Source organism: Bradyrhizobium sp. 187 (assembly GCF_023101005.1).
Classification (GTDB): domain Bacteria; phylum Pseudomonadota; class Alphaproteobacteria; order Rhizobiales; family Xanthobacteraceae; genus Bradyrhizobium; species Bradyrhizobium canariense_D.
On record NZ_CP064693.1, the window covers coordinates 4,318,165 to 4,373,944 of the forward strand.

At 64.2% G+C, this 55,780-nt stretch carries 53 protein-coding genes, 1 tRNA gene and 1 pseudogene (2 of these 55 running past the window's edge); 16 read left to right on the top strand and 39 right to left on the bottom strand.

What is annotated here, in order from left to right:
* From ribD to IVB19_RS20730, 7 genes are all read right to left on the bottom strand, one after another.
* Window positions 1-564, bottom strand: the start of a protein-coding gene (gene ribD / locus IVB19_RS20700) for a bifunctional diaminohydroxyphosphoribosylaminopyrimidine deaminase/5-amino-6-(5-phosphoribosylamino)uracil reductase RibD (RefSeq protein WP_247487877.1). Its footprint begins 585 nt before the window's first position; the window shows 564 of its 1,149 coding nt (coding positions 1-564); the start codon lies at window positions 562-564; its stop codon lies off the left edge, out of view.
* Window positions 561-1,043, bottom strand: coding sequence for a transcriptional regulator NrdR (gene nrdR, locus IVB19_RS20705; RefSeq protein WP_007603426.1), 483 nt, complete (start codon window positions 1,041-1,043; stop codon window positions 561-563). The genes ribD and nrdR overlap by 4 nt, the downstream gene beginning before the upstream one ends.
* Window positions 1,044-1,073: 30 nt before the next feature.
* On the bottom strand, window positions 1,074-2,372 hold the full coding sequence (gene glyA / locus IVB19_RS20710; protein WP_018456858.1) for a serine hydroxymethyltransferase: 1,299 nt from the start codon (window positions 2,370-2,372) through the stop codon (window positions 1,074-1,076).
* Between the two features lie 247 nt (window positions 2,373-2,619).
* Entirely contained in the window at window positions 2,620-2,841 is a 222-nt protein-coding gene (locus IVB19_RS20715) for a hypothetical protein (RefSeq protein WP_018456859.1), read from the bottom strand.
* A 37-nt stretch (window positions 2,842-2,878) separates the two neighbouring features.
* Window positions 2,879-3,115: a hypothetical protein gene (locus IVB19_RS20720; protein ID WP_026233256.1), complete on the bottom strand. Its 237-nt coding sequence runs from the start codon at window positions 3,113-3,115 to the stop codon at window positions 2,879-2,881.
* 202 nt (window positions 3,116-3,317) lie between these two features.
* The gene (ldtR, locus tag IVB19_RS20725) at window positions 3,318-3,836 is read right to left on the bottom strand and encodes a transcriptional regulator LdtR (protein ID WP_018456861.1); all 519 of its coding nucleotides are present in this window, start codon (window positions 3,834-3,836) and stop codon (window positions 3,318-3,320) included.
* A 406-nt stretch (window positions 3,837-4,242) separates the two neighbouring features.
* Window positions 4,243-4,740, bottom strand: a complete 498-nt coding sequence (locus tag IVB19_RS20730) for a DUF6163 family protein (protein WP_007611119.1) — start codon at window positions 4,738-4,740, stop codon at window positions 4,243-4,245.
* Between the two features lie 122 nt (window positions 4,741-4,862).
* On the opposite strand from IVB19_RS20730, the gene hemB reads away from it, so the two are divergent.
* The 3 genes from hemB (at window position 4,863) to IVB19_RS20745 (ending at window position 7,749) form a co-directional block, all read left to right on the top strand.
* Window positions 4,863-5,924, top strand: a complete 1,062-nt coding sequence (gene hemB, locus IVB19_RS20735) for a porphobilinogen synthase (RefSeq protein WP_018456862.1) — start codon at window positions 4,863-4,865, stop codon at window positions 5,922-5,924.
* 345 nt (window positions 5,925-6,269) lie between these two features.
* Complete coding sequence (locus IVB19_RS20740) at window positions 6,270-6,809, top strand: RDD family protein (protein WP_039800407.1); 540 nt, start codon at window positions 6,270-6,272, stop codon at window positions 6,807-6,809.
* Window positions 6,810-6,972: 163 nt separating this feature from the next.
* Window positions 6,973-7,749 (top strand): arginyltransferase, encoded by a 777-nt coding sequence (locus IVB19_RS20745; RefSeq protein WP_018458387.1) that lies wholly within the window; start codon window positions 6,973-6,975, stop codon window positions 7,747-7,749.
* 121 nt (window positions 7,750-7,870) lie between these two features.
* Here IVB19_RS20745 and IVB19_RS20750 read toward each other — a convergent pair whose 3' ends face one another.
* Window positions 7,871-9,223 (bottom strand): Nramp family divalent metal transporter, encoded by a 1,353-nt coding sequence (locus IVB19_RS20750; RefSeq protein ID WP_018458388.1) that lies wholly within the window; start codon window positions 9,221-9,223, stop codon window positions 7,871-7,873.
* A gap of 167 nt (window positions 9,224-9,390) precedes the next feature.
* Between IVB19_RS20750 and IVB19_RS20755 the strand changes: the two genes are divergently transcribed.
* The gene (locus tag IVB19_RS20755; RefSeq protein WP_247819859.1) at window positions 9,391-10,635 is read left to right on the top strand and encodes an MFS transporter; all 1,245 of its coding nucleotides are present in this window, start codon (window positions 9,391-9,393) and stop codon (window positions 10,633-10,635) included.
* Between the two features lie 114 nt (window positions 10,636-10,749).
* Here IVB19_RS20755 and IVB19_RS20760 read toward each other — a convergent pair.
* Window positions 10,750-12,002, bottom strand: a pseudogene (locus IVB19_RS20760) (adenylate/guanylate cyclase domain-containing protein).
* A gap of 184 nt (window positions 12,003-12,186) precedes the next feature.
* On the opposite strand from IVB19_RS20760, the gene IVB19_RS20765 reads away from it, so the two are divergent.
* Both IVB19_RS20765 and IVB19_RS20770 read left to right on the top strand, forming a co-directional pair.
* Window positions 12,187-13,344 (top strand): MFS transporter, encoded by a 1,158-nt coding sequence (locus IVB19_RS20765; RefSeq protein WP_018458391.1) that lies wholly within the window; start codon window positions 12,187-12,189, stop codon window positions 13,342-13,344.
* Between the two features lie 31 nt (window positions 13,345-13,375).
* Window positions 13,376-13,567, top strand: coding sequence for a hypothetical protein (locus IVB19_RS20770; RefSeq protein ID WP_085353412.1), 192 nt, complete (start codon window positions 13,376-13,378; stop codon window positions 13,565-13,567).
* Here the strand turns inward: IVB19_RS20770 and IVB19_RS20775 are convergent.
* The 3 genes from IVB19_RS20775 to dmeF form a co-directional block, all read right to left on the bottom strand.
* A complete protein-coding gene (locus tag IVB19_RS20775) occupies window positions 13,564-14,442 on the bottom strand; it encodes a DMT family transporter (RefSeq protein ID WP_085353414.1) in 879 nt (292 codons plus the stop codon). The genes IVB19_RS20770 and IVB19_RS20775 overlap by 4 nt on opposite strands.
* Before the next feature lie 83 nt (window positions 14,443-14,525).
* Window positions 14,526-15,365 carry an N-acyl homoserine lactonase family protein gene (locus IVB19_RS20780; protein WP_085353415.1) on the bottom strand — a complete coding sequence of 280 codons (840 nt, stop codon included), beginning with the start codon at window positions 15,363-15,365 and terminating at the stop codon, window positions 14,526-14,528.
* Between the two features lie 51 nt (window positions 15,366-15,416).
* Complete coding sequence (gene dmeF, locus IVB19_RS20785; RefSeq protein ID WP_247819860.1) at window positions 15,417-16,397, bottom strand: CDF family Co(II)/Ni(II) efflux transporter DmeF; 981 nt, start codon at window positions 16,395-16,397, stop codon at window positions 15,417-15,419.
* A 194-nt stretch (window positions 16,398-16,591) separates the two neighbouring features.
* On the opposite strand from dmeF, the gene IVB19_RS20790 reads away from it, so the two are divergent.
* The 3 genes from IVB19_RS20790 (at window position 16,592) to IVB19_RS20800 (ending at window position 19,769) form a co-directional block, all read left to right on the top strand.
* Window positions 16,592-17,410, top strand: a complete 819-nt coding sequence (locus IVB19_RS20790; protein ID WP_026233570.1) for a chromate resistance protein ChrB domain-containing protein — start codon at window positions 16,592-16,594, stop codon at window positions 17,408-17,410.
* Complete coding sequence (gene chrA, locus IVB19_RS20795; protein ID WP_247362583.1) at window positions 17,410-18,795, top strand: chromate efflux transporter; 1,386 nt, start codon at window positions 17,410-17,412, stop codon at window positions 18,793-18,795. The genes IVB19_RS20790 and chrA overlap by 1 nt, the downstream gene beginning before the upstream one ends.
* Before the next feature lie 278 nt (window positions 18,796-19,073).
* Window positions 19,074-19,769 carry a DUF899 family protein gene (locus IVB19_RS20800; RefSeq protein ID WP_247819861.1) on the top strand — a complete coding sequence of 232 codons (696 nt, stop codon included), beginning with the start codon at window positions 19,074-19,076 and terminating at the stop codon, window positions 19,767-19,769.
* Window positions 19,770-19,965: 196 nt separating this feature from the next.
* Here the strand turns inward: IVB19_RS20800 and IVB19_RS20805 are convergent, their stop codons facing one another.
* Window positions 19,966-20,355 carry a nuclear transport factor 2 family protein gene (locus IVB19_RS20805; RefSeq protein WP_247298205.1) on the bottom strand — a complete coding sequence of 130 codons (390 nt, stop codon included), beginning with the start codon at window positions 20,353-20,355 and terminating at the stop codon, window positions 19,966-19,968.
* A gap of 1,256 nt (window positions 20,356-21,611) precedes the next feature.
* Here IVB19_RS20805 and IVB19_RS20810 point away from each other — a divergent pair.
* Window positions 21,612-22,826, top strand: coding sequence for a YeeE/YedE family protein (locus IVB19_RS20810; RefSeq protein WP_085353423.1), 1,215 nt, complete (start codon window positions 21,612-21,614; stop codon window positions 22,824-22,826).
* A gap of 53 nt (window positions 22,827-22,879) precedes the next feature.
* On the opposite strand, the gene IVB19_RS20815 is transcribed toward IVB19_RS20810, so the two are convergent.
* The 12 genes from IVB19_RS20815 to rpoZ form a co-directional block, all read right to left on the bottom strand.
* Entirely contained in the window at window positions 22,880-24,424 is a 1,545-nt protein-coding gene (locus tag IVB19_RS20815) for a GMC family oxidoreductase (protein WP_204511382.1), read from the bottom strand.
* Between the two features lie 84 nt (window positions 24,425-24,508).
* Complete coding sequence (gene parC, locus IVB19_RS20820; RefSeq protein ID WP_247370589.1) at window positions 24,509-26,767, bottom strand: DNA topoisomerase IV subunit A; 2,259 nt, start codon at window positions 26,765-26,767, stop codon at window positions 24,509-24,511.
* Window positions 26,768-26,827: 60 nt separating this feature from the next.
* Entirely contained in the window at window positions 26,828-27,112 is a 285-nt protein-coding gene (locus tag IVB19_RS20825) for a hypothetical protein (protein ID WP_018458403.1), read from the bottom strand.
* A gap of 100 nt (window positions 27,113-27,212) precedes the next feature.
* Window positions 27,213-27,965 (bottom strand): DNA repair protein RecO, encoded by a 753-nt coding sequence (gene recO / locus IVB19_RS20830; RefSeq protein ID WP_247819862.1) that lies wholly within the window; start codon window positions 27,963-27,965, stop codon window positions 27,213-27,215.
* A gap of 122 nt (window positions 27,966-28,087) precedes the next feature.
* On the bottom strand, window positions 28,088-28,468 hold the full coding sequence (locus IVB19_RS20835) for a hypothetical protein (protein ID WP_018458405.1): 381 nt from the start codon (window positions 28,466-28,468) through the stop codon (window positions 28,088-28,090).
* A 21-nt stretch (window positions 28,469-28,489) separates the two neighbouring features.
* Window positions 28,490-29,416: a GTPase Era gene (era, locus tag IVB19_RS20840; protein ID WP_018458406.1), complete on the bottom strand. Its 927-nt coding sequence runs from the start codon at window positions 29,414-29,416 to the stop codon at window positions 28,490-28,492.
* The gene (rnc, locus tag IVB19_RS20845; protein ID WP_085357520.1) at window positions 29,406-30,272 is read right to left on the bottom strand and encodes a ribonuclease III; all 867 of its coding nucleotides are present in this window, start codon (window positions 30,270-30,272) and stop codon (window positions 29,406-29,408) included. Before rnc ends, era begins: the two co-directional genes overlap by 11 nt.
* Window positions 30,269-31,033, bottom strand: coding sequence for a signal peptidase I (gene lepB / locus IVB19_RS20850; protein ID WP_018458408.1), 765 nt, complete (start codon window positions 31,031-31,033; stop codon window positions 30,269-30,271). The genes rnc and lepB overlap by 4 nt, the downstream gene beginning before the upstream one ends.
* Before the next feature lie 248 nt (window positions 31,034-31,281).
* Entirely contained in the window at window positions 31,282-31,701 is a 420-nt protein-coding gene (acpS, locus tag IVB19_RS20855) for a holo-ACP synthase (RefSeq protein WP_007611179.1), read from the bottom strand.
* Complete coding sequence (locus IVB19_RS20860; protein WP_026233571.1) at window positions 31,698-32,450, bottom strand: pyridoxine 5'-phosphate synthase; 753 nt, start codon at window positions 32,448-32,450, stop codon at window positions 31,698-31,700. The genes acpS and IVB19_RS20860 overlap by 4 nt, the downstream gene beginning before the upstream one ends.
* A gap of 45 nt (window positions 32,451-32,495) precedes the next feature.
* Window positions 32,496-34,781, bottom strand: coding sequence for a RelA/SpoT family protein (locus IVB19_RS20865; RefSeq protein ID WP_026233572.1), 2,286 nt, complete (start codon window positions 34,779-34,781; stop codon window positions 32,496-32,498).
* Between the two features lie 209 nt (window positions 34,782-34,990).
* Entirely contained in the window at window positions 34,991-35,383 is a 393-nt protein-coding gene (gene rpoZ, locus IVB19_RS20870; RefSeq protein WP_007603391.1) for a DNA-directed RNA polymerase subunit omega, read from the bottom strand.
* 329 nt (window positions 35,384-35,712) lie between these two features.
* Between rpoZ and IVB19_RS20875 the strand changes: the two genes are divergently transcribed.
* Window positions 35,713-36,360, top strand: coding sequence for a LabA-like NYN domain-containing protein (locus IVB19_RS20875; protein WP_007603390.1), 648 nt, complete (start codon window positions 35,713-35,715; stop codon window positions 36,358-36,360).
* Entirely contained in the window at window positions 36,341-37,015 is a 675-nt protein-coding gene (locus tag IVB19_RS20880) for a uracil-DNA glycosylase (protein WP_026233573.1), read from the top strand. The genes IVB19_RS20875 and IVB19_RS20880 overlap by 20 nt, the downstream gene beginning before the upstream one ends.
* Here IVB19_RS20880 and IVB19_RS20885 read toward each other — a convergent pair.
* Genes IVB19_RS20885 through dapA form a run of 4 tightly spaced genes read right to left on the bottom strand, consistent with a single transcriptional unit; the run spans window position 37,012 to window position 39,502 of the window.
* Window positions 37,012-37,605 (bottom strand): peroxiredoxin, encoded by a 594-nt coding sequence (locus IVB19_RS20885; protein ID WP_085351429.1) that lies wholly within the window; start codon window positions 37,603-37,605, stop codon window positions 37,012-37,014. The two genes, IVB19_RS20880 and IVB19_RS20885, sit on opposite strands and share 4 nt — an antisense overlap.
* A 4-nt stretch (window positions 37,606-37,609) precedes the next feature.
* A complete protein-coding gene (smpB, locus tag IVB19_RS20890) occupies window positions 37,610-38,083 on the bottom strand; it encodes an SsrA-binding protein SmpB (protein ID WP_007603387.1) in 474 nt (157 codons plus the stop codon).
* A 59-nt stretch (window positions 38,084-38,142) separates the two neighbouring features.
* Complete coding sequence (gene mscL, locus IVB19_RS20895; RefSeq protein ID WP_247821691.1) at window positions 38,143-38,559, bottom strand: large conductance mechanosensitive channel protein MscL; 417 nt, start codon at window positions 38,557-38,559, stop codon at window positions 38,143-38,145.
* Between the two features lie 52 nt (window positions 38,560-38,611).
* On the bottom strand, window positions 38,612-39,502 hold the full coding sequence (gene dapA, locus IVB19_RS20900) for a 4-hydroxy-tetrahydrodipicolinate synthase (protein ID WP_007603384.1): 891 nt from the start codon (window positions 39,500-39,502) through the stop codon (window positions 38,612-38,614).
* A 293-nt stretch (window positions 39,503-39,795) separates the two neighbouring features.
* On the opposite strand from dapA, the gene IVB19_RS20905 reads away from it, so the two are divergent.
* On the top strand, window positions 39,796-42,189 hold the full coding sequence (locus tag IVB19_RS20905) for a lytic transglycosylase domain-containing protein (protein WP_247452484.1): 2,394 nt from the start codon (window positions 39,796-39,798) through the stop codon (window positions 42,187-42,189).
* A 201-nt stretch (window positions 42,190-42,390) separates the two neighbouring features.
* Window positions 42,391-43,209, top strand: a complete 819-nt coding sequence (locus tag IVB19_RS20910) for a YkgJ family cysteine cluster protein (RefSeq protein WP_247298797.1) — start codon at window positions 42,391-42,393, stop codon at window positions 43,207-43,209.
* A 318-nt stretch (window positions 43,210-43,527) separates the two neighbouring features.
* Here the strand turns inward: IVB19_RS20910 and IVB19_RS20915 are convergent, their stop codons facing one another.
* Window positions 43,528-45,099, bottom strand: coding sequence for a porin (locus IVB19_RS20915; RefSeq protein WP_018458418.1), 1,572 nt, complete (start codon window positions 45,097-45,099; stop codon window positions 43,528-43,530).
* Window positions 45,100-46,424: 1,325 nt separating this feature from the next.
* On the opposite strand from IVB19_RS20915, the gene IVB19_RS20920 reads away from it, so the two are divergent.
* A tRNA-Ser gene (locus IVB19_RS20920) sits at window positions 46,425-46,517 on the top strand.
* A gap of 287 nt (window positions 46,518-46,804) precedes the next feature.
* Here IVB19_RS20920 and IVB19_RS20925 read toward each other — a convergent pair.
* From IVB19_RS20925 to IVB19_RS20960, 8 genes are all read right to left on the bottom strand, one after another.
* On the bottom strand, window positions 46,805-47,071 hold the full coding sequence (locus tag IVB19_RS20925) for a hypothetical protein (protein WP_085351418.1): 267 nt from the start codon (window positions 47,069-47,071) through the stop codon (window positions 46,805-46,807).
* Between the two features lie 1,705 nt (window positions 47,072-48,776).
* Window positions 48,777-50,261: an Asp-tRNA(Asn)/Glu-tRNA(Gln) amidotransferase subunit GatB gene (gatB, locus tag IVB19_RS20930; RefSeq protein WP_204511383.1), complete on the bottom strand. Its 1,485-nt coding sequence runs from the start codon at window positions 50,259-50,261 to the stop codon at window positions 48,777-48,779.
* A complete protein-coding gene (locus IVB19_RS20935; RefSeq protein ID WP_085383246.1) occupies window positions 50,258-50,560 on the bottom strand; it encodes a hypothetical protein in 303 nt (100 codons plus the stop codon). Before IVB19_RS20935 ends, gatB begins: the two co-directional genes overlap by 4 nt.
* Window positions 50,551-52,026 carry an Asp-tRNA(Asn)/Glu-tRNA(Gln) amidotransferase subunit GatA gene (gene gatA, locus IVB19_RS20940; protein ID WP_247819863.1) on the bottom strand — a complete coding sequence of 492 codons (1,476 nt, stop codon included), beginning with the start codon at window positions 52,024-52,026 and terminating at the stop codon, window positions 50,551-50,553. The genes IVB19_RS20935 and gatA overlap by 10 nt, the downstream gene beginning before the upstream one ends.
* Entirely contained in the window at window positions 52,023-52,235 is a 213-nt protein-coding gene (locus IVB19_RS20945; RefSeq protein ID WP_007611210.1) for a hypothetical protein, read from the bottom strand. Before IVB19_RS20945 ends, gatA begins: the two co-directional genes overlap by 4 nt.
* A gap of 18 nt (window positions 52,236-52,253) precedes the next feature.
* Entirely contained in the window at window positions 52,254-52,541 is a 288-nt protein-coding gene (gene gatC / locus IVB19_RS20950; RefSeq protein WP_247298801.1) for an Asp-tRNA(Asn)/Glu-tRNA(Gln) amidotransferase subunit GatC, read from the bottom strand.
* A 179-nt stretch (window positions 52,542-52,720) separates the two neighbouring features.
* A complete protein-coding gene (locus IVB19_RS20955) occupies window positions 52,721-53,797 on the bottom strand; it encodes an NAD(P)H-dependent flavin oxidoreductase (protein WP_085351413.1) in 1,077 nt (358 codons plus the stop codon).
* Between the two features lie 17 nt (window positions 53,798-53,814).
* On the bottom strand, window positions 53,815-54,789 hold the full coding sequence (locus tag IVB19_RS20960; protein WP_247384538.1) for an NAD(P)H-dependent flavin oxidoreductase: 975 nt from the start codon (window positions 54,787-54,789) through the stop codon (window positions 53,815-53,817).
* 95 nt (window positions 54,790-54,884) lie between these two features.
* Here IVB19_RS20960 and IVB19_RS20965 point away from each other — a divergent pair, with 95 nt between their 5' ends.
* Window positions 54,885-55,775, top strand: a complete 891-nt coding sequence (locus IVB19_RS20965; protein WP_247384535.1) for a LysR family transcriptional regulator — start codon at window positions 54,885-54,887, stop codon at window positions 55,773-55,775.
* On the opposite strand, the gene IVB19_RS20970 is transcribed toward IVB19_RS20965, so the two are convergent.
* Window positions 55,762-55,780, bottom strand: the final stretch of a protein-coding gene (locus tag IVB19_RS20970; RefSeq protein ID WP_085357370.1) for a hypothetical protein. 197 nt of this gene lie beyond the right edge of the window; 19 of the gene's 216 nt are visible here — the last part of the coding sequence; its start codon lies beyond the right edge, outside the window; the stop codon is at window positions 55,762-55,764. The two genes, IVB19_RS20965 and IVB19_RS20970, sit on opposite strands and share 14 nt — an antisense overlap.

Below are 55,780 nucleotides of genomic sequence, written 5' to 3' on the forward strand. Positions count from 1 at the left end.
CGCGACCGGCTTGCCGCCGGCCGCGCCGATCTTGCCGTCGGGCGAGACCGCGAGCTTCAGGATCACATGCGGGCGGCGATCCCTGATGCGACGGAAATGCCCGGCGTGATCGAAGGCGGCTTCGCGCGCGCACAGACCCACATCCACCATGATGCCGGCGGCGCGCAGGCGTGCGTGGCCCTGACCGGCGACTTCCGGATTGGGATCCTCGATCGCGGCCACCACGCGTTTGATGCCGGCGGCGATCACGGCGTCCGCGCACGGTGGCGACTTGCCGAAATGCGAGCACGGCTCCAGCGTGACGTAGAGCGTGGCGCCTCGCGCGGCCTCGCCTGCGCGCCGCAGCGCTTCAGGCTCGCCATGCGGCCGTCCGCCAGGTTGGGTCCAACCGCGGCCGACGATCACGCCGTCCTTGACGATGACGGCGCCGACGGCGGGATTGGGCCAGGTACTTCCCTGCCCGCGCCGGCCGAGCGCCAGCGCAAGCTCCATGAAGCGCCGGTCGGCATCCCTGGACTCGCGCGCCTTCTGCGCGAATTGATCCTCCAGGATGCGGAAGATCATTTGCGGATCGCGGCGAGCCGCGCTTCCTCCTCGCCGGAGAGCTCGCCGAGCACGTCGGCGAAATCCTTGGCCTCGCGGAAATTGCGGTAGACCGAGGCGAAGCGGACATAGGCGACGTCGTCGAGCGTGCGCAGATGCTCCATCACGGTCTCGCCGATCACCTCCGAGGAGATTTCAGCCTCGCCCCCCGTCTCGAGCTCGCGCACGATGGTGGAGACCATCTTCTCCACCCGTTCCGGCTCGACCTGCCGCTTGCGCAAGCTGATCGACACCGAGCGCATCAGCTTGTCGCGGTCAAACGGCACGCGGCGGCCGTTGCGCTTGATCACCGTGAGCTCGCGCAGCTGCACGCGCTCGAAGGTGGTGAAGCGGAAATTGCAGGCGACGCACACGCGCCGCCTGCGTATCACGGAAGAGTCCTCGGTCGGACGCGAGTCCTTCACCTGCGTATCGAGACTGTTGCAGTTCGGGCAGCGCATCCGTTGACCTTGACCGGTTTTTCTTGAGCCTTACTGATAGATCGGGAAACGGTCGGTGAGCACCTTGACCCGTTCCTTGATCGCGGCTTCCACCAGCGGCGCCTTGCCGTCGTCGGACTGCGCGATCGCGTTGAGGACTTCGGCGATCATGCCGCCGACCTGCTGGAATTCAGCGACACCAAAGCCGCGGGTGGTCGCAGCCGGCGTGCCCAGACGAATACCGGAGGTGACGAACGGTGACTCGGGATCGAACGGAATGCCGTTCTTGTTGCAAGTGATGGCGGCGCGAACCAGCGCCTTCTCCGAGGCGTTGCCCTTCAGGCCCTTCGGCCGGAGGTCAACCAGCATCAGATGATTATCGGTGCCGCCCGAGACAATGTCGAACCCGTGGCCCTTCATCGCCTCCGCCAGAGCCTTGGCGTTCTCGACGACGTTCTTGGCATAGACCTTGAAGTCCGGCCGCAGCGCCTCGGCGAAGGCGACCGCCTTGGCCGCGATTACATGCATCAGTGGGCCGCCCTGCAGGCCCGGGAAGATCGCCGAGTTGAATTTCTTGGTCAGCGCCTCATCATTCCACAGCATCAGGCCGCCACGCGGACCGCGCAGCGACTTGTGGGTCGTGGTGGTGGTGATGTGCGCGTGAGGCACGGGCGAGGCATGCACGCCGCCGGCGACGAGACCGGCGAAGTGCGCCATGTCGACCAGGAGATACGCGCCGACGCTGTCCGCGATCTCGCGGAAGCGCTTGAAGTCCCAGGCGCGCGAATAAGCCGAGCCGCCGGCCACGATCAGCTTCGGCTTGACCTCCTCGGCCTGCTTGGCGACCGCGTCCATGTCGATGATCTGGTCCTCGCGGCGCACGGTGTAGTGCGCGGCCTTGAACCACTTGCCGCTCATGTTGACCGGGGAGCCGTGGGTGAGATGGCCGCCGGCCGCGAGATCGAGGCCCATGAAGGTGTCGCCGGGCTGAAGCAGCGCCAGAAACACCGCCTGGTTCATCTGGCTGCCGGAGTTCGGCTGCACGTTGGCGAAGTTGGCGCCGAACAGCTTCTTGGCACGATCGATCGCGAGGTTCTCGGCGACGTCGACCCACTCACAACCGCCGTAGTAGCGCGCGCCCGGATAGCCTTCCGCGTATTTGTTGGTCATCACCGAACCCTGCGCTTCCAGCACGGCACGGCTGACGATGTTCTCGGAGGCGATCAGCTCGACCTCGTGGCGCTGGCGGCCGAGCTCTCCCTTGATGGCGGCTGCGATTTCCGGGTCAGCCTGCTCGAGCGAGGCGGTGAAAAACGAATCGGGCGCGGAGGCGGTTTTGGCGAAGGTCATCTTGCGAATATCTCCACCGCCGCAGCCTTTTGGCGGGCTACGGGCGGGTCTGGTGTGGCGATCGGAAGCGGCGAGCGCGATCTACCACATCGCCCGCAACAGGCCAAGGGTTTGCGGGTCGGACCTGTGATTTATGCAAGATATGGTGGGATTGGAGGATTTGGACGACGGGGTGGTATCCGGCGTCCATGTCCACGAAAGGTCCGCTTTGGGCTCGAAAGGCCGCGCGGGTGCGAGGGGCCGGCCTCTACAGCCCGGTATACCCCGCCTTCACGGGATCCACGCTGCCGTCGAGCTGCCGCAGATAGGTCAGGCCGCAAACCGTCAACCTGTGGGTGTCCTTCTCGCCGGCTTCCATCAAGGTGGTGATGTAGTTCGTGACCTTTTCCCGCGCCTCCGCGCTCGCCGCAGACGTGCGGTTGGCGAGCAAATCGTAGGTATGCATGATCCGGTCGATAGCAGCTTCCATGGCACCCTCTGGTTCTTGCCGCGTTTGGGAGTTGAGATCAGGCAACCGCTTTGGCCTCGGACTGCGCCTCGAACCTGACAATGGCCTTGTTGGCCAGCCTGATCTTGTTGAATTCGCCGTGCTGGAGCAGCTTGATGACGATCTCGAGCAGGCGCTCGTCGGTGACGAGGGTGTCCCGGATCGCGCCGGAGCGGCGAAGATAGTTCGCGGCGATGGCGTAGGCCTCGCTCACGAGTTCCACGTTCATCACCCCCACGCCACGCTCGACCAGCATCGTCAGCCTCCGATCCGGAGGAGATAAGCATCGAACCGGGAACTCGTTCCCTGGTGTCGGGGATTTTTTTCGCAACCGCGAAATGGAAAAACGCACCGGTCCGGACACAGCCGGGCCGGCGCGCTTGGGGAAGCTCAGGCACGTTCGGGAGGCTTGCCGGTCTTGTTGCGGGCCGGCTTGGCCTTGTCCCGTCGAAAAGAACTCAGAGACGATACAGGATTTGGTCGGTCCAGAACCGCTCGAGGCGGTGCAGCGATTTGTTCAGGGTCGAGAACTCCTCGCCCGAGATGCCGCCGACCTGTTCGACCGTCTTGACGTGCTTCTGGTAGAGCGAGTCGACGATGCGGCGGATTTCCTGGCCCTGCGGCGTCAGGCGGATGCGCACCGAGCGGCGATCGACGCGCGAGCGCTGATGGTCGAGGAAGCCGAGCTCGACGAGCTTCTTCAGATTGTAGGAAACGTTGGAGCCGAGGTAATAACCGCGCGTGCGCAGTTCGCCCGCGGTCAGCTCCTTGTCGCCGATGTTGTAGAGCAGCAGCGCCTGCACCGAGTTGATGTCCGCACGGCCGCGGCGATCGAACTCGTCCTTGATGACGTCGAGCAGCCGGCGATGCAGCCGCTCCACCAGAGTCAAAGCTTCCAGATAGAGCGTCTGCACCGAACCCTGCTGGCCGGAGACGCGCTCTGCGGTATCTGCCGCAGTTGCGACGGCTTTCATCATGACACTTCCCCTGTTGTCGTTTTTATCGACACTCATTCGACGAAACTTGTGTCCCGTCTGATAGGTGCAACTTAAGGGGCTCGTTTGAAGATCGGCTTAAATAAGAGAATAAAGAGATCATGAATTTAAGACAGTGAATTGCGGATTAAGCCTGTCCCACAAGCACTTTTCGCAACAGTCTGTTGACTCTCGCAAGGTCCTGTTCACCCTCCGTCCGCCCCGATTGTCGCATTCCAGAACAGCCCCGCCCCGTTTCGAAACGGCCGCGTAAGAGCTGTGGCGGAACACGCTGGTTAGCGAAAACTTACGTCGAATTTTACGCAACCAACCGTCAACCAAGCGCGACAATCTCGTGTCCCGGACCAACACAGCGAAGCCGAGCGCAGAGTCGGGGCAAGAGAGTTTGCTATGGCGGTCGTTCGCGTGCGGCCATCCAGGCGAGCGCGAGATAGGCCGCCAGCATGAAGGCTTCGACGCCGACCACGACCAGGCTGCCGCCGTAGATGCCCGGGAACATCAGCTCGATCACCGCCATCGACACCACGGTCGTCAGCCACACCACGGCGCCCCAAGGCGTCGCCAGCCACAGCCCGACCGCGGCAACGAGTTCGATCACGGCGAAGTAAATGGTCGAGGCCTGCCAGGCCATCGACTGGTTCTCGAAGGCCTCGTCCTCGCCGCCCACGAAGCCCGTCACCTGCGCCCAATGATAGAGGCCCTTGAGGATCGAGAGCAGCGCCATCACCCGCAGGAACAGCACGAGCCGGCGCGTCCAGACATTGTCGTCGGATTCAGCCCGCTCCGACGAGATCGCCGCCACCGACATGGCGCTGTCTCTGGCATTGTCTCGGACGGCATCCCTGGTGCTGTCGCGGGCCGCATCGCGGGTGGAGATCTCGGACATGCCCCCTTCTGGCTGCTTTGCCCCGCAAAATCAATCGGCTGCCATCTTTTGCGACAGGTCAACCCGCGGTGACGGGAACCATGCGAGCTGGTATAAGAATAATTCCAGCCGGAGGAAAAGTAATGGCGATCAAATACGGACGTCCGATCGAGTTGCGCGAGGTCTCGCGCCGGGATGGCACTGGGGCCTCCCCTGCCCTCGATCTGACCGTCCGCCCGCGCCGCAACCGCAAGGCCGAATGGGCCCGGCGCATGGTGCGCGAGAACGTGCTCACGACGGACGATCTGATCTGGCCGCTGTTTCTGATCGACGGCAACAACAAGCGCGAGCAGATCGCCTCGATGCCGGGTGTCGAGCGTCTCAGTGTCGACCAGGCCGTGCGCGACGCCGAGCGGGCGATGAAGCTCACCATCCCGTGCCTCGCGTTGTTTCCCTACACCGATCCGTCCCTGCGCGACGAGGAGGGCTCGGAAGCCACCAACCCGAACAATCTGGTCTGCCAGGCGGTGCGCGCGATCAAGAAGGAATTCCCGGAGATCGGCATTCTCTGCGACGTCGCGCTCGATCCCTTCACCAGCCACGGCCATGACGGCCTGATCTCCGACGGCAAGATCCTGAACGACGAGACGGTCGCTGTGCTCGTGCGTCAGGCCCTGGTGCAGGCCGAAGCCGGCTGCGACATCATCGCGCCCTCCGACATGATGGACGGCCGCGTTGCCGCGATCCGCGAGGGCCTGGATCGCACCGGCCTGCTCGACGTGCAGATCATGGCCTATGCCGCAAAATACGCGTCCGCCTTTTACGGCCCGTTCCGAGACGCCATCGGCTCGGCCAAGACGCTCACCGGTGACAAGCGCACTTACCAGATGGACAGCGCCAACACCGACGAGGCGCTCCGCGAGGTCGAGCTCGACATCGCCGAGGGCGCCGACATGGTGATGGTCAAGCCCGGCATGCCCTATCTCGACGTCGTCCGTCGCGTGAAGGACACGTTCGCGATGCCGACCTTCGCCTATCAGGTGTCCGGCGAATACGCGATGATCGCGGCCGCCGCCAACAACGGCTGGCTCGACGGCGACCGCGCCATGATGGAGAGCCTGCTCGCCTTCAAGCGCGCCGGCGCCGACGGTGTGCTGAGTTATTTCGCACCGAAGGCGGCGGAGAAGCTGCGGACGCAGGGGTAGGCCCCAAGGTCGTCCCGGCGAAGGCCGAGCGCCCCTGTCTCTAATCGTCGTCCTGGCGAAAGCCAGGACCCATACCGGGTGATCTAGCGAGAGCACGCGGTATCGATACCGGCGAACGTACTAACTTCCAGTTTTCGCCAAGCTTGTCCCTGGGGTAATGGGTCCTGGCTTTCGCCAGGACGACACTGAGGGTGTGGCGCCGCGTCCTTTCCTCCCGCCTCCGCCGCCCCCGAATCGCCGGAATATTTCGGCTTGTTAATCTCGGCGCCCTTGGCACGCGGACGGCCTGTTCCCATGTCCTTCCACGGGAGTCCTGCCACGGGAGTTTCCCTCGGGAGAATGGTCATGTCGTACTCGGACTCGGGCAATGCCTGGCGCAATGACGGTGGGGCGCAGCCACATGCCTACGATCCCTATCTGCACCCGGAACTGTTCCGCGGCGTTGCGACGCGGCGGGTCTTCGCCTTCCTGATCGACATGGTTGTGATCTCGGTGCCGGTGATCCTCGGCTACCTCTTCATCGCGGTGTTCGGCGTGGTCACGCTCGGCATCGGCTGGGCGCTGTTCTGGCTGGCCTGGCCGGCCTCCGTGATCTGGGCCATCGTCTATTACGGCGCCTGCATCGGCGGTCCGTCGTCGGCGACCATCGGCATGCGCGTGATGGATCTTGAGTTGCGCACCTGGTACGGCGCGCCCGGCTATTTCGTGCTCGGGGCCACCCACGCCGTGCTGTTCTGGGTGACCGTCTCGTTCCTGTCGCCTTTCGTCGTCCTGGTCGGCCTCTTCAACGGCCGCAGGCGCTTGCTGCAGGATTTCTTGTTGGGAACGGTCGTGATCAACAATTCCGTTCGTGCGCCGGTGCCCCAGGGCGCCAGGACCTACTGATCAGCGACCTTTCGATCAAGGACCTACTGATCAACCAACCTGGATCAAGAACCTGTCAACCTGGACCCGCTATGCTGTCCGATCTGACCTGCCGAGTAGACCGATTGACCGGGGGCTTTCGTAGCGCGATGCTGATGCACATTTTGGAGGCCCACGACGTCCCTTGACCCAGCACTCGCGCGACACCCCACAATTTTACCTCACGGCGCCCTCCCCCTGCCCCTATTTGCCGGGCCGGCACGAGCGCAAGGTGTTTACGCACCTCGTAGGTGAGCGCGCCGGTGACCTCAACGACCTCCTGACCCATGGCGGCTTTCGTCGCAGCCAGTCGATCGCCTACCGTCCCGCCTGCGACCAGTGTCGCGCCTGCGTCTCGGTCCGGGTGATCGCCAACGAGTTCCGCCCCTCCCGCAACTTCCGCAAAGTCATCGCGCGCAACGCCGACATCATCGGCGAGCAGCGCAGCGCGGTGCCGACCTCCGAGCAATATTCGGTGTTCCGCGCCTATCTCGATTCCCGTCACCGCCATGGCGGCATGGCCGACATGACCGTGCTCGACTACGCCATGATGGTCGAGGACAGCCACGTCGAGACCCGTATCATCGAGTACCGCAAGCGCGGTCCCGACAGCGGCATCACCGGCCGCGGCGAGGAGTTGATCGCGGTGGCGCTGACCGACGTGCTCAGCGACGGCCTGTCGATGGTCTATTCGTTCTTCGAGCCGGGCGAAGTCAGCCGCTCGATGGGCACCTTCATGATCCTCGACCACATTGCCCGCGCCCGGCGGCAGGGATTGCCTTACGTCTATCTCGGCTACTGGATCGAGGGCTCCAAGAAGATGGACTACAAGGCCCGCTTCCTGCCGCAGCAGCGCCTCGCGCCGTCAGGTTGGCTGCGCATCGACGCGCAAGGCGATGCGACGTCCGAGCCGCAGGATTAGCTCTCCGTCATGCCCCGCGAAAGCGGGGCATCCAGTACGCCGCGGCGCCTCGGCTCAGTCACTACTGTCTCTGGAATACTGGGTCGTCCGGTCAAGCCGGACGACGACAGCCGTGGTGTGGTCACCCGAACAGCGTGTCCGCGAGCAGCTTCAAGTTCAAAACCACGATGATGCCGGCGACGATCCACGCGATCGCCGCGACCCATACCGGTATGACGAACTTGCCCATCTTGCGGCGGTCGGAGACGAAGCGGACCAGCGGGATGACGGCGAAGGGCAATTGCATCGACAACACGACCTGGCTGAATACCAGCAGATCAGCCGTGCCGCGCTCGCCATAGATCGCGGTGACGACGATCACGGGAATGATCGCGATGCCGCGGGTCAGCAACCGCCGCGCCCAGCTCGGCAGGCGCAGGTCGAGAAAGCCCTCCATCACGATCTGGCCGGCGAGCGTCGCCGTCACCGTTGAATTCAGGCCCGAGGCGAGTAGCGCCACTGCGAACAGCGTCGAGGCGATGCCGAGGCCGAGCAACGGAGACAGCAGCTCGAAGGCCTGGCCGATCTCGGCGACGTCGGAATGGCCGCTCTTGTGGAAGGTTGCAGCAGCCACCACGAGGATCGCGGCATTGATGAACAGCGCCAGCATCAGGGCGATGGTCGAATCCGTCGTCGCCCATTTGATCGCCTCGCGCCGGCCTTCGTCGTTGCGCTCATAGGCGCGCGTCTGCACGATCGAGGAGTGCAGATAGAGATTATGCGGCATCACGGTGGCGCCGATGATGCCGATCGCGATGTAGAGCATTTCGGGGTTGGTGAAGATCTCGGTCTTCGGCACAAATCCCCTCAGCATCTCGGCGACCGGCGGGGCTGCCGCGGCAAGCTGGACGGTGAAGCAGACTGCGATCACGACGAGCAGCGCGATGACGAAGGCTTCGAGGAAACGGAAGCCCCGATTCATCAGGATGAGCAGCAAAAAGGCATCCAGCGCGGCGATCAGCGCGCCGCCAATCAGGGGAATGCCGAACAGCAGCTTGAGCGCGATCGCGGTGCCGATGACCTCGGCGAGATCGCAGGCGATGATCGCCGCCTCGCAGGCAAGCCAGAGTAGAAAGTTCACGGCCGGCGAATAGGTCCCGCGGCAGGCCTGCGCGAGGTCGCGGTCGGTGACGATGCCGAGCCGTGCCGCCAGCGATTGCAGCAGGATCGCCATCAAATTCGAGAGCAGGATGACGGAGAGCAGCGTGTAGCCGAACTTGGACCCGCCGGCGAGATCCGTCGCCCAATTGCCGGGGTCCATGTAGCCGACCGAAACCAGATAGCCCGGGCCGACGAAGGCGAGCAGGCGCCGCCACCACACCCCCGCGATGGGGAGGGCGACCGAGGCATTCACCTCGGCCAGGCTCTTTGTCATCGGCGCGTCATTGCGCCAGCCGGCAGCATCTCGGGTCAGATCGGGAGAGCGAGCATCCATGCGGCGAGAATACCGAAGTCGAGCCTTATTGCAACTCATTTGCAACTGCATCTAGCCGCGTCGGTCCCTCGGCGGTCGCTATGTGTCGCCCCTGTCGGGAAGCGGGTGGGTTTGGGAGCCTCCCGAGGCGAATACTGGCGCCAACCCGACTTTGCAGGAAACGAGCCATGTCAATTCCCCCGCGCCTCCCCGAGACATTCAACCGCCTCGCCTGGTCCAATTTGGCGGCACAGTCGGCCGAACAGATCGCGCTGGCCGCGGCCCCCATCGTCGCGGTGCTGACGCTCGGCGTGGCAGAAGGCCAGACCGGCCTGCTCCAGACCGCGCTGACCCTGCCCTTCGTCCTCTTCGCCATCCCCGCCGGCCTGCTGGCCGACCGCATCTCCCGCCGTTCGCTGATGGCGGGCGCCGAGGCGCTGCGGGCCGCGGCCCTTGCAGCGATCGTGCTGCTGCTCGCGCTCGGCGCGCTCAATCTGCCGCTGCTGGCGCCGCTCGGCTTTGCCGCCGTGTGCGGCACCGTCGTCTACAGCGTGGCCGCGCCGGCGCTGGTGCCCTCGCTGGTGAGTTCGGACCTGCTACCGGCGGCCAATGCGCGGATCGAGCTCGCACGCACCATCGCCTTCGCCAGCGGCCCTGCGCTCGGCGGCGCGCTGGTCGGGTGGTGGGGCGCGAGCCCGGCCTTCGGCTTTGCGGCCGCGCTGTCCGCGATCGCCGTCGTGCTGCTCTCCGGCATCTACGAGCCCGCCCGCACGCCGGCGCCACGGCGGCATCCGTTTCAGGACATCCGCGAAGGCGCGGCCTTCGTGTTTCATCATCCGCTGCTGCGGCCGGTGTTCATCACCCAGTTCATCTTCAACACCGGATGGTTCCTGCAGATCGCGGTGTTCGTGCCCTATGCCGTACGTCACCTCGGCCTAAACGCGGTCGGCGTCGGCACCGTGCTGACGATGTACGGTGTCGGCATGATGATCGGCGCGCTGTTCGCGACGCGGGTGATGAAGCGCATCGCGTTCGGCACGGTCGTCGGCCTCGGCCCCGTTACCGGCTTCGTCGCGGCGGTGGTGATGGCGCTGACGGTGCTGGTCCCCTCGCCCTGGCTTGCGGCCTTGAGCTTCTTTCTGCTCGGCGTCGGGCCGATCCTGTGGGTGATCTCGACCACGACGCTGCGCCAGTCGGTGACGCCGCCTCGCCTGCTCGGCCGCGTCTCCGCCATCAACATCATGAGCTATGGCGCCCGTCCGGTCGGCTCGGCGCTGGGTGCGATCGTCGGCGGCCTGTGGAGCGCCGAAGCGTGCCTCTATCTCGCCGCCGCCGTGTTCGGCGTGCAGGCGCTGGTCATTTGGCTCTCGCCCGCGGTGGCGCTGGACCGGCAGCCGGACATGGTGGGCGATGAGGCGGTGGCGCGGTGTTAGCTGCACCGTCATTGCGAGCGAAGCGAAGCAATCCAGAATCCGTCCGCGGAGACAGTCTGGATTGCTTGGTCGCAAGAGCTCCTCGCAATGACGGAGTATGTTGAAGCAGCCAGCCTAGTTCGCCAGATACCGCTCGTAGCTGCCTGTCACCGGCTCGCTCGCGTCCACCTCCGGATCAAGCGTGTAGAGATCCTGCGCACGGCCGATGCCACGCAGCGCGTAGCGGCCTGTGGAGACGAGATAGCGGCGGCCGGCGGCGTCGAGGCCCTTGTAGAATTCTGCCGATGCCAGCAGCTCGCGATCGACCGAACGGCTCATCGAGGCGATGCGGCTGACCTCGTTCACGGTCGGACCGACCACGGTGAAGTCGAGCCGGTCCTCGCTGCCAATATTGCCGTAGAAGACCTCGCCGACATGCAGGCCGATATAGGCGGACGTGGTGGGACGGCCCTCCGCGCCCCGCCTCAGGTTCAGCGCAGCGACGTTCTTGCGGAACAGATGCTCGGCGCGCAGCGCCGCGCGCCGGGCATGCGCCATGTCTTCACCGGTGAACATCGCAAGCACGCCGTCGCCGATCAGCTTCAGCACGTCGCCGCCGGCGTCGTGGATCGCGTCGATCACGGCCTGCGCATAGTCGTTGAGGAACGGGATGATCTCGTCGGGGCCGATGCTCTCGCTGATTCCGGTCGAGCCGCGCAGATCCGAATACCACAGCACGGCGTTGATGCGCTCGGTGACGCCGCGCGAGATACGTCCGCTCAAGACCTGCTCTGACGCATCGCGGCCGAGATAGACGCGGCCGAGCGTGCGCGCGATGTCGACCTGCTGCGCCGACTTGATCGAGAGCCCCAGCACCGGCACGAGATCGCGCAGCGCGGCGAGTTCGGCGTCGGCGAAGCCGCTGTCGCGTCGCGTTGTCCAGGAGGAGTAGAGGCAGTCCATCTGCCCCAGCGCTCCGGTCTCCGGTGCACAAAGGCCAGGAAATGGCGATGACCGGTTTCGGCGAGCTCGCCGATTTGCGAAAAATCGAGCGAGGGCGCGTCGGCGAGGTCGATCACCATCTCGTCGTGACCGTGCTCGAGCAAATGATAGAAAACCGACCGGCGCCAATTGTTGGCCGCGTCGCCCTCGGCCGTCGAGCCGTATTCGACGACGTCGCTCTCGTTGGTCGGTGTATCGCTCCAGCGGAAGGCGCGACCCTCGTAGATCGGGTGCAGCGTATCGATGACGACAAGGCCACGCGAGAGTTCCAGCCCCTCGGCGCGGCAGCGCTCGCAGAAGCCGCGCAGCAGTTCGGGTTCGGGCAGGCCGGTGAGCCCCTGGCCGGCCAACCAGTTCATCAGCGCAAGGCGAGAGGTCAATTGCATGCGCCATTATGGCGTGCATTCGTGACGAGCGAAAGGCGGCGCGCGGAGCTTGCGTCGCCAAAGCTCCGCTCACGGCCAAGGCTCCCGCCCGCGGCAGGTCGCATATGTCGCGGACGCTGTTGACGCGCTCCCGCCTCGGGCGGCAAATGCGAATGATGACACCGCCGATCAGAAATACGGGGATATGAGCCAGCGCCAGCTTCCGATCATCCTGGCGCTCGGTACCACGCAGACCCTGGCCTGGGCCTCGAGCTACTATCTGCCGGCGCTGCTCGCCGATCCCATGGCGCGCGATCTCGGTATCTCCTCCAACTGGGTGTTTGGCGCGTTCTCGGCCTCGCTGGTGATTTCGGCGCTGCTCGGGCCGCGCATCGGGCGACAGATCGATCTGGTCGGCGGCCGGCAGGTCCTCTCGGTGTCGAACCTGACGATCGCCGCCGGCCTCGTTCTGCTCGGCCTCTCGCAATCGGTGGCGGTGATGGCAATGGCCTGGCTCGTGCTCGGCATCGGCATGGCGATGGGTCTCTACGACGCCGCCTTCGCCGCGCTCGGGCGCATCTACGGCACCGAGGCGCGCAGGCCGATCACCGGCATCACGCTGATGGCGGGCTTTGCATCGACCGTCGGCTGGCCGCTCACCGCCTGGGGCCTGTCGCATTTTGGCTGGCGCGACACCTGCTTCGCCTGGGCCGCTGCCAATATCCTGATCGGCCTGCCGCTCAATTTCTTCCTGCTGCCGACGATCAAGGGCGCCAAGCAAGCAGCGGCGACAGCGGCGAAGCCGCATCTGCCGCTCGACCGCACCATGGTGCTGCTCGCCTTCATCTTTGCCGCGGTCTGGACCGTCACCGGCGCGATGGCCGCGCATTTCCCGCGCATCCTGGAGGCAACCGGCGCGACGCCGGTCGAGGCGATCGCGGCCGGTGCGCTGATCGGCCCCGCGCAAGTGGCCGCACGGGTTCTGGAGGCAGGCTTCCTCAGCCGCTTTCATCCGCTGTGGTCGACGCGGCTCGCCTGCCTCACTCACCCGATCGGCGCGGTGGTCGTGGCGATCTTCGGCGGCGCCGCGGCCAGTGCGTTTGCGCTATTCCACGGCTCCGGCAACGGCATCCTGACCATCGCGCGCGGCACGCTGCCGCTGTCGATCTTCGGCCCCAAGGATTTCGGCTATCGCCTCGGCATCATCGGCGCGCCGGCACGGATGGCGCAGGCCGTGGCGCCGCTGGCCTTTGGCCTGCTCATCGACGTCATGGGCGCCAAGGTGCTGATCGTCTCCTCCGCGCTCAGCCTCTCGGCGCTGGCCGCGCTGTTCATGATCCGCGCGCAACCGCGGCCGGATTGACCGGGCCGGAGCTTTCGCGCACAAGCGCAGCATGACCGAAGACACGCGCCCACCCCGCACATTCAAAGGCCTCCTGCGCTGGGCGACTACGCCGCCGCAGGCCTGGGGTGTCTATCTCCTCGCCGTCATCCTGGTCTGGCTGATCTCCTTCTACGCCGGCTCGCTGAAACCGAAGAAGGCGCCGGAAGCGAGCCCGCCGCCGGTCACGGCACCGCGCACCTAGGCCGGCTTCGTTTCGCCGGTCGCGATCCAGATGCCGGCGAACACGGCGACCAGCCCGATCAGTAGATTTGGCGTGATCGGCTCGCCGATCAGCAGCGCGGCGAGCAAGGTGGCGGCGATCGGATTGACCGTCATCGTATTGGCGACCCGGGTCGGCGTCGCGCGCGCCAGCGCCATGACCCAGAGGATGAAGGCGAGCGCACCGCCGCCGATGCCGAGATAGATGCCGGCAATCCACTGCGCCGTCGTGAACTGCCCCAGCGCTGCAAAGCTGCCCTTCACGATACCCGCAAGCACCAGCACGGCGGCGCCTGCTCCCATGCCGACCGTGAGAAAGCCGAGCGGGCTGGAGCGCTGCATCAGCGGGCGCGACAGCACGTTGTAGAACGCCATGCAGAACACGGCACCGGTCATGATCAGCTCGCCGCGCCAGGCCTCGGGCGGGCTTTGCGCCAGGCCCGCGGCCAGTGCCGCCGCCACGCCGAGCACCGCGATGCCGACGCCGGTGATCTTGCGCGCCGTCAGCCGCTCGACGCCGAGGATGGCGCCGACCACCATGGTGTGGAGCGGCAGCGTCGCCAGCGCGAGACTGGCGCGCGCGGCGGTCGTGTAGGACACCGCGATGTTGTAGAGGATGAAGAACACGCCGAAAAAGCAGATGCCGAGCAGCGCCACGGCCGGCCAGTCGGACCGCTGCGGCCAGCGCACGCCGAGCAGAAGCGCGCACGGCAGCAGGCAGAGAAAGCCGATCCCCCAGCGCAGGATCGCGAGCAGGATCGGATCGGCGCCGCCGACCAGATAGCGGGTGATCGCCGCGGCAGTGCCGCCAAGGCTGCTCGACGCCAGCGCGATCGCAACCCCGGCCCACTCACCCACAATCGTCTCCCGTTGCGGAGCTTGCTGAGGGCGCTAGCACGCCCCTGCTGCCACCGTAGTGGCAACAGGGGCGTCGCGGGAAGCTAGTCGTAAAACTCGGGCGACATCTTCTGGCTGTCGCGCTGGATCTTGTCGTGGTTGATCCAGAGTTGCGCCTTCTCCTTGCCGAGCGTGTCGGCGATCTTCTGCATCGAGGCCGCGCTCTGGTCCTTGTTGGCGTTCATGCTCGGCACACGGCGGTTGTCCCAATTGTCTTTGAAGTGCACCGCATCGCCCGACAGCACGACGGCGCCGGTCTTCGGCAGCTTCACCAGCAGCGATTGGTGTCCCGGCGTATGGCCGGGCGTCGACAGGATGGTCACGCTGCCGTCGCCGAACACGTCCTTGTCGCCCGCAAGCAGCTCGACCGGATGCGACGGCTTGAAGCGCGGCTCGTTGTTGGCGCCGGGCCAGTCATACTCGGCCTTCTGCACATAGAGCATGGCCTGCGGGAACAGCTCGACATTGCCGGTATGGTCGGGATGGGTGTGCGAGACGGCCATCATCTTGACGTCACCGGGCTTGAGGCCGAGCTGTTCGAGCTGCGCGGCAAGCGTCTTCGGCCGGCGCCAGGTCACGGCTTTGGGATCGGCGGGCGCAAGGCCATTCGGCATCGCGGCGACTGCGTCGGCGATGCCGGTATCCCACAGGAACCAGCCCTTAGCGTGCTTCACGAGATAGCAGCTGTCGACGAAGTCCATCGTCTTGCCCTCATTGAGACCGGGCGTCCAGCGCGAGATGTCGCCGGCGGTGCCCTCGCCGCAATTGAGCACGTAGAGTTTTTCGACACCGGTCTTTTCGGACTGCGCGAGCACCGCATGACCGGACAGAACGAGTGCAGCGACAACGACGGCGAGCTTGATCTTTTTGATCTTTGGCATCATTCGTTCCTCCCTTGCAGCCAGGTCGGCTGTCTTCTCGGCTGTGACCGAGGATCAACCCTGGTCCGTTCGCAGAATTCCCGCAGACCGCTTCAGCGGGCAGGTCTCGACCTCGACGGTGACGTGGCTGAGCCCCTTCAGTCCGGCGAGCCGCTTCTTGTAGACCGCCGGCTGCTTCGGCTGGTCCGACACCACCGACACCAGCACGGCGCAATGGCCGGGGCCGACCTGCCAGAGATGCAAATCCGTGACGCGGTCGTCGCCGATCTCCATGCGCGCCCGGATCACACGCTCGAGCTTCTCGTCGGCGCGCACGTCAAGCAGCACCGCGCCCGATGTCTTGATCAGGCCGAACGCCCAGCTCGCGATCACAGCGCTGCCGATCAGGCCGACCGCCGGATCGGCCCAGGCCCATCCCGAATACACGGCGACGACGAGCGCGGCGATCGCCAGCACCGAGGTCGCTGCGTCCGCCATGACGTGGACATAGGCAGCACGGAGATTGTTGTCGTGGTGGTGGTGATCATGGTCATGATCATCGTGATCATCATGCGCATGGCCATGATGGTGATGACCATGGTTGTCGCGGAGCAGCCAGGCACTGGCGAGGTTGACGCACAGGCCGAGGGCAGCGACCACGATCGCCTCGCCATAGACGATCGGCACCGGATTGATCAGCCGCAGCACGCTCTCATAGGCGATCTCGACCGCGATCAGGCCGAGGATGATCGCGCTGGCGAAGGCGGCAAGATCGCCGAATTTGCCGGTGCCGAAGCTGAAATGCGAGCTCCCCAGGTGCCGCCGTGCAAAGCGATACGCGAACGCGGCAATCCCTAGCGCTGCCGCATGCGTGCCCATGTGCCAGCCGTCGGCGAGCAGTGCCATCGAGCCGAACAGCGAGCCGGCGACGATCTCGCCGACCATCATGACCAGCGTCAGGATGACGACGAGCCAGGTGCGTCGCTCGTTCTCGTCGTGCTTCTCGCCCAGGAAGGCGTGGTCATGGGTCCATTGTTCGACGGAATGGGAATGCATCGCAAAGTCTCCGAAAGGCCCGGGCCGTTAACCCCTATATAGACCTGCGAGTCTTCTGGGCAAAATCGCCGGAATGAGCCGATTGACAGGTAGGTGCCGTTTCGGTGTAATGAACGCCATGGGGATTTGAGCGATCTCCCCACGAGGCGACATGCCCAAGTATCGCGTCCCGTTGTTTTTCACGAGGGCGCATCATGTCTTCCTACACGACGATATCATCTGACAAGCTGGCACGGTTGATCGGCACGGCAAACGCCCCTGCCCTGATCGACGTGCGCACCGACGAGGATTTTGCCGCCGACCGGCGGTTGATCCCAGGTTCGATCAAGCTCAGCCACGACAATGTTCCGGAATGGGGTGCCGAATTCGCCGGCCGCACCGCCATCGTCTCCTGCCTGCGCGGCGCAAAGCTGGCGCAGGGCACGGCGGCCTGGCTTAGGCAGCTTGGGGTCCAGGCCGAGACGCTGGAAGGCGGATTCGAGGGCTGGAAGGACGCAAAGCTGCCGCTGCTCGATACCCGCAAGCTGCCGCCGCGCGACGCCAAGGGACGCACCGTCTGGGTGACGCGGGCGCGGCCCAAGGTCGACCGCATTGCCTGCCCCTGGCTGATCCGACGCTTCGTCGATCCCAATGCGGTGTTCCTGTTCGTGGCACCGTCCGAAGTGGTCGCCGTCGGCGAACGCTTCAAGGCAGCCCCGTTCGACATCGAGAACGTGTTCTGGAGCCACCGTGGCGAGCTCTGCACCTTCGACGTGATGATCGAGGAGTTCGGGATTGCTGCGCCGGCGCTGCTCCGGCTCGCAACGCTGGTGCGCGGCGCCGACACCGGGCGGCCCGACCTTGCGCCGGAGGCTCCCGGTCTGCTCGCGGCTTCGCTCGGGCTGTCGCGGATGTATGATGACGACCTCGAACAGCTCGAGGCCGGTATGCTGCTCTACGACGCGTTCTATCGCTGGTGCCGCGACGCGACGTCTGAGACCCATAACTGGCCGACCAACAAGGCAAAGGCTTGATGGATACGCGTACGATCGAAACCGGAGCTGATGCCGGTCACGGCGTCAGCTTCAGTGAAGCCTTTCGCGTCTGGCTCCGTGTCGCCTGCCTGAGTTTTGGCGGGCCCGCGGGCCAGATCGCGGTGATGCACCGCATCCTGGTCGAGGAAAAGAAGTGGATCTCGGAAGGCCGCTTCCTCCATGCGCTGAACTACTGCATGCTCTTGCCGGGCCCGGAGGCGCAGCAGCTCGCAACCTATATCGGCTGGCTGATGCATCGCACTGCCGGCGGGCTGATGGCGGGCGGACTGTTCATCCTGCCCGGCATCATCGCCATCATGGGCCTCAGCTACGTCTACGCCGCCTACGGCAATGTCAGCTTCGTCGAGGCGCTGTTCTTCGGCTTGAAAGCCGCCGTGCTCGCCATCGTCGTCGAGGCCGTGGTGCGCGTCGGCAAGCGCGCGCTGAAGAACCGCATCATGATCGCGCTCGCCGCGATGGCCTTCGTCGCGATCTTCTTCTTTGCCGTCCCCTTCCCCATCATCATCATCGCCGCAGGCATCATCGGCTATGCCGGCGCGAGAAGCGGCCGTCCGGAGTTCGCGCCGGCCGGTCATGGTCACGGCGGCAGCAGCGCCTTGATCGACAGCATGCTGGGCGACGCCGTGCCCGATCATGTCCGACCCAACACCGCCCGCACCATTCGCGTCGGCGCGCTGTGGCTTGCGCTCTGGGTGGTGCCGGTGATCGCGCTCGTGCTTGTGCTCGGGCAGGCCAATGTCTTCAGTCACATCGCGCTGTTCTTCTCGAAAATGGCGATGGTCACCTTCGGCGGCGCCTACGCAGTGCTGGCCTATGTCGCCCAGCAGGCGGTCGAGCACTATCACTGGCTCAAGCCGCACGAGATGCTCGACGGCCTCGGCATGGCCGAGACCACGCCGGGTCCGCTGATCATGGTGCTCCAGTTCGTGGGCTTCATGGCCGCCTACCGCGACGCCAGCGGCCTGTCGCCGATGCTTGCGGCCACGCTCGGCGGATTGCTCGCGACCTGGGTCACCTTCACGCCCTGCTTCCTCTGGATCTTTGTCGGTGCTCCCTACATCGAACGGCTGCGCGGCAACACCGGGCTTGCGGGCGCGCTGAGCGCTATCACCGCCGCCGTCGTCGGCGTGATCCTCAACCTCTCGATCTGGTTCGCGCTGCACACGCTGTTCCGCGACACCGTGCCGGTGCATGCGTTTCCGCTGGACTTCGACATGCCGGCGCTGACCAGCATCGACATCCCCGCGCTGCTGCTGTCGATCGCGGCGGCAACTGCGATCTTCCGGTTCAAGCTGGGGATGTTGACGGTGCTGGCCGGCAGTTGCGCGGCGGGCGTGGCGTTGCGGCTGGCGGGGGTGATCTAGGACACCGACTGATTGGTTCGTCACGTCCGGTTTGCCAATGGAAGGCATCGCTAAGCGGTCAGGGTTGAATGGCGACTATGCTCAGGGGCAAGGACCCAAGGACCGACCTTGATGAGCAGGCGTTTGGCCTAGAGGCCACGCGCGCTCGAAACACCGCAGCGACCCGCAGCAGGATCTTTTGGACCAACCGAGCGCTTTCCAAATAGTTGAGCGAAGGTGTCGGAACGAGGTGCCGCCGGACGTCTTCCCAGATATCGGCCCCAACCAGAGGTCATGCAATGGATAGTTCCATCCTGAAGCCTGCTTCGGAGCTTGCTGGTACGAACAAGGCTCATTTTCCCAACGGAAGCGTCGATTATCGCCGCGCCCGGCAAGACCTCCTGACGAAGGAGATCGAGCTGCGTCGTCAGATCGAGCGTGTCGCTGAACTGCGCCGGGCGCTTCCGCCCGGCGGCGAGGTGAAGAAAAACTACGTGTTTGAAGGCGAGAATGGCAAAGTGAATTTCGCCGATTTGTTCGACGGCAAGCAGACGCTCGCGGTCTACAGCTACATGTTCGGGCCGCAGCGGCAGACGCCCTGCCCGATGTGCACCTCATTCATGAGCACATGGGAGCACAAATTACCCGACATCGAGCAGCGTATCGGGTTCGTCTTCATCGCGCGGTCACCGATCGCCAGGTTGATCGAGGCAAAGAAGGCGCGCGGCTGGACGCGGCACAAGGTCTTCTCTGACATCTCCGGCGATTACACGCGCGACTATGTCAGCGCCGAGGATGCCGACGTGCCCGGCTACAGCGTGTTCACACAGCGCGACGGCACGATCCGACATTTTTGGTCCGGCGAGATGAGCGGCACGATGGCCGACCCCCAACAGGATCCGCGCGGCGCGCCCGACTTCGATCCGCTCTGGACCATCCTCGATACCACGCCAGAAGGCCGCGGCACCGACTGGTACCCAAAGCTCGCTTACTGAGCCTCCTGCCGTCAGTGATAGTGATAATGCGCGCGCGGCTTCGCTAGTAGGTTGCAATGCCATCCGCGCGAAAGCGATGCCTGTGATCCTGACGAACCCGGACGAGGTCGAGACGTGCATGACCGCGCATGGGATGAGACCAAGGGCCTACAAATGCCAAAGCTGCGTTGTTGATCGTAGCTCGACCGGCATCCCGCTAAGCGTGACCCTCGCCGTCATTTTCGACGGAGCCGCCTTTCGGCGCTTTGTGAGGCATATCCCATCCAAAGTAGACTTCCACCCGAACGATCTTGTCTCCGCGAGCGGTGGTTACCTCACAATTACGAAACCTGTGCCCCCCTGCGGCAGCTGCCTCATAGACGATGACTGCTCGGCTTCCATCCTCGGTCGCGATGACTTCATCGAACGAATTGGTCTTCTCGCTGTTGGGCCAGCAACGGCGCAGATAAGTCGCACGATCCAACTCATTGTCGATTGGACTTGAGAAGTGATAGTCGTCCGCAAGAAGCGCTTCGATCGCTGTCCGATCCTTATCGACGTATGCCTTTAACCTGGCACGTGCCAGATCGAGCGTGCTTTTCGTCATGCCGTTTTTCCTTTTAGAGTTCGACCGAACGTAAGGCCGACCGCGACTCCTCAACAAAGAGCTCGGGGCCTCAAGCTGGGCGAAAGCGCCCTCCCTTGCTGGCGTCATGCCACGATAGAAGCGACATCAGATAATTTGAGCCTTAACAACCTTCGGTAAAAATCGTTCCGGGCTCGCGCTGCACGCGCTTGGCCAGAATTCCATGAGGAATTTCGAGGTTTCCGTTGAATGTCCGTCCAGGGGCCCAAGCCGTCGATGATGACCGCGCCGGCGGACTTACTCTCTGTCCTCCAAAGCTGCCGTCTCAACTCTTTGGGCGAAGCCGTCATCCTCGCCTGCCCGTGCCCGTCGGGCAAAACAGCGACGACCACTTCCGCCACATCGCCCGTCAAGCCCACCTCGTAAAATATTCCACTTTACCGAAATTCGGATTTGACGTATAAGCGACACACCCTGGCCCGAGACAAGGGGCGGATCGCGATCGTCACGAACCGCGGGCTGGGCAGCGATGGACGCGACGGCTTCGGGCACGATAGGCATTGCAGGGCGGCTTTGGCTGTGAGCAATGGCCTTCGTGCCTGCGACACGATGCCGAAAGCGTCTTCGCATGGCTTCGGGTGTGAGCACACGCCAGCACTCCAAGTCCCAGCGAGGACGTGCGCGGACGAACAAGTCGTGTGGTCCTGACGCCCGGGGTCTGTGCGTCAAGTCCTGCGGTGATGTGGCGGCCCGACCGGGCACGTGCATCAGTTATCCGCAAGGCGACGGGGGCAATAGTGCATCGCTCCCCGGGGAGAGCACGAAGGACACGTTAAAACCATCGTGCAGGGAAGGCCGGGCGATCGGCGAACCTGTGGTCCACCCCGTGTGTATTTCGATCGCGCACGGACCTGCGGGTGCCAGCCGGCGCCCGGCCTTCCCTGCGCCCTTGTCTCAATGAGGGCGATGCGACGACGCAAGACTCGGGCGGAACGCGCCGCGAGATCGCGAACTCTCGTCCGCCGTTTGAAACGTGCATCGGCGCGACCGCTAATCTTGCCCCACTCTCGCTGTCGTCGCCCGGCTTGACCGGGCGACCCGGTAGCCCGAGACAGTCGAGATTTGAGAAGAGATGCCGCGGCGTACTGAATGCCCCGGTCGAGCCTGGGCATGACAGGCTAGCGCTATCGCATCAGTTCCAAGGTGGAAAGATTGGAACGGGGAGAATTCGCCCCGGTTAGCTCTCACTGCCGGAGAAATCCGCTTTTGGACGAGCCATGACCGATCTATCTATCGATGCGCGGCTGCTTGCCCCTGACAATGACCGGCACGGCGCCAATCTCACGGTCGTCGCTGTCGCGGCGGCAATTCTTCTGGCGGGCGCAGCGGCCTTGTCAGGCACGATTTCGTGGCAACAGGGATTGTTGTTTCTTCTCGGAGGCGCACTTGGCCTGACGCTGTACCATGCGCTGTTCGGGTTCACCTCGGCTTGGCGCGTCTTCATTGTCGCACGACGAGGCGCCGGCCTTCGCGCCCAAATGGTCATGCTTGCGCTGGCAACCGCCCTCTTCTTCCCGGCCTTGGCGCAAGGCACGCTGTTCGGCGTCGCCGTGCGTGGCGAGCTCGGCGCGGTGGGCGTGGGCATGCTCACCGGAGCATTCCTGTTCGGCCTTGGAATGCAGCTTGGCGGCGGCTGCGCGTCGGGAACGCTTTATACCGCCGGCGGCGGCAACACCCGCATGCTGGTGACACTGGCGGCCTTCATCGCCGGATCGACGCTCGGTGCATTACATCTGCCGTGGTGGAGCGCGCTGCCGAACATCGGCGCCGTCTCGTTGATCGAACGGCTCGGATGGCTGCCGGCGCTCGTGCTCTGCTGGGCTGTTATGGCTGCAATTTATCTCATCACCCTCAGGGCCGAGATCGGCCGCCACGGCGAACTCGAGCCGGGAGCGCGGACGAAGCTCCGCGGCGCGCGCCGCTTCATGCAGGGGCCATGGCCGCTGCTGTGGGGCGCGATCCTGCTCGCGATCGGAAATTTCGCCACGCTGTATCTTGCGGGACGTCCCTGGGGCATCACCTCCGCTTTCGCGCTCTGGGGATCGAAGATCCTGATGAGCCTCGGCGTCGACGTCGCGTCATGGCCCTATTGGCAGGGCGCTCGCGCGACCTCGCTGCACCAAAGCGTCTTCGCCGACATCACCTCCGTCATGGATTTCGGCATCATCCTGGGAGCGTTGCTGGCCGCAGGCCTCGCCGGCAAATTCCATCCGACATGGCGCATCTCCGCATCCTCGCTCCTCGCCGCCATCATCGGCGGCCTGCTTCTCGGCTATGGCGCCCGGCTCGCCTATGGCTGCAATATCGGCGCTTATTTCAGCGGGATCGCATCGGGCAGCCTGCATGGCTGGTGCTGGCTGGTGGCGGCTTTCGTCGGCAACATTCTGGGGACACATCTCCGACCGCTGTTCGGCTTGGCCGTCGAGCGGTAGGTTTTCGTCTGCGCGCGGTTTCATCAGACCGCCATGGCGGACGACGATTGAACCTAACGCATCATCATCCGCGCGATCGCCTCGCCAATCACCACGGTCGTGAAATGCGTGTTGGCCCGGCAATCCGATGGCATGATCGAGGCGTCGGCGATGCGCAGGCCGGAGATGCCCTTCACGGTGCCGTCAGGGTTGACCACGCCGTCGGCGCTCTCAAAGCCGGTCATACGACAACTGCCGGCGGCGTGCTGGATATCGCCGGTCTCACGGCGCAGCAGCGCATCCAGTTCATGCTCCGGCAAGGCCGCGGCTTGCGGCAGCGTCAGATCGGTGTCCGCGAGCCGGATCCAGTCGACGATGCCTGATAGCGCCGGCTGGGAGGTGATCACGGCGAGCCGCTTCACCGCATCCTTCATGCGCAACATGTCGCGGGGATCGGCCAGCATGTTTTCCTCGACGACAGGATCAATCGCGGGGTCGGTCGAGGCCAGCTTGAGCGAACCACGCGAATACGCGTTGAACAGCCCGGCGCCGATCGCGCCCGGCACGCCGATGCCGCGGTGATTGAAGGCGATCAGGATCATGTCGCGCTTGCCGCCGTCGGCGAGGCCCGACGAATAGGTCACGCAGCAATTGGTATGGCGGGTGTCCGGATCGGTCGGCCGCAGATTTTCGTGGAGCTGGATCGTGGCGCGAAACAGCGGATGGTCAAAGAAGTGCCGGCCGACCGGCAAGTCCCGCTCGACCGCAATCCCCATCGCCTTCAGCTCATCCGCAGGTCCGATGCCCGAGCGCAGCAGGATCGCCGGACTGTGGATGGCGCCGGCGCACAGCACGATCTGGCGCGCGCTGATGTCGCTGGTCCCCTGCCCTTCGATGTGGACGCGGAGGCCGGTTGCCCGGCCGTCGCTGATCAGCACGCGGTCGACCAGCGCATGCCCGCGAATTTCCAGATTGGCGCGGCCCCGCGCGGGCTCCAGATAACCCTCGTTGGTGGTGATGCGGCGGCTGTCGCGGCTGTTGATGGGATAGCAGGCGACGCCCTCGCCGTCAGGCCCGTTGACGTCAGCGCACCAGGGATAGCCGCTGGCCAACGCCGCATCGCGCAAGCCGCGGTCGATCGGCCCCCATTTTTCCGCCGGCGCGCGATACACCGGCAGCGGTCCACCGCGGCCGTGGCCGGCGGCGTCGCCGAAGTCCAGATCATCCTCGATCACCGAGAACAACGGCATCACGTCCGTGGCCGACCAGCCGGTGCAGCCATTGGCGGCCCACTCGTCGAACGCAGCAGCGACGCCGCGGATGGCGATCTGGCCGTTCATCATCGACGAGCCGCCGAGCCCCTTGCCGCGCCAGTAGAAGCGCGGCTCCTGGCCGGCCACACGGCGCGTCAGAAGATCCGGCCATTGCCACTTCTCCTGGTACTCGCGCTTGTGGATGATCGGGATGGGATTTGGCGTCATCACCTCCCAGGGCGCCTCGTCGGCGCGCCAGTCCAGACCCGCCTCCAGCAGCAGGACGCGCCGTGCGGGATCTTCCGAGAGCCGCGCCGCAACAGCAGCGCCGGCCGAGCCGCCGCCGACAACAATGACATCGTACATCGCGCTACTTCTCAACGTTCCAGAACACCGGGATGGCGGACGGTATCAGACCGCGCGCACCGGCGGAACCAGACTGTCGCCCGACTACCCGATCCCCCTGCCGAACTTGTTCGACTTCGGGAATCCCTTCGGCGGCAGACGGCCGGCGTCCGCGCGAGAGCCTTTCCACTCGGCGAGCTCCTTCATGGTCGCGGAGAATTCGCGGCCGGCGGAGTCCTTCCAGGTCAGGCCCGTCTTGGCGTCGAACACTGCAATGTCGGAGAGGCCGCCGTCCTTGTACTTCTGCAGACGCACACCGCGGCCACGCGCCATCTCCGGCACCTGGTCGAGCGGGAACACCAGCATCTTGCGGTTCTCGCCGATGACCGCGACGGTGTCGCCGATCACCTCGGTGACTGTGCGCGCCTCGTTCGGCATGTCGACGTTGAGGACCTGCTTGCCCTTCTTGGTGGTGCCGACGCAATCGTCCTCGCTGACGACGAACCCTTGGCCCTCGTGGCTCGCGACCAGGAATCTGCGTCCGCCCTTGTTGACGAACAGCGTGACCGGCGCGGCCTCCGGCTCGAGATCGATGAACTGGCGGATCGGCTCGCCATGACCGCGGCCGCCCGGAAGTTTTGCGACATCGAGCGAGTAGAATTTTCCGTTGGTGGCGAACAGCAGCAGCTTCGAGGTCGTTTCCGCGAAGAACGCGAATCCGAGCTTGTCGTCCTGCTTGAAGGCCAGCCCCGAGAGATCCTCGACATGGCCCTTGAGAGTGCGGATCCAGCCCTTGTCGGAGACCACCACCGTCACCGGCTCGCGCTCGACCAGTGCCTCCTCGATCGCAGCGAGATCATGCTCTGGCGCGTCGGCAAAGGTGGTGCGGCGCTTGCCGAGCGGGGTCTTCGGTCCGAACATGTCGCGAACCTTGCCGACCTGCTCGCCGACTTTCTTCCACTGCTCGGGTTCGGACGCCAGCAGTCCCTCGATGCCCTTCAGCTCCTTGCGAAGATCCTTGTCCTCGCCGCGGATCTCCATCTCCTCGAGCTTGCGCAGGCTTCGCAGCCGCATGTTGAGGATGGCTTCGGCCTGCACCTCGGTGAGCTTGAACGCCTTGATCAGCGCCGGCTTCGGCTCGTCCTCATTGCGGATGATCCTGATCACCTCGTCGATGTTCAGATAGGCAATCAGCAAGCCGCCGAGGATCTCCAGCCGGCGCTCGATCTCGGCCTTGCGATGGTTGGTGCGACGGATCAGCACGTCGCGCAGATGGTCGAGCCATTCGCGCAAGCACTCCGCGAGCCCAACGACTTTGGGAATGCGGCCCTTGATCAGCACGTTGAGGTTCAGCGGAATCTTGTTTTCGAGCTCGGTCAGCCGGAACAGCGATTCCATCATCAGCGCGGGATCGACGTTCTTCGATTTCGGCTCGATCACGATGCGAACGTCTTCGGCCGACTCGTCCCTGATATTGCCGACCAGCGGCAGCTTCTTCTGGTCCAGCAGCTCGGCGATCTTCTCGATCAGCCGGGACTTCTGCACCAGAAAGGGTATCTCGGTGACGACGACGACCCAGGTGCCGCGCGCGCCCTCTTCCTGCTCCCATCGGGAGCGGACGCGAAACGAACCGCGACCGGTGGTGTAGGCTTCAGCGATCGCCTGCTTGGAATCGACGCAGATGCCGCCGGTTGGAAAGTCCGGACCCTTGACCCATTTCAGCAAGGCCTTCGACTTCGCGTCGGGCTTCTCGATCAGATGCAGCGCGGCGTCGCAGAGCTCGGCGGCGTTGTGCGGCGGGATCGAGGTCGCCATGCCGACTGCGATACCTTGCGCGCCATTGGCGAGCAGATTCGGGAAGCCGCCGGGCAGCACGATCGGCTCTTTCGACTGGCCGTCGTAATTGGGGCGGAATTCGACGCCGTCCTCATCGATTCCGTCGAGCAGAAGCCGCGCGACGTCGGTCATGCGCGCTTCGGTGTAGCGATAGGCGGCGGGATTATCGCCGTCGATATTGCCGAAATTGCCCTGGCCGTCGACCAGCGGGTAGCGCGAGGAGAAGTCCTGCGCCAGCCGCACCATGGCGTCGTAGATCGCCTGGTCGCCATGCGGATGGAACGAGCCCATCACGTCGCCGACGATTTTGGCGGACTTCTTGAATGCCGTGCCCGGGTCGAGCCGGAGCAGCCGCATGCCATACAGGATGCGCCGGTGTACCGGCTTCAGGCCGTCGCGCGCATCCGGCAGCGCGCGGTGCATGATGGTGGAGAGCGCGTAGGCGAGATAGCGCTCTTCCAACGCCTCACGCAGCGGCACCTCGTGAATTTCGGCCGGTTCCTCCGGCGGAATCAATCGTTTTCCCATGCCGCCCGGTTAAACCGTGGAAGCGAATCGGGCAAGGATCGATTGGTTCCCTGTGGCGGCCTACTGGCCGGCCCAGCCTGCGGTGAAGGTCTGGGTGGGTGGCGCGGCTTTAGCCTGCGTGGTGGCCGGGGCATTGGTCAGGCACCGCCGCGCGGTGTCGATCTCGGCCTCCGTCGCCCCTTTGGACCGTGCCCATGCCTCTGCGGCTGCAGCGGAATATTTAGCCACATAGAATCTGACGACGGTACAGGAAGCACGGCGAAAGACGCCCGGCTGCTCACCCGCGAGGGCGTCCGGCGCCAGCGCAATCAGCGCTGCCGATATCACAAGTCCCTTGATCAGCATGAGGCTATCCCCGGTTGGAACCCAAAATGGCAAGTCCGGGGAACCGAGTTTTGTTCCAGCAAGGGCTGGTCCACTGAGGCAACGCAGAGCCGCGCCAAGCTCATGGCGCGGGAATGGCGGCCTTTGCCTGCTGTCGCGTCAGCGCGTTGATGAAGCCTGCCCGCGCATCGGAATGGCCTTGCCCGCGTGGTTCCAGCACGTGGCGCAGCAGGAACAGGCCGGTCAGTCGAAAGCCGTCCTGGAGATCCTGATCGGTGAGGTCGCCATGCACCTCGCTTTGGCGCAGGAACGGTGGCAGCCGCAACAGGCGGTCGCGCCACGGCTCGCCCGCCCCGCGGGACACCGCGCCGCCGGATTTGGGCGAGACGTAGATCAGGTCGGTGGTCTCTCCTGTCACCGCGCAGTTTTCCAGCGCCAGCCCGAAGCCGAGTTCGGTGAGCATTGCCAGTTCGAAATGGATCACGTGCACGGCCGCGCTGCCGATGTCGTCGAAATCGTCCAGCGAATGTTCGAGCAGCGCCAGGAGGTTTTCGTGCGGATCGCGCTCCGGCAGCAACCGCGCGATCGAGGCGAGATGGGTGATGCCGTAGACGCCGTGGGATGATCCCAGCAGCGTCGCCGCCCGCAGCTTGAGGCCCTCGATGGCATAGGTGCCGAGATGCTCGTCGAGCCGCGCCCGCCATACCACGCGGAGGCTGTTGCCGGGCTGCAGCAACGGACGCATCCGAGAGCCGGCGCCGCCGCGGACGAGACCGAGATGGCGGCCGTGGGCACGGGTTAGCAACTCGACGATGGCGCTGCTCTCGCCATGCCGCCGCACCCCCAGCACGATGCCTTCGTCGGTCCATTCCATCGGTGAAGTCTAGCGGATTCCGGTCTTCAATCGTAGGGCGGATTGGCCGAAGGCCTAATCGGCCAATCGCGGGGGCACGCCTGGAAGGTGAATTGCGCGCCGCCAATCCACCCGACACGGCCTCACGCGTTGAACCAGCCCTGCGCGTCGCCGCGGAACGAGAAATACAATCCCATCGCGGTCAGCACGCAGGAGACGATCTCGATGGCGCTGTCGAGTTCCATGCCTTTCTCGCCGATGATCTGGCCGAGCGAGATCACCGACAGCACGAGCGCTGCCGCCAGCACCCAGCGCGGCCAGTTCTTGCGCCCGTGCGCGGCCAGCCGGACGAAATACACCAGCAGCAGGATCATGCCGCCGGCGAGCAGCGACGACGTCATGATCATCTGTTCGGTCATCTCGGCAGTCGGCGTGCGGTCCTGCACCGCCACCGACAAGGCATCCAGCATCAACGATGCATAGAGCAACGCTTCGAAGCGCCGTACGTTGCTGGGTACGCTCATCGTCGACCGATCTTTTCTTGGTTATTCTTTGGGAAATTCCAGGCCCATCTCGCGGTAGCGATCGGGATCGTCGCTCCAGTTCTCGCGCACCTTGACGAACAGGAACAGGTGCACCGGCACGCCCAGGATCTCGCCGATCTCCTTGCGCGAGTCCGCGCCGATCGACTTGATGGTGGCGCCACCGGCGCCGAGCACGATCTTGCGCTGGCTTTCGCGCTCGACGAAAATCGTCTGCTCGATGCGCACCGACTTGTCCTTGCGTTCTTCCCACTTGTCGGTCTCGACGGTGGACTGGTAGGGCAGTTCCTGGTGCAGTTTGCGAAAGATCTTCTCGCGCGTGATCTCGGCCGCGAGCTGCCGCATCGGCGCGTCCGACATCTGGTCTTCGGGATAGAGGAACGGCCCCGGCGGTACGATCTCGGACAGTGTACGCCTGAGGTCATCGACGCCGTCGCCGGAGATCGCCGCGATCATGAACGTCTTTGCGAAGGCCATGCGCTCGTTGGCAGCCTGCGCCAGCGCCAGCAGCTTCTCGCGCTGGACCAGGTCGACTTTGTTGATGACCAAAATCTTCTCGTGCTTGACGCTGGCGACCTTGGTGAGGATTGCCTCCGCTTCCTCGTCGATGCCGGCCTTGGCATCCAGCAGCACGCAGACGAGGTCGGCGTCATGCGCGCCGCTCCAGGCGGTCGAGACCATGGCGCGGTCGAGCCGGCGCTTGGGCAGGAAGATTCCGGGCGTATCGACCAGGATGATCTGCGCGTTGTTCTCGATCACGATGCCGCGGATCAGCGCGCGCGTGGTCTGCACCTTACGCGAGACGATCGTGACCTTGGCCCCGACCAGCGCATTGACCAGCGTGGATTTGCCGACATTCGGCGCGCCGATCAGCGCGACGAAGCCGCAGCGCGTGGCAGTGGGCGCCTCGCCGCTTGCTTCAACCGTCATTGCCGCCGCCAACGCCTTCACGTTCGATCATCACTGAAGCTGCCACTTTCTCTGCCGCGCGCTTGCTGCCGCCGATGCCTTCCGCCGGTGCCAGCCCCGGCAGGTCGACCGCGACGCGGAATTGCGGATCGTGATGCGGGCCGGTGCGCTCGACCTCGCGATAAACCGGCGTCGGCAATCCCTTGCCCTGTGCCCATTCCTGGAGAACGGTCTTGGGATCGCGCAAGGGACGTCGCGGCTTGTGCATGCGCTCGGTCCAGTTGCGCTTGACGAAATCGGCCGCTGCCGCGTAGCCGCCGTCTAGGAAGACGGCGCCGATCACGGCCTCGCAGATGTCGCCGAGCACGCTCTTGCGCAGGCGCGCGTCGGCGCTGGAGCCGACCGAGCCGAGCTTGATGTCGTCGAGCAGACCGAGCGACTTGGCGACATCGGCGCAACTCTCCTTGCGCACCAGTTCGGCAAGTCGCTTGGACAGCTCGCCTTCGTCGGCGTTCGGGAAGGCGTGATAGAGCATGTCGGAGACGACGAGCCCGAGCACATGGTCGCCGAGGAATTCCAGCCGCTGATAGCTGTCGCCGCGCTTGCGCCCGGACTTCAGCGCGGAGACATGCGTGATGCCTTGCATCAAGAGGTTCGGATCGGCAAAGCTGTAGCCGATGCGTGCCTCGAGCCCCGCATTCGCATCCGAGCCCCTGACCTTGCTGCTCCGCACCCGCTTCTTCTTTGCGGGCGTCTTGATCTCAGGCGTCTTGACCTCAAGGGTCTTGGTATCAAGAGTCTTGGTCGCAGCTTCGCCGTCGGGGCCCGCTTGCGCCTCGGTCGGTAGGATCGCGATGTCCTTGGCTTCGTCTTTCATCGGACGATTTTGAAGAAGCGATTCCAGCGCACCGCCCAGGGCCAGCGCCAGAACATCCAGGCATGCTCGCCTTCGGCGATCGAGAAGAAGATCATCTGGGCGCGCCCGATCAAATTCTCCTGCGGCACGTAGCCGACCTGGCCGAGGAAGCGACTGTCGGTGGAGTTGTCGCGGTTGTCGCCCATCATGAAGAAGTGGCCGGTCGGCACGGTGTAGACGTTGGTGTTGTCGACGTAGCCGTTGTCGGCGCAGTCCAGCGTCTCGTAGGACACGCCATTCGGGAGCGTTTCCTTCCAGCGCTTCACCCGGGAGACGCCGCTGCCTTCGGCGCCGCAGGGGTCCTCGCCGACAAATTCGCTCATGCGCTGCCGCTCGACCGGCGTGTCGTTGATGTAGAGCAGCCCGTCCCGCATCTGGATGCGGTCGCCGGGCAGGCCGATCACGCGCTTGATGTAGTCGGTGGAATCGTCCTTCGGCAGGCGGAATACGACGATGTCGCCGCGGTTCGGGTCCGAGCCCCAGATCCGCCCCGAGAACAGCGGCGGCGAGAACGGGATCGAGTAATGGCTGTAGCCGTAGGAATATTTCGAGACGAACAGATAGTCGCCGACCAGCAGTGTCGCCTTCATCGAGCCGGATGGGATGTTGAACGGCTGAAACAGGAAGGTGCGGATCACCAGAGCGATCAGGAGAGCGTGGATCACGACCCGGATCGTTTCGCCGATGCCGCTCTCAGTTTTCGTTCCTGAAGTCACGCTCATTGCTCTCTCAATTCCGGCGGGCGGTCACAGCGCGCCCTCCTCCCGCGAACAGCCCATCGCTCGCGGCCCAAGGAGATTGTCCTGATTCTGATAATGAGGGCCAATTCCGGCGTAAAGCCGAATTCGCCCAGCCTGATTTGCGTCCGCGGACTTTTAGACGGTTGTCGGAGACCACGCAATCAAGGATCGCGTCAAAACTGCATAAGCGCTTGATTTTGAATGCGAATTATAAAATTATCGGAGCACCGTCAGGGTTTGGCCAGCGGCACGGCCGAAATGATGACGAAGGCCTGTGCCAGCGGCCAGTCATCGGTGATCGACAGGTCGATCTGCGCCGCGAACCCTTCGGGCGTCAGGGCCTGGAGCCGGGCCAGCGCCCCGCCCGTCAATTGCATGGTTGGCCGCCCTCCCGGCAGGTTGACCACCCCCATGTCGCGCCACCACACGCCGCGCCTGATGCCGGTGCCGAGTGCCTTGGAGCAGGCCTCCTTGGCGGCGAAGCGCTTGGCGTAGGTTGCCACCACCATCTTCTCGTTCTTGGCGCGCCGCTCCGCCTTGGCCCGCTCGGCCGCGGTGAAGATGCGGTCGAGGAAGCGCTCGCCATGGCGGTCGATCACCTTGCCGACCCGGGTGATGTCGATCAGATCGGAGCCGATGCCGATGATCATGCCCGGCTCCGGCCGCGGTCCATCGCCGCGCGCATGCTGCGAACCGTCTCGGCGAGACCGACGAACAGGGCTTCGCCGATCATGTAGTAGCCGATGTTGAGTTCCATGATGTCCGGCAAGCCGGCGATCGTCTCCGCTGTCGCGTAGTCCAGCCCGTGTCCGGCGTGAACCTCCAGCCCTGCTTCTTTCGCCAGCTTCGCCCCTGCCACGATCCGCCGCCATTCGGCCTCGGCCTTGTCGGCGTGACCCTCGACGACGGCGTCGCACCAGGCGCCGGTGTGGATCTCGATCACGGGTGCGCGCAGCCGCGCCGCCGTCTCGATCTGGGCGGGATCGGCCGCGATGAACAGCGACACCCGGATGCCGGCATCGTTCAGCCGCGCGATATAAGGCGCCAGCGCATTGTGCTGGCCGACGACGTCGAGCCCGCCTTCGGTCGTCACCTCCTGGCGCCGCTCCGGCACGAGGCACACCGCATGCGGCCTGGTGGCGAGCGAAATACGCATCATGTCCTCGGTCGCCGCCATCTCGAAATTAAGCGGCTTGGAGATCTCGGCTTTCAGCCGCGCCATGTCCTCGTCGCGGATGTGCCGGCGATCCTCGCGCAAATGAGCGGTGATGCCGTCGGCGCCGGCCTCGATCGCCAGCAGCGCCGCGCGCACCGGATCGGGATTGCGGCCGCTGCGCGCGTTACGCAGGGTCGCGACATGGTCGACATTGACGCCGAGGCGGAGCGGAGGTGCAGGCATTTCAGGACTCACGGAATCATAGGAATGGACCATGACGGAAGGCGTCTATCCATTAACACGTTCGGCGCGGGCGACGACCGCCTTCGCGCGCAGCTGGGCCAGGATCGCGCTCAAATGCTTGAGATCGTAGACTTCGAGATCGATCGTCGTCTCCGTGAAGTCCGGTGAGCGGCGCTGCATGCTGATGTTGTCGATGTTGCCGTCGTGCTCGGCGATCACGGTCGCGATCTGCGCCAGCGCGCCGGGTTCGTTGACATTCTCGACCTTGATGCGGGCCGGGAAGCGCTGCGGCGCGGAGTCCTCGATGTCCCAGCGCACGTCGAGCCAGCGCTCCGGCTCTTCTTCGAAATCCTTCAGGGCCGGCGCCTGGATTGGGTAGATGGTGATGCCCTCGCCCGGCGTGACGATGCCGACGATGCGGTCGCCGGGCACTGCGCCGCCATTCGGCGCAAACTTCACCGGCAGGTCGGAATTGATGCCGCGGATCGGAATCGCGACCGGGGTGCGCGGCGGTTCGAACGACTTCTCCTTGAGCTTGCCGGCAAGCCCCTTCTTGACGCCGTAGCGCGCGATGCGCTCCTCCTTGTAGTCGGGATACATCGCACGCGCGACGTGGGAGGCCTTGATCTCGCCGCGTCCCACAGCCGCCATGACGTCCTCGATCGAGGTTCGTGCTAGCCGCGGCAGCGCGCCCTTGAGCTTGTCGTCGGCATATTCGATCTTGGCGCGCTCGAACAGGCGCTCGACGATGCGCCGGCCGAGACCGACATATTGATCGCGCACCGCAGTCCTGGTGGCGCGGCGGATTGCGGCGCGCGCTTTGCCGGTGACCGCGAGCGTTTCCCAGGCGGACGGCGGCGCCGCTTGCGCTTCGGAGGTCAGCACCTCGACCTCGTCGCCATTCTGGAGCTCCGAGGACAGCGGCGCAAACTGGCCGTTGATCTTGCAGCCCACCGCGCTGTTGCCGACGTCGGTATGCACGGCATAGGCGAAGTCGATCACGTTGGCATGGCGCGGCAGCGCGATCAGCTTGCCCTTTGGGGTGAAGCAGAACACCTGGTCGTGGAACAGCTCGAGCTTGGTGTGCTCGAGGAATTCCTCGGGGTTGGCGCTCTCCGAGAGGATGCCGATGGTGTGGCGCAACCAGGCGAACGCATTGGACTCGCGCTTGAGGAATTCGGTCGGCGAGCCCACGCCTTCCTTGTAGAACACGTGCGCGGCGATGCCGCGCTCGGCGATCTGGTCCATCGCCTCGGTGCGGATTTGCAACTCGACGCGCTGGTTGCCGGGGCCGATCACGGTGGTGTGGATCGAGCGATAGTCGTTCTGCTTCGGCGTCGAGATGTAGTCCTTGAACCGCCCGGGCACGACCGGCCAGTTCGTGTGGACGATGCCGAGCGCGCGGTAGCAGGCCTCGATGTCGTTGACGACGACGCGGAAGCCGAAGATGTCGGACAATTGCTCGAAGCCGACCGACTTCCGCTCCATCTTGGTCCAGATCGAGAATGGCTTCTTGCGGCGGCCATAGACCCGCGCGCCCAAGCCCCGGTGGCGCAGATTGTTGGAGAGCTGGTCCTCGATTTCGCCGATCAGATTGCGGTTGCGTTCCGCCAGCGCATCGAGCCGCTGCATCACCACCGAATAGGCTTCCGGGTCGAGGGTCCGGAACGACAGGTCCTCCAGCTCCTCGCGCATTTCCTGCATGCCCATGCGCCCGGCCAGCGGCGCATAGATATCGAGCGTCTCCTCGGCAATGCGCCGTCGCGATTCCGTCGGCACGAAGTCCAGCGTGCGCATGTTGTGCAGGCGATCGGCGAGCTTCACCAGGAGCACGCGGACGTCGTCGGCAATGGCCAGCAACAATTTGCGCAGATTCTCGGCCTGTTTGGCCTCCCGCGACACCAGCTCCAGCCGCTTCAGCTTGGTCAGCCCTTCGACCAGCGCGCCGATCTCGGGCCCGAAGATCTGGTCGATCTCGGCCCGCGTCGCTTCGGTGTCCTCGATCGTGTCGTGGAGCAGCGCAGCCACGATGGTGGCGTCGTCGAGTTTCAGGTCGGTGAGAATCGCCGCCACTTCGAGCGGATGGGAGAAGTACGGGTCGCCCGAGGCGCGGGTCTGCGAGCCGTGCGCCTTCATGGCGTAGACATAGGCGCGGTTCAGCAGATCTTCGTCGGTGTTGGGATTGTAGGACCTGACGCGCTCGACGAGGTCATATTGACGCATCATGCGTGCGCGAGGCTTCGCCGGGCGCGCCACCGGCGCAGTCGGGGCCACGGCAACCGATTCGGTTGCGGCCTGCATCTGCGTTGGTGTGCGGCGTCGATATACCATGCCGTCCTGCCTTCAAACGGACCACGACAGAGCCCGTTGTATACATCTTAGCTCCGATCGCGCGCGTGTCCGATCAATTCAGTGACAGGGACAGGCGCGAACCGACGACGCTATGGTAACCACGAAAACGCCAACAAAAGCAAAGGCCCGAACAACGGTTCGGGCCTTTGATCAGATCACAAAGAAGTCGATGAGCGCGACGGGACGATTTACTCGTCTTCCTCGGGTTGCTCCTCGGGCGGCGCGAGGCCTTCGAGACCCTTCAGGAGCTCTTCTTCCGTCATGCGCTCAACGGCGACTTCGGTATCGTCTGCATCCACGCTTGCACCGGCGGAACCGATCAGCGGCACAGTGTCAGGCTCGGGCTCGTCAACCTCGACGAACTTCTGCAGCGAGTGCACCAGCTCCTCGCGGAGGTCCTCCGGCGAAATGGTGGTCTCAGCAATTTCGCGCAAAGACACAACAGGGTTCTTGTCGTTATCACGGTCAACCGTTAGTTGTGAACCAGACGAAATCATGCGGGCGCGGTGGGCGGCCAGCAGGACCAGGTCAAACCGGTTGTCGACCTTGTCGATACAATCTTCTACGGTGACGCGAGCCATCGACTGTCGCTCCGTTGTGGGTGGGACGAAATATGTGGATGAATGCCGGTAGTTATAGGGACCGGGAGGGTTTCGCAAGGCCAATTTGTGATTTGGCCTCGCCAAACGGCTCTGCTACCCCCACATTGGCGCTGGGATGGGTGGTTACCCGGGCCGCCGGCGAGGGCGGCGCCGGGTATGTGCAAGTTGGCCATAACTATACCTTGATTGCCCCGACTTCTCCGGATTTGCGGTTTCGACGGGTTTCGGCGGGACTTTAGAAGCGCGCGGCTTGCTGTCGCCGCGCCAACAATAAACGATCAATCACGAACTCTACGCGAGCAAACTGAATGTCACCTTCCTCTACCGACAAGATCGCGCTCTTCATCGATGGAGCCAATCTCTACGCGACGGCAAAAACTCTGGGCTTCGACATCGATTACAAGCGCCTGCTGAAGGAGTTTCAGAGCCGCGGGACGCTACTTAGGGCGTTCTACTACACCGCGATCATCGAGGATCAGGAGTACTCCTCGATCCGGCCGCTGATCGACTGGCTCGACTACAACGGCTACACCGTCGTCACCAAGGCGACCAAGGAGTTCATCGACGCCTCCGGCCGCCGCAAGGTCAAGGGCAACATGGACATCGAGCTCGCCGTGAACGCCATGGAGCTCGCCGAGCACATCGACCAGATGGTGCTGTTCTCGGGCGACGGCGACTTCCGCTCTCTGGTCGAGGCCGTTCAGCGCCGCGGCGTGCGGGTCACCGTGATTTCCACGATCGCCAGCCAGCCGCCGATGATCGCCGACGAGCTGCGCCGGCAGGCCGACGTCTTCACCGACCTCGTCGAGCTGCAGTCCAAGCTCGGTCGCGACCCGTCCGAACGCCCCGCCCCGCGTGACCGCGGCGACCGCGAGGCGCGCCACCACGCTCCGCAGTTCCTCCAGCGCGCAACCACGATGGCGCCGGCGAGGGGCGATGACGACTTCGAGGAGTGAGGCGGCCCGGTCAAGCCGCCAGCCTCTCAGCCTCGTCCCCGACCGTGACTGTCCGCTCTGTCCGCGCCTGGTCGCCTTTCGCGAGGCGAACCGCGCGCGCGAGCCATTGTGGCACAATGCACCGGTTGCGCCTTTCGGCGACATCAAGGCGCGCCTGCTGATCGTCGGCCTTGCGCCGGGGATGCAGGGCGCCAACCGCACCGGCCGTCCCTTCACCGGCGATTATGCCGGCGACCTGCTCTACACCACGCTGCTCGAATACGGATTCGCCAAGGGCCAATATCGGGCGCGTCCCGACGACGGCCTGAAGCTGGTCGACTGCCGGATCGCCAATGCGGTGCATTGCGTGCCGCCGCAGAACAAGCCGCTGCCGGTGGAGATCAACACCTGCCGGCAGTTTCTCGCCGCGAATCTCGCAACGATGCCGAACCTGCGCGCGATCGTCGCCCTCGGGCGCATTGCGCACGACACCGTGCTCAAGCCGCTGAACCTGAAGGGATCGCAAGCCCCCTTCGGCCACGGCGCCGTGCATCAGGCCGGCGCATTCAGGCTCTACGACAGCTATCACTGCTCCCGCTACAACACGAACACCCGCGTGCTGACGCCGGACATGTTCCGCTCCGTGTTCGCGAAGGTGAAGGCCGACCTCGACTAATCCCTAGACAAGCCTTTGGCCGGATTGGCCTTCAGCCAGTCCAGCACATCGCCGGCGTTCCGGTCGGGCGGAAACACCGGATAGAACACATGCGTGATCCTGGCGTCGTCGACGATCAGCGCAAGGCGCTTGATCAGCGTCAGGCCCGCAACCTCCATGGTCGGCAAATTCAGGGCGCGCGTGAGCGCCAGCTTCTCGTCCGAGAGCACCGGGAACGGCAGATGCAGCCGCGAGGCCATCTCGGTCTGGTACGCGTTGCTCTGGGTCGAGAGGCCGAACACCTGCGCGGCGCCGGCGGCCTTCAGCTCGGCGAACAGATCGCGAAACGCGCAAGTCTGCGGCGTGCAGCCGCGCGCGCCCGGGATCATGTCCCAATCGTCGACCAGCGCGATCTTGCCGGGCTCGCCGGTGCGCGGATAGGCGAACACCACGGTCCGGCCACGCAGCGCCGACAGCGCGACTGACGTGTCGTCAGTGGCGAGCAGGCTGACCGGCGGCAGCGTCATGCCTTTCAGGTGCGCGGCGCCGCCGTCATCCGCGGGGGCGGGAATCCGGGTCCAATCAACCTCGAGCAGGTTTCTCTGAGTCATCCCGCTATCCCCTCGCCCGCATCAGGCGGCCCTTCTCCCGGCTCCAGTCGCGCTTCTTCTCGGACTCGCGCTTGTCGTGCAGCTTCTTGCCTTTTGCAACCGCGAGCTGCAATTTCGCGCGACCACGCTCGTTGAAGTAAAGCTTGAGCGGGATCAGCGTCATGCCTTCGCGGTCGACCGCTCCCATCAGCTTGTTGATCTGCTTGCGATGCAGCAGCAGTTTTCGCGGCCGCTTGGGCTCGTGATTGAAGCGGTTGCCCTGAAGATATTCCGGAATGGTGGCGTTGATCAGCCAGATCTCGCCGTCCTTGGAATCGGCGTAGGATTCCGCGATCGTGCTCTTGCCGTTGCGGATCGACTTGACCTCGGTGCCGGTCAGGGCAATGCCGACCTCGATCGTATCCTCGATCGCATAGTTGAAGCGGGCCTTGCGATTTTCCGCCATGACCTTGATCGGACGTTCATTCTTGTCGGCCATGGGGGACAAACCTGATCGAGATGCGCGAGGACGCTAACAGTTTGGATGAAGCGCGCGCGTCAAGACTTCTTGAGGAGATCGCGGATCTCGGTCAGCAGCTCGACCTCGGCCGACGGCTTCGGCGGAGCGGCAGGCTCCGCCTCGTCCTTGCGCTTCAACTTGTTCATGGCACGGATCACCAGGAACAGCACGAAGGCAATGATGATGAAGTTGATCGTCAGCGTGAGGAAGTTGCCCCAAGCCAAGACGGCACCCTGCTTTTTCGCGTCCGCGAGATTTGGGGCGGTGACCTTGCTCGAAAGCGGCGTGAAGTAGTTCGAGAAGTCGAGGCCGCCGGTAACTGCGCCGATGATGGGCATGATCACGTCGCCGACCAGCGACGTCACGATGGCGCCGAAGGCCGCACCGATGATGACGCCGACCGCGAGGTCAACGACGTTGCCCTTCATGGCGAATTCGCGGAACTCCGTGAGCATCCGCGTGCCTCTTTCCTCGATCGCCATGAAAGCTCCCCGATCGGCCAGCGCGTCAGTTGATGAGGCCGGCATGAACCATTGCGCTGCGCACGGCAACGCGGGTCGGCTCGGTGACCGGCACCATCGGCAGCCGCAGCGTCTCGTCCAGCTTGCCGAGCAGCGACAGCGCGTACTTGATCGGCGCCGGATTGCTCTCGATGAAGAGGTTGTTGTGCAGCGGCATCAGCTTGTCGTGCAGCTTCAGCGCGGTGGCATGATCGCCCTTCGCCCAGGCGGCCTGGAACTCCGAGCACAGCCGCGGCGCGACGTTCGAGGTCACCGAGATGCAGCCATGGCCGCCATGGGCCATGTAACCCAGGATGGTCGCATCCTCGCCCGAGAGCTGGTTGAAGTCCTCGCCCATTGCCGCGCGCTGCTGCGAGACGCGAACCATGCTGGCGGTGGCGTCCTTGACGCCGGCGATGTTCTTCAGCTCCCACAGCCGCGCCATGGTGTCGACCGACATGTCGATCACGGAACGCGGCGGGATGTTGTAGATGATGATCGGAATCCCGATCGCGTCGTTGATCGCCTTGAAGTGCTGGTACATGCCTTCCTGGGTCGGCTTGTTGTAGTAGGGCGTCACGACCAGAACCGCGTTGGCGCCCGCCTTTTCAGCGTGCTGGGCGAGCTCGATCGCCTCCTTGGTCGAGTTGGAGCCGGCGCCGGCGACGACAGGCACGCGGCCTTTCGCTTCCTCGATGCACCATTCGACGACCTTCTTGTGCTCGTCATGGCTCAGCGTCGGGCTCTCGCCGGTGGTGCCGACCGGGACCAGGCCGTTGGTGCCCTCCGAAATCTGCCAGTTGACCAGGGAGCGGAACGCCGCCTCGTCCAGCGAGCCGTTCTTGAACGGCGTGACCAAGGCGGTGAACGATCCCCGGAATTTCGTCTTGGCTGCCATGGACTTCCTCCGTACGCGGCGATCTCGAGCAAGCCGCATTCATATCGGGTCTATCCCGCCGGTAAAAGACCCGCTTCCGTGTGACGCACGGGTTTAGGCCGCGATTTTGCCGCGGTGGTGGTGCAAACCCGGCAAAGGTAAGCGGCTGTTGGTATTTGTCCGCATATTCAATCAAATATAGCCAGATCTTGTACAGCTAGGTCTTGAGCCAATTGACTGATTCGGGGCGACGAAACGCCGTGATCTCCTTTCCGCGCGCCGCATGGCGATCCACCGGTCTGGTCGTGTGCCTGATGGCAGGGCTGTCGGCCGGCTGCGCCGCCTGGGCCAAATCCAATGAGACAACCGCGGAGACCGCCAAGGAAACCGCGAAGGAAATCGCAAAGCCAGCCGCCAAGGACACCGCGAAGGGGGCGTCCAAGGGAACCGGCAAGGACATTTCGAAGGACGCCGCCAAGGGCGCAAGCAAGGGCCCGACCAGTCCACCCGCCAAGGATGCCGCGAAGAAGCCTGCCAAGGACGCTGGCAAGGATGCTGGCAAGAACGCAGCCAAGGAACCTGCGAAGGACAAGCTGAAGCCTGCGGCTGTCGCGCCGAAACCTCAGCCGGCCGCTGGCGGCTCGGTCCCGAAGACCGCACCCGCACCGGCAGCAACGGCCATCGTCAGACCGACCGCCCCGGCCTCCGCCAAGCCCGTCGCGGCTCCTGTCCTGGCTCCGGCGACCCGCCAGCATGCCGCCCCGCGCAAGCCGGTCACACCGGCTGCGGTTGCTGCGACCTCCTCGACGCCGCAAGCCGACAAGGACACGCTGGAGACCGTGATCGAGCTCGTGCGCAAGCGCAAGGCGGGCGACGCCACCAGTGCCGCGGCCACGATCTCGGATCCGGTCGCGCGAAAACTCGCGGAATGGATCATCCTTCGCAGCGAGGACAATGGCGCGACTGTGGAGCGCTACCGCGCCTTCCTGTCCGCCAATCCGAGCTGGCCCTCGCAGACCTTCCTGCGCCGGCGCCTAGAGGCCGCGATGTGGGACGACAGGCGCGACGACCAGGTCGCGTGGTCGTGGTTCGAGAACGAATCCCCCGTGTCCGCCAAGGGCCGCTTCACGCTCGCCAAGGCGATGCTGGCGCGCGGCGACCGTGCCAACGCCGAACGTCTGGTGCGCGATGCCTGGCGCAGCGACCCGATGTCGGAAGAGACCGAAAACAACGCACTCGACCAGTTCGGCGCGCTGCTGACGCCCGGCGATCAGAAGGCGCGGATGGATACGCTGCTCTACGGCAGCGAGAACGAGGCCGCATTGCGGGCTGCAAAGCGCCTCGGGGCCGGCTATGTCGCACTCGCCAAAGCCCGCATCGCCTCCGTCAAGAAAGCGCCGAACGCTCGTGCGCTGCTCGAAGCCGTGCCGCGCGAGCTGCACGGCGATCCGGGCTTCATCTTCAGCAAGATCCAGCTGCTGCGCCGCGAGGAGAAATTTGCGGAAGCCGCCCAGCTCATGCTGTCGGCACCGAAGGATCCGGGCCGGCTCTACAATCTCGACGAATGGTGGATCGAACGGCGCCTCCTGGCGCGCAAGATGATCGACACCGAGGAATTCCGCAGCGCCTATCTGATCGCGCGCGATGCGGCCCTGCCCTCGCGCGACATCTACAAGACCGAGCAAGAGTTCACCGCCGGCTGGATCGCGCTGCGCTTCCTCAACGATCCCGCGGCCGCCACCCAGCACTTTGCCCGCATCGGGATCGGCAGCGTCAATCCGACCACGCTGGCGCGCGCCGGCTATTGGCAGGGCCGCGCCGCCGAAGCTGCAGGCCGCCAGCAGGAGGCGCGCAACGCCTACGCGCGGGCCGCCGAGCAATCCACCAGCTATTACGGCCAGCTCGCACGCGCCAAGCTCGGCCTGCCGCAGATCGAGCTCAACGCTCAGCCGCGCAGCCGCGGTGCCGAACGGCTGGAGATCGTGCGCGCCGCGCAGCTGCTCTACGAGCTCGACGAGCGCGAGATGGTGATACCGTTGCTCGCCGACATGGGCGAGAACGGCGATCCCGAAGCGCTAGCCGGCCTCGGCGAGCTCACCCAGCGCCACAGCGACGCGCGCGGCATGCTGCTGCTCGGCAAGGCCGCGCTCAATCGCGGGCTGCCGTTCGATTTCTATGCCTATCCCGTCAACGGCATTCCGCAATTCACGCCGATCGGACCCGAGGTCGAGCGCAGCATCATCTACGCCATCGCGCGGCAGGAGAGCGCCTTCAATCCCTCGGTCGTCTCGCCGGCGCAGGCCTATGGGCTGATGCAGGTGACGCCGGACGCTGCGCGCTATGTCTGCAAGCGGCACGGCGGGACCTACGATCTGGGGCGTCTGAAGAACGATTCGGCCTACAACGCCACGCTCGGCTCGGCCGAGCTCGGTGGACTGCTCGAAGACTATCGCGGCTCCTACATCATGACCTTCGCCGCTTACAATGCCGGCCGCGGCAGTGTGAAGAAGTGGATCGACCGCTACGGCGATCCGCGTGACCCCAAGGTCGACGCGGTCGACTGGGTCGAGCTGATCCCGTTCTCCGAGACGCGCAACTATGTGCAGCGGATCATGGAGAACCTTCAGGTCTACCGCGCCCGCTTCGGCGGCGGCACCCGGTTGCAGATCGAGGCTGATTTGCGCCGTGGCGCCGGCAGCGTGGAATAGCGGCGTGCCTATGAGACTCGCTTGCGGCGATCCGATAACAAGGTATCCGCGCGAGGGGGTAACACGGTCAGCTCCCGGCGTTTGAGGCGGGGCCATCAACATGGGCCGGAGTGCTCCAGACCGTACGGTGAGAAGCTGAACGAGAAGATCGTGCAGGGCGGATCGGGCGCGCCGCAATAAGAGAAGAAAAGAACTACAAACATGGATCAGGCAATGTTGAGCGTCGCCCGTGCAGTAGAGGCAGGCGCGACGACGATGAAGGGTGTGATCGACGCCACGGGACTATCTCGTCTCAAAATCGAACGTGCGTTGAATGCGCTGGAAAAGCAGAAGCTGCTGGTCCGCGACGGGCAGGGTTTTCGCGGAACCAGCCCGACGAGGACAGCCCAGCCAGCCCGGCAATGCGGCTCGTGCAATGCCTGCTGCGATATCCTCGAAGTGGCGGCCGTCGACAAGCCGGTGAACCAGCTGTGCAGGCATTGGCAGACGGGCACTGGATGCACCATCTACGAGCGCCGTCCGCAGATGTGCCGGTCCTTCGTCTGCGCCTGGCTGCAGGGCCATCTGGATGACGACTGGTTTCCGGCGAAATCGGGCATCATCGTGCATTTCAGCCAGGACGCGGTCAACGTTACCGTCGATGACCATTGCCCCGATCGCTGGCGGGAGGAGCCCTATTTCAGCAAGCTCGCCGAATGGTCGCTGAATGGCATCAAGAGGATCGGAAACCGCGGCTACGCGACCCTCGTCGTCTCCGGTGCCGAGCGGTTCCTGCTGCTCGGGCGAACCGTCGTTCCGGAGCCGACGCTGTTCGGCACCGCGTTCCTGCCGCTCACCGCCGACACATTTCGATTCTGGCGGGCGAAATCCCCGGAGCATCTGCAGCGGCTGCACGAGCGCATCGCCGAGATCGAGCGGATCAGACAGGAATTCGGCTCCTGCACAATTCCCTCGAATGAGGACGACGATCCGCAAGCCCCCTATCGGCCGGCTCTTCTACGGCTGTCGCACCACGCCTGAACTCCGACGTCGTCGACGCGGCCTAGTTCGCTCTATGCCGCTCGACTCGCGCTGGTTGCGGTCGAGACGGGCAGACCACGTTGGACGCCGTGGTGGCCATGAATCTCAAGGACCTGCCGGCGACTCCGCCTCTTGCCGCGGCGGCTGAAGTGGACTTGATCGCGCGATCCGAACCCAGCTCTTGATCACCCAAAGCTACTCATCATTCCACACTCCACTCGTTCTTCAGAACATGTCGGAGATCCGTGGTCCGCCTGGTACAAAAAAAAGCCCCGGCGGTTTCCCGCCGGGGCTCTCTGTCAGGTCGTTAGACCGAACTTACCAGTTGCGCTGAGCGCGGAGGAGCAGAACGAGCGTGTCCTGATCCTTCAGCTCGTACACAGTGGCCGGCTTGGCTGTGACACCGGACGGAGCAACAGCAACCGTACCAGCGTACTTCTGGTCCAGATGGGTCCAGGAGAGGTCGGCCGAGAACGTCAGGTTCTTGACCGGGGTCCAGCGGGTGATAACACCGACCTGGCCGATGGCGAAGTCAGGATTACAACCCGTCACACCAGCGAGACCGCCGAACACGCCGCCAGCACCGCCTGCGCCGCAGATTGTGGTCTTAGCCAGCGAGCCGAACTGTGCCTGAGCGTAGGCACCGTAGATCGCGGTGTTCCAGTATGGATCCCAGTTGTGGGTGTAGGCACCACGGAAGCCCCAGGTCTTCACAGTCTCCTGTGAGGAACCGGTGACGAACACGGTGTCCGGAGCGACGGCGAAGCCGACGCTCTGGTAGGCAACGCCGGAGCTGCCGAACATCGAGTAGCTGCCGCCCGCCAGGTTCTGGAAGTTGTAGCGGGATGCGCCGTCGGTGTAGACGCCCTGGATGTTGATCACGTCACCCGCGCCAGTCGGGATGTTCTTGATCGACAGAGCGAGCTGAGCAGCCCAACCCCACTTGTCGTCGGGATGGCCAGTCGGCTCGGTGGCGCCGTAGTAGGCAACGTGGTTGTCATGCGCAGCGACCGACGCCTGGAACAGACCCCAAGCCTGGTCGACACGGACCATACCGACGAGGTTCGGCGAACGCGTGCCGCCGATGGCGTTGGAGCCATACGAACCGCCAACAATGCCGGCCGCACTCGCGCCCGTCATGTTCAGGTTGCCGGCATCATAGTAGGCCGCCCGATCTTCCGCCGAGAACGACGCCGTCACGCCCTGACCGAAGTCAGCAGTGTAGCTGAACTGGTTGACACCAGTGACCGTGCCGGAACCGCCGACGAGGCTGTCGAAGTTGTTGCCGGGATAGTTGGTCCAGGGCGCGTCGAACTGCGACACGGCCTTACCCATGGTGAAGCCAGCGAACTGGATGAAGGCGTAGTACACGCCGAGCGAACCGCCGGAGGTCGCGCCGTCGGTGCCGTTGATCGACGAACCAACGAGAGCCGGGGCCGCACCCGAGGTGTTGAGCGCCAGCGTGCTGCTGTAGGCGGTGGTGCCGGTCGCGCTGCCGGTGCCGGCGTAGTTGCCGGTGGTCCAGGAGAACACGCCGTCGAAGAAGGTACGGACGACGCCGTACTCGGTCGCGGTGCGCGTGTCGATGTTGAGATCTTCACGAGCGCGCATGGTGTAGTAGTTCGTCAGACGGTTGCGCGCGCCGTTGTTCGACGTGAGCTGACCGCTGAAGTCAGAGTTGGTGTTCAGCGCGACTTCAGCGCGCAGATAACCACCCAGCTTGATGCAAGTATCAGTGCCGGGGATGTAGTAGAAACCCGCACCATACAGGGAGCAGATCTTCACGTATTCGACCGCTTTGGCCTTCACGGGGAGATCGGCTGCCTGCGCTCCGCCAACAGCGAGCAGACCCGCCGCGGAACCGAGCAAAAGGCTCTTAACCAACTTCATGTTAAACCTCCAAGTTTGCCATAGGGAAGGTTCCGGATCCGCTGGGTGAAGACACCCTAAGGTTGGTTCCCTTGTCCCTTAAAATCACCGCTTAGTCGCTTCGCGCCTTCGGACACACCCGCTGAACGCGAGGGACTTAAGCGAACCACCTAAGACGGGACGACCTCGGGATGCCCCCCTCCGTCGCTCAGTCACAATTACCGAACCCCCTTGCACACACAACAACAGAACGCTTCAGAACCGGCCGATCGAGCGTGTTTTCCAGCGGGTGTTGCACAAATAACACGCAGATGTGATCAGGGCGACTTTGTAACACTTTGAATCTGCTGATCTTTTTCGACAGGCTTCATCTGCCATCAAAAGTTCCGGCACCAGCCCCTCACATCCGTGGAGACGCCTCGCTGTGGGTCTGGGGCGCCCGAATCGTGGAATCAACCAGGGACTCGCCGTGCGCCAGCCCTTCGGGAACTGGCTGGCCTGACCATCAAGCGGCTGCAAGATCGACAAAATATCGATCTGCGCATCGTCGATCGCTTGCAGGACTTCACCGTCGAGCTTGTCTCGCAATCGACAAAGCGATGAATGACTTTTCGAGCGGCTTGCGGAGATCGCTGTTGTCGTCAGGACCGATTGAAAACGCGTACGTCTCGAAGCGGTCGGGATATTGCCTATCGATATCTCGCAGTGAGCTACCCAGCTGGATGCTCTACGTCCTGACTATTGTAAGATGAGATCCGTAGCGGCGGAGTCCTGACAGTTGAAGAATGAAACAGCGTGCCAGATCATCCCTGCTTTGATTTCCAAAGCCGTTTCCACGGAAAGAGAAATCGCCAGACAAGGCCCTCCCTGGTTGCGGCGACGCCTGGCGCGACGGGGCAGATCCTCGGCCGGCGAGCGAGTTATCCCGACTAATAGTGAGAGCGCCCTTCCCGCAGCCCTGACACGGGGCCCCGTCGGCCGATCTGAGGGCAATCACCGCTCATAGTTTGTGGCGAATCGCGGAAGAGACAATCAAATCAATCGCTTGCAAATGAATCACTTGATAGAGGCGGTCGGCGACGAAGGCAGTCGTCCCACACGCGGGCCATCCGATCCAATTTGAAAGCAAAATCAATCGTTTATATGGATGAAGGGAGCCTTTATGCGCGCCAGAACCACTCTTAATACAAGCGCCAGAACCTCCAGCTTGGCGTCCGTTATCGCGGCGTTACGTTCTCGGCCCGAGAGCAAACCGCCTGGTTTCGGAATTCGCTGGGAATATTCGAGCAAAAACACACGCTTCCAAATTGACCAGCCCAAGTAATTAGATGCATAAGGCTCGCACCGGAGAGGTGGCCGAGTGGCTGAAGGCAACGCTTTGCTAAAGCGTCATACGGTCTCAAGCTGTATCGAGGGTTCGAATCCCTCCCTCTCCGCCACTCCGCAGCTTGTCCGGCCCGAAGACATGGGTAACGGAACGTACCTAAGACATGGGTGACAGCCTCGTGCCGAACGGGTTGTCGAGAGGTTGCAGGGTTTTCTGCTCCGGGTCGAAGTATCCCAGATCATAGTGCAAGGGCGCGATCTGAATCCGCCGCCTCTGATCTGCGCCCAGTCATCTCGTCGAGATCGCTCACGCCGCTCGGAATCCCGGATGGCGGACCACGAGGGAACCCGATTAGCGAAAATCAGGTTCGCCTGCGACCGCCGGGACGTGATTCACCGCTCAGTGGGCGGAGACCCAGGCCCTCGCCTCGCGCTGGGCGGCCGAGATGTCGGCGTCCGACATCTGCCCGGCGACCTCCTGGCGCAGCGTCACGGCGTCCTTGCGGCCCTTGAGCGCGGCGAGGTTGAACCATTTGTGCGCGGCGACGAGATCAACGAGGCCGGCGCGTCCGCTCGCCCAATAGAGGCCGCGCTCGAACAGCACGTCCGACAGCGCGCCTGCGTCGATCGGCGTCGCGGTCTCCAGATCGAAAGTACCCTGAAACATAACGCATCCCCTTTTTTCTTATGCCGTCTCGTACCCCGAGCGCGGCTCCCGTCCGATCAACTGTTCAACTCATCCCCGAGGCTTTTTGCCCGTGCCGTTTGCCGGCTTGTTGGAGGTAATGATGGCGGGCAAATTTGAATGGCAGTTTAAGTATCGCGATGAAGCAGACGTAAACGCGCCCGCGCCAGGCGCGCACGACAAATGCAGGAAATCCCTATTTTGCAGGGACTTCTGCAATTCGTCAGATTCGGTTTACCTTGGGATTTTGGGAGAACGATAACCATTGCGCACGGTGACGCGCGTCCTGTGGTGTCCCCGCCTGCTGTCGTCACCGTATTCCAGAGACAGCAATGGTCCCACGAGAAGCTGCGGGGTACTGGATCGCCCGGTCGGAGCCGGGCGATGACACCGCGAATGGAGAAGAGGTGCGCGAACTGCCTGCAATTGCGCTGCAGCCTCCCTGCTCAAGCAGGGCGCGCATATGAAGAAGTATATGGCTGGAAGCTCGACTGCGGCCATCCTTCGAGACGCCCGCCTGCGGCGGGCCCTCAGGATGAGGGATGAGGATGCGGCAGCATCAACGTAGATGGATGCAGCCGAGCCTCATCCGGAGGGGACCGCTAAGCGGTCCTCTCGAAGGACGAGGTGCTCGCTCAGGCGCCGCTGACGTCATATGCGACAACCCTGACTGCTCAAGGGCAGAACGGCCACATCGCGGTCAGATCAACGATGTCGGGATATGGGAATGCCGGCAATACCCCGGCCTCATGAGAACGAGGGCGTCGGCGAACACGTCAGGACCAGATTCCACGTTGGCCGAAGGCCGCCTGTGAAATTGCGGAGCCCCTTACGGAGAGCCGCACCGAACGAAGAAAACTTGTTTCTTCTGCCGGACCGGGCTTAGCGAGCGAACCCGCGAAGAGAACAATCCGACCGTTGACCTGATGTCTCGCCGACACCCTCTATCGTCGACCAGAACCTTTTGAGAGGCGCTGATGACGTGCCGGCTCTCTAGGAGCCGGCAACTTCAAAAAGCGAAGTTACTTCTTCTTGGCGACCTTGCGGGTCTTCTTCGCAGTCTTCTTCACTGCGCTCTTCGCCTTCTTCGCCTTCTTTGCCTTCTTAGCTTTCTTGGCCATGTTGCCCTCCGATGTGTGAGATGGCTTAATCGCTGCATGCAGTCGGGGATCGAGTGCACACTCATCCCGAATACACCAACACAACGAAAAAAACAGCGTCTCGCTTAAAGAAGTGTTGACGGCGAAACGCGCCTGCGCTGGCGAACGCGATGCAAACGGACTGCATGAGGTGTGCTTGCGATCGCAGAGAGTGCCCGCGGCATCGACGTTTGCAGAAGATGCGATTGTAGAAAAACACTATGCAGCAAGTATTTTCTTGCACGCGTGCATCGCGCACGATCGTTGCAATGATGCATCCTGCCGATCGCCCGAGCGCCTCGCGAAGGCGCTTCGCGGACTCTGAGTCGCGACTTTTGGCAACGAAAATATTTTCATGATTAACGGCGCGAGCGCTCGTCAGAGCGCGTGCAAGTCGCCGTTTTGCGCGAATCGCGTGACGGCGATTCGGTCGGCGTGTCGCGTTCGATCGGGATGAAGTTCGTCGCAGAGGATGTGCGCGAGCGTCGCATCGCGAACCGAAAGCGAGGTGACGACGCCTGTCCGTCACCTCGTTCGAACGCGCGAGGTCAGATGCCGAGCTTGGACTTGAGCAGCTCGTTGACGCTCTGCGGGTTGGCCTTGCCGCCGGATGCCTTCATCACCTGGCCGACGAACCAGCCGAGTGACTGCGGCTTGTCCTTGACCTGCGCCGCCTTGTCGGGATTGGCCGCGATGATGTCGTCGACAACCTTTTCGATCGCCGAAAGATCCGTGACCTGCTTCATGCCGCGGCTTTCGACCAGTGCGCGGGGATCGCCGCCCTCCTGCCAGACGATCTCGAACAGATCCTTGGCGATCTTGCCGGAGATCGTACCCTCGCCGATCAGGTCGATGATCCCTGAGAGCTGTGCGGCATCGACCGGAGAGTCCGTAATATCCCGGCCTTCCTTGTTGAGACGACCGAACAGCTCGTTGATCACCCAGTTCGCGGCGACCTTGCCGTCGCGCGCGCGGTTGGCGAGTTTCTCCAACACGGTCTCGTAGAACACGGCACTCTCGCGCTCGGCGACCAGCACGCTGGCGTCGTAGGCCGACAGGCCGAGATCCGCGACGAAGCGCGTCTTCTTCTGGTCCGGCAGCTCGGGCAGCTCAGCCTTCAACTCGTCGACGAAGCTTTGCGAAAACTCCAGCGGCAGCAGGTCGGGATCGGGGAAGTAGCGATAGTCGTGCGCCTCTTCCTTGGACCGCATCGACCGCGTCTCGCCCTTGTTGGGGTCGTAGAGCCGGGTCTCCTGGTCGATCGCGCCGCCGTCCTCGAGGATTTCGATCTGGCGCCGGGCCTCGTACTCGATCGCCTGGCCGATGAAATTGATCGAGTTCATGTTCTTGATCTCGCAGCGGGTGCCCAGCGGCGCGCCGGGCTTGCGCACGGAGACGTTGACGTCGGCGCGCAAGGATCCCTTCTCCATGTCGCCGTCGCAGGTGCCGAGATAGCGCAGGATCGAGCGCAGCTTGGTCACATAGGCCTTGGCCTGCTCGGCATCGCGGATGTCGGGTTTCGACACGATCTCCATCAGCGCTACGCCGCAGCGGTTGAGATCGACATAGGACATGGTCGGCGACTGATCGTGCAGCAATTTGCCGGCGTCCTGTTCCAGATGCAGCCGCTCGATGCCGATGGTGGCGGTCTTGCCGCCGTCCAGTTCGACCACGACCTCGCCTTCGCCGACGATCGGCGACTTGTACTGGCTGATCTGGTAGCCCTGCGGCGAGTCTGGATAGAAATAGTTCTTGCGGTCGAACACCGAGCGCAGATTGATCTGCGCGTTCAGCCCGAGGCCGGTCCGGACAGCTTGTCTGACGCATTCCTCATTGATCACAGGCAGCATGCCCGGCATCGCCGCGTCAACCAGCGACACATGCGAGTTCGGCTCGCCGCCGAATGCGGTGGGGGCGCCGGAGAACAGCTTCGCGTTCGACGTCACCTGAGCGTGGACCTCCAGGCCGATGACCATCTCCCAGTCACCGGTTGAGCCCTTGAGAAGTTTGTGGGGTGCGGCAGGTGCGTTCATGGCTTGCTCCCGAGCAGCGTGGCAGCGATCCGCTCCCACTCTGCCTGTAATGAATCCGTTGCCACGGGCTGGCCGGCCTGGCGGTACCAATAGCCGGCGTTGCCGAGGTCGCCCTCGACCCGGTGCAGATAGGCGTGCACCCAAGCGGCCGCGCGGCCGCTCTCGTCCTGGACGATCTTGTGCGCCTCGTCCCAGTCGCCCTTGGCGGCCCACCATAGTGCGGCAAGTGGAGCGCTGAGGTCCGGCGGCGGCGCGGCGCCGTCGAGGCTGGCGATATACGCCGCCATCTTCACCACCATTTCGCCGGCGTGAAGCGGCCGGCGGCCTGCTCGATCACCTCGCCGAGCGAGAACAGCGTCTCCTCGTCGAAGGGACGGCCGATCAGCTGCAGGCCGAGCGGCAGGCCCTGCGCATCCTTGCCGGCGGGCACAGCGATGCCCGGCAGGCCCGCCATGTTCACGGTCACCGTGAAGATGTCGTTGAGGTACATCTCGACGGGGTCCGCGCCGCCTTTCTCGCCGATGCCGAAGGCTGCCGACGGCGTCGCCGGCGTCAGGATCGCGTCGACGCCCTTGGCGAAGCAATCCTCAAAGTCCTTCTTGATCAGCGTGCGCACCTTCTGGGCGCGCAAATAATAGGCGTCGTAATAGCCGGCCGAGAGCACGTAGGTGCCGATCATGACGCGGCGCTTCACCTCAGCGCCAAAACCTTCTGCACGGGTGTTCTCGTAGAGTTCGTTGACGTTCCGGCCCTGCTCGCGCAGGCCGAAGCGCACGCCGTCATAGCGCGCGAGGTTGGAGGACGCCTCCGCCGGCGCCACGATGTAATAGGCCGGCAACGCGTATTTGGTGTGCGGCAGTGACACTTCAACGAGCTCGGCCCCGGCCGCTTTCAGCCAGGCCGCGCCCGCTTCCCAAAGCTTTTCGATCTCGGCCGGCATGCCGTCGAGACGGTATTCCTTGGGAATGCCGATCTTCATGCCCTTCACGGACTTGCCGATCGCGGCCTCGTAGTCCGGCACGGCTATGTCGACCGAGGTCGTGTCCTTGGGATCGTGGCCAGCCATCGAGCGCAGCAGCATCGCGGCATCGCGCGTGCTGCGCGCGATCGGACCAGCCTGGTCCAGCGAGGAGGCAAAGGCGACGATGCCCCAGCGCGAGCAGCGGCCATAGGTTGGCTTGATGCCGACGGTCGCGGTGAACGCCGCCGGCTGGCGGATCGAGCCGCCGGTGTCGGTCGCGGTCGCGCCCATGCAGAGCAGAGCCGCCACGGCGGAGGCCGAGCCGCCAGACGAGCCGCCCGGCACCAGCGTCGTGTTGGAGCCATCACGCCGCCAGGGATTGCCGACCGGGCCGAAGCACGAGGTCTCGTTCGACGAGCCCATCGCGAACTCGTCATTGTTGAGCTTGCCCAGCATCACCGCACCATCGCGCCACAGCTGCGAGGTGATCGTGGACTCGTAAGTCGGCACGAAGTTGCCGAGTATTTTCGAGCACGCCGTGGTGCGCACGCCCTTGGTCGCGAACAGGTCCTTGATCCCGAGCGGAATGCCGGCGAGCGGCCCCGCGTCACCCTTGGCGATCTTCTCGTCGACGGCCTTCGCCATGTCGCGCGCGCGGTCGGGCGTCTCCATGACGAAAGCATTGAGCACGCGCGCGGCTTCGATCGCGTTCAGATGCGCGTCGGTCAGCTCGAGGGACGTGAAAGTCTTTGCCGCGAGGCCATTGCGGGCCTCCGCGAGCGTCAGCGATGTCAAATCGGTCATTTATTAATCGGGCTGCAGAAGAACGGAGACAGGGATTTGTCGTTGGCCGGGTCGTCTTTCTTGGCGGCCGCTTTCGCAGCCGCCTCGATCTCGTCGAGCACGGCATTGACGGCGACGTTGGGGTCGGCAGCCTTGCCCTGCCGCTCCATCTTGTCGAGATAGTTCATGTAAGCCTGATAGGCCTTCTCGTCGTCGCAAAGCATGCACATCGGACCACGTCCTAAAAGTTACTCGACGACCTTCGGCACCAGAAAGAAGTGGCCTTCGATCGCGGGCGCGTTGGCAACGATATCGTCGGCGATCTCGCCGTCATTGACCACATCCCGCCGCTTCTTCATCTGCATCGGGGTGACCGAGGTCATGGGCTCCACGCCCTCGACATTGACCTCCGAGAGCTGCTCGACAAAGGCGAGCATGGCGTTGAGCTCGCCCTGCAGATGCGGAACCTCGCCCTCTGAAACCGCAATGCGCGCCAGATGCGCGATGCGGCGGACGGTAGCGGCGTCGACGGACATTATATAAGGCCTCTCACGGCAAAAACCTATGTGCCGTATAGCAGAGGCCGCTTTTGCGCCGCAACCGGCGCCAGCGCATGATCCGGAAAAGTGTGAAGGGGTTTTCCGAAAAGATCATGCGCAAACAAGATCCTAAAGCACGATGAGGCTTCGCCCGAAGCTCATCGCGCTTTAGGGACCTATCCGCCCAACGCCTTCATCCGGGCAAGCGCCGATTTGGCGAGATCCCGGGTCAGTTCAGCTGCCGGGACCTCGCGGCCCAGGGCGATCGCCTGCCCGGCCCAGAGATTGGTGAAATCCACCCTGCCCTGCTTCTCGGCCGCAGCCTTGAGCGGTCCCAGCGCCGTTGCGGCATGGGGAAATGGCGGCGCGTCCGGCGAAATCGGGCCGGCCTCGCGCATTAGGCGGTTCTGAACGCCGCGCGCCGGCCGCCCGGTCATGACATTGGTAATGACGGTGGAATCATCCTGTCCCTCGGCGAGCGCCGCACGGGCCGCCGCACTGACCTTGGATTCCGGGCAGCGCAGATAGGCACTTCCGATCTGCACGCCGGCCGCGCCGAGCGCGAAGGCGGCTGCAATGCCGCGGCCATCCGCAACGCCGCCGGCCGCAATCACTGGGACCTTCACCGCGTCGACCACCTGCGGCACCAGCGCAAAGGTGCCGGGCTGTTCCGAGATCTTGTCGGTCAGGAACATGCCGCGATGGCCGCCGGCCTCCGCGCCTTGGGCAATGACGGCATCAGCTCCGTGCTGCTCGAGCCAGACCGCTTCGCTCACAGTGGTCGCCGACGAGATGACGAGACATCCTGCCGCCTTGACCCGCTTGAGCAGCGCGGCCTCGGGCAGACCGAAATGGAAGCTGACGATCTCCGGCTTCAGCTCCTCCACAACCTCGCAGAAGCCGGCGTCGAACGGCGCGCGGTTCGCGGCATTGATGGGTGCGGCGGGATCGAGGCCATGCTCATTGTAGTAGCCCGCGAGGCGCTGCTTCCAGCGCGCCTCCGCCTCGGCCGTGAGCTCGACCGGTGTGTGGCAGAAGAAATTCATGTTCACCGGCGCGGAGACGCGCTGCCGGATGATGTTGACCTGCTCGCGCGCTTTCTCCGGCGACAGCATCGCGCTCGGCAGCGAGCCGAGGCCCCCGCCTTGCGCAACGGCGATCACCAGCTCCGCGTCCATCACGCCGGCCATCGGCGCCAGCACGATCGGGAATTCGGTCTTGAAGAGATCGATCAATCGACGGTTCGGCCACATGGTTGTTCTCTCGCAGTTTAGGCGGACGCGCTGGAATTACGCCGGCCGGTTCGCAGTTGCTCGGCCTCGGTCGCGATCCGTTCGACGATTTCGGCGGCGGACGGAATATCATGGATCAGGCCGACGGCCTCGCCGGCAAAGACCGCGGCGACCTCGAAATTGCCCGCGGCCCTTGCCGCGGCATATTCGACGGTCACCTCGGCGGCGCGCTGCATCAGCTCGACCTCGCGGCCGGTCCAGCGCCTGATATGATCATTGACCAGCGTTCGCGCGGTGAACGGGGCCGGCCAGAACAGGCTGCGCGACCAGTCGACGATGACGCCGCGCACCGTGTCATTGGGATCAGCGTCGCGAATGCGCTGCTTGGCTTCCTCCGCGCCATTGGCCTCCACGCTCGCATAGAAGCGCGTGCCGATCAGCACGCCGGAGGCGCCCAGCATCATCATCGCGGCGAGCCCGCGACCATCGGCAATTCCGCCGGCGGCAACCACCGGCACGCGGCCGGCCGTGAGATCGACGATCGCAGGTACGATATCGACGGTTGTGCGCAATGCGCCGTGACCGCCGGCTTCGGTACCCTGCGCGATCAGGATGTCCGCACCGGCATCGAGCGCCTGCTTCGCCATGTCCTCGCTCTGCACCTGGCAGATCAAGCGCGCCCCGCACGCCCTGATGCGCGCTGCAAATGGTGCGGGATCGCCGAATGACAGCATGATCGCTTGCGGATTGGCGTCGAGTGCGATGTCGAGAAGTCTTGGCTGTCTTGCCAGGCTCCACGTGATGAAGCCGATACCGAACGAAGCAAAGCCCCTCAGTTGCCTGGTCTCGGCCTCGAGCCGTTCCTGATCGCCGTAGCCACCACCCAGGATCCCGAAGCCGCCGGCCTCGCTGACAGCCCGTGTCAGCCGGCTGCCGGCGATCGTGTCCATTGGAGCCAGCAGGATCGGATGTTTGATCCCCAGGAGCTGGGTCAGCGGCGTGGTGATCGGCATGGCTCCTCCGCTCTCGACACAAACATTAGTCCAGAATACCATTCTCTAAAATTGAATTCTAACGAACGCTACCATCTCAAAAGAGAAACGATATTATGGAACTCAGCGACATCCAGACCTTCGCTGCCGTCGCCCGGACCGGGGGCATCACCCGTGCTGCCGAAGAGCTCAACACGGTGCAGTCGAACGTCACCCAGCGCGTGAAGGCACTGGAAGCCGAGATCGGCACGCCGCTGTTCGAACGCCATAGCCGCGGCATGACCCTGACCGGCGCGGGCAAGCGCCTTTTGCCCTACGCGCAACGGATGTCCGCACTAGCGCGCGAGGCCGTACTCGCGGCCTGCGACGACGGCGAGCCCAAGGGACCGCTCGCGATCGGCTCGATGGAAACGACCGCGGCGGTGCGGCTGCCGCCGCTGTTGGCCGATTTTCATCGCCGCTTTCCCGCCGTCCGGCTGAGCCTGCGCACCGCACCCACCGCCGACCTCGTCGCCTGCGTGCTCGAAGGCACGCTCGACGGCGCCTTCGTCGCAGGCCCGATCGTGCATGCCGATCTCACCGCGACAAGCGCGTTCCGCGAAGAGCTGGTGCTGGTCAGTGCGCGGCGCTGGGCCACGCTCGCCGAGCTGCGCGCCGGCACGCCGGACTCGGGCCCGACCGCACTGACGTTCCGCACGGGCTGCACCTACCGGCAGCGGCTGGAACAGATCTTTGTCGAGTTCGGCTGGCCGTCAGCCGCACGCTTCGAACTCGGCACGCTCGACGGCATGATCGGCTGTGTCGCCGCCGACATGGGCGTGACACTGCTGCCGCGCGCCGTGGTCGAACGCAGTGCGATCAACGGCAGCGTCTCGATCCACGCGCTGAGCCATTCGCACGCGCAGGTCGAGACGCTCTTCATCCAGCGTCGTGCCGGACATCAAACCAGTGCACTGAACGGGTTTGCCGCCTGCCTGAAGCAAGACGACGACGTCATCGCGGCCTGAGATGC

Bases quoted from the DNA above. Each gene is read 5' to 3' on its own strand.
- IVB19_RS20750 (WP_018458388.1), bottom strand. From the start codon at position 9,223: ATGGATGCTCGCTCTCCCGATCTGACCCGAGATGCTGCCGGCTGGCGC.
- lepB (WP_018458408.1), bottom strand. From the start codon at position 31,033: ATGAGCGTGACTTCAGGAACGAAAACTGAGAGCGGCATCGGCGAAACG.
- IVB19_RS20810 (WP_085353423.1), top strand. From the start codon at position 21,612: ATGACCGATCTATCTATCGATGCGCGGCTGCTTGCCCCTGACAATGAC.
- acpS (WP_007611179.1), bottom strand. From the start codon at position 31,701: ATGATCATCGGCATCGGCTCCGATCTGATCGACATCACCCGGGTCGGC.
- hemB (WP_018456862.1), top strand. From the start codon at position 4,863: ATGGCGATCAAATACGGACGTCCGATCGAGTTGCGCGAGGTCTCGCGC.
- IVB19_RS20720 (WP_026233256.1), bottom strand. From the start codon at position 3,115: ATGCTGGTCGAGCGTGGCGTGGGGGTGATGAACGTGGAACTCGTGAGC.
- IVB19_RS20860 (WP_026233571.1), bottom strand. From the start codon at position 32,450: ATGCCTGCACCTCCGCTCCGCCTCGGCGTCAATGTCGACCATGTCGCG.
- era (WP_018458406.1), bottom strand. From the start codon at position 29,416: ATGACGGTTGAAGCAAGCGGCGAGGCGCCCACTGCCACGCGCTGCGGC.
- mscL (WP_247821691.1), bottom strand. From the start codon at position 38,559: ATGCTCACGGAGTTCCGCGAATTCGCCATGAAGGGCAACGTCGTTGAC.
- IVB19_RS20835 (WP_018458405.1), bottom strand. From the start codon at position 28,468: ATGAGCGTACCCAGCAACGTACGGCGCTTCGAAGCGTTGCTCTATGCA.
- ldtR (WP_018456861.1), bottom strand. From the start codon at position 3,836: ATGATGAAAGCCGTCGCAACTGCGGCAGATACCGCAGAGCGCGTCTCC.
- rpoZ (WP_007603391.1), bottom strand. From the start codon at position 35,383: ATGGCTCGCGTCACCGTAGAAGATTGTATCGACAAGGTCGACAACCGG.
- IVB19_RS20910 (WP_247298797.1), top strand. From the start codon at position 42,391: ATGGATCAGGCAATGTTGAGCGTCGCCCGTGCAGTAGAGGCAGGCGCG.
- IVB19_RS20740 (WP_039800407.1), top strand. From the start codon at position 6,270: ATGTCGTACTCGGACTCGGGCAATGCCTGGCGCAATGACGGTGGGGCG.
- IVB19_RS20800 (WP_247819861.1), top strand. From the start codon at position 19,074: ATGGATAGTTCCATCCTGAAGCCTGCTTCGGAGCTTGCTGGTACGAAC.
- IVB19_RS20915 (WP_018458418.1), bottom strand. From the start codon at position 45,099: ATGAAGTTGGTTAAGAGCCTTTTGCTCGGTTCCGCGGCGGGTCTGCTC.
- IVB19_RS20955 (WP_085351413.1), bottom strand. From the start codon at position 53,797: ATGTGGCCGAACCGTCGATTGATCGATCTCTTCAAGACCGAATTCCCG.
- IVB19_RS20765 (WP_018458391.1), top strand. From the start codon at position 12,187: ATGAGCCAGCGCCAGCTTCCGATCATCCTGGCGCTCGGTACCACGCAG.
- glyA (WP_018456858.1), bottom strand. From the start codon at position 2,372: ATGACCTTCGCCAAAACCGCCTCCGCGCCCGATTCGTTTTTCACCGCC.
- chrA (WP_247362583.1), top strand. From the start codon at position 17,410: ATGGATACGCGTACGATCGAAACCGGAGCTGATGCCGGTCACGGCGTC.
- IVB19_RS20815 (WP_204511382.1), bottom strand. From the start codon at position 24,424: ATGTACGATGTCATTGTTGTCGGCGGCGGCTCGGCCGGCGCTGCTGTT.
- nrdR (WP_007603426.1), bottom strand. From the start codon at position 1,043: ATGCGCTGCCCGAACTGCAACAGTCTCGATACGCAGGTGAAGGACTCG.
- IVB19_RS20755 (WP_247819859.1), top strand. From the start codon at position 9,391: ATGTCAATTCCCCCGCGCCTCCCCGAGACATTCAACCGCCTCGCCTGG.
- IVB19_RS20960 (WP_247384538.1), bottom strand. From the start codon at position 54,789: ATGCCGATCACCACGCCGCTGACCCAGCTCCTGGGGATCAAACATCCG.
- rnc (WP_085357520.1), bottom strand. From the start codon at position 30,272: ATGAAAGACGAAGCCAAGGACATCGCGATCCTACCGACCGAGGCGCAA.
- IVB19_RS20825 (WP_018458403.1), bottom strand. From the start codon at position 27,112: ATGCTGATCAAGGGACTTGTGATATCGGCAGCGCTGATTGCGCTGGCG.
- IVB19_RS20965 (WP_247384535.1), top strand. From the start codon at position 54,885: ATGGAACTCAGCGACATCCAGACCTTCGCTGCCGTCGCCCGGACCGGG.
- gatA (WP_247819863.1), bottom strand. From the start codon at position 52,026: ATGACCGATTTGACATCGCTGACGCTCGCGGAGGCCCGCAATGGCCTC.
- gatC (WP_247298801.1), bottom strand. From the start codon at position 52,541: ATGTCCGTCGACGCCGCTACCGTCCGCCGCATCGCGCATCTGGCGCGC.
- IVB19_RS20885 (WP_085351429.1), bottom strand. From the start codon at position 37,605: ATGACTCAGAGAAACCTGCTCGAGGTTGATTGGACCCGGATTCCCGCC.
- IVB19_RS20770 (WP_085353412.1), top strand. From the start codon at position 13,376: ATGACCGAAGACACGCGCCCACCCCGCACATTCAAAGGCCTCCTGCGC.
- IVB19_RS20730 (WP_007611119.1), bottom strand. From the start codon at position 4,740: ATGTCCGAGATCTCCACCCGCGATGCGGCCCGCGACAGCACCAGGGAT.
- IVB19_RS20925 (WP_085351418.1), bottom strand. From the start codon at position 47,071: ATGTTTCAGGGTACTTTCGATCTGGAGACCGCGACGCCGATCGACGCA.
- IVB19_RS20875 (WP_007603390.1), top strand. From the start codon at position 35,713: ATGTCACCTTCCTCTACCGACAAGATCGCGCTCTTCATCGATGGAGCC.
- IVB19_RS20880 (WP_026233573.1), top strand. From the start codon at position 36,341: ATGACGACTTCGAGGAGTGAGGCGGCCCGGTCAAGCCGCCAGCCTCTC.
- IVB19_RS20805 (WP_247298205.1), bottom strand. From the start codon at position 20,355: ATGACGAAAAGCACGCTCGATCTGGCACGTGCCAGGTTAAAGGCATAC.
- dmeF (WP_247819860.1), bottom strand. From the start codon at position 16,397: ATGCATTCCCATTCCGTCGAACAATGGACCCATGACCACGCCTTCCTG.
- IVB19_RS20935 (WP_085383246.1), bottom strand. From the start codon at position 50,560: ATGGTGGTGAAGATGGCGGCGTATATCGCCAGCCTCGACGGCGCCGCG.
- dapA (WP_007603384.1), bottom strand. From the start codon at position 39,502: ATGGCAGCCAAGACGAAATTCCGGGGATCGTTCACCGCCTTGGTCACG.
- recO (WP_247819862.1), bottom strand. From the start codon at position 27,965: ATGGAATGGACCGACGAAGGCATCGTGCTGGGGGTGCGGCGGCATGGC.
- IVB19_RS20865 (WP_026233572.1), bottom strand. From the start codon at position 34,781: ATGGTATATCGACGCCGCACACCAACGCAGATGCAGGCCGCAACCGAA.
- IVB19_RS20780 (WP_085353415.1), bottom strand. From the start codon at position 15,365: ATGATGCCAAAGATCAAAAAGATCAAGCTCGCCGTCGTTGTCGCTGCA.
- IVB19_RS20905 (WP_247452484.1), top strand. From the start codon at position 39,796: ATGGCAGGGCTGTCGGCCGGCTGCGCCGCCTGGGCCAAATCCAATGAG.
- gatB (WP_204511383.1), bottom strand. From the start codon at position 50,261: ATGAACGCACCTGCCGCACCCCACAAACTTCTCAAGGGCTCAACCGGT.
- IVB19_RS20715 (WP_018456859.1), bottom strand. From the start codon at position 2,841: ATGGAAGCTGCTATCGACCGGATCATGCATACCTACGATTTGCTCGCC.
- IVB19_RS20945 (WP_007611210.1), bottom strand. From the start codon at position 52,235: ATGTGCATGCTTTGCGACGACGAGAAGGCCTATCAGGCTTACATGAAC.
- smpB (WP_007603387.1), bottom strand. From the start codon at position 38,083: ATGGCCGACAAGAATGAACGTCCGATCAAGGTCATGGCGGAAAATCGC.
- IVB19_RS20790 (WP_026233570.1), top strand. From the start codon at position 16,592: ATGTCTTCCTACACGACGATATCATCTGACAAGCTGGCACGGTTGATC.
- parC (WP_247370589.1), bottom strand. From the start codon at position 26,767: ATGGGAAAACGATTGATTCCGCCGGAGGAACCGGCCGAAATTCACGAG.